General features: G+C 68.9%; 57 protein-coding genes and 3 pseudogenes (2 of these 60 cut by a window edge). 25 read left to right on the forward strand and 35 right to left on the reverse strand.

The window, feature by feature from the left end; translation table 11 throughout:
* Both ABGB19_RS14335 and ABGB19_RS14340 read right to left on the reverse strand, forming a co-directional pair.
* On the reverse strand, positions 1-542 hold the 5' portion of the coding sequence (locus ABGB19_RS14335) for a GNAT family N-acetyltransferase (protein ID WP_347686609.1). The gene continues 298 nt to the left of window position 1, outside the view; only the first 542 of its 840 coding nucleotides appear in the window; it begins with the start codon at positions 540-542; the stop codon falls past the left edge of the window.
* Between the two features lie 140 nt (positions 543-682).
* Positions 683-2326, reverse strand: coding sequence for an acetolactate synthase (locus tag ABGB19_RS14340; RefSeq protein ID WP_347686610.1), 1644 nt, complete (start codon positions 2324-2326; stop codon positions 683-685).
* Positions 2327-2383: 57 nt separating this feature from the next.
* On the opposite strand from ABGB19_RS14340, the pseudogene ABGB19_RS14345 reads away from it, so the two are divergent.
* A pseudogene (locus ABGB19_RS14345) lies at positions 2384-4295 on the forward strand (ABC transporter ATP-binding protein/permease).
* Positions 4296-4340: 45 nt separating this feature from the next.
* Positions 4341-6269, forward strand: coding sequence for an ABC transporter ATP-binding protein/permease (locus tag ABGB19_RS14350; protein WP_347686611.1), 1929 nt, complete (start codon positions 4341-4343; stop codon positions 6267-6269).
* Here ABGB19_RS14350 and ABGB19_RS14355 read toward each other — a convergent pair.
* The 10 genes from ABGB19_RS14355 to ABGB19_RS14400 all read right to left on the reverse strand — a co-directional run bounded on the left by ABGB19_RS14355 (position 6266) and on the right by ABGB19_RS14400 (position 15885).
* Complete coding sequence (locus tag ABGB19_RS14355; RefSeq protein ID WP_347686612.1) at positions 6266-7747, reverse strand: FAD-binding protein; 1482 nt, start codon at positions 7745-7747, stop codon at positions 6266-6268. The two genes, ABGB19_RS14350 and ABGB19_RS14355, sit on opposite strands and share 4 nt — an antisense overlap.
* Complete coding sequence (locus tag ABGB19_RS14360) at positions 7744-8238, reverse strand: VOC family protein (RefSeq protein ID WP_347686613.1); 495 nt, start codon at positions 8236-8238, stop codon at positions 7744-7746. The genes ABGB19_RS14355 and ABGB19_RS14360 overlap by 4 nt, the downstream gene beginning before the upstream one ends.
* Before the next feature lie 50 nt (positions 8239-8288).
* Entirely contained in the window at positions 8289-8927 is a 639-nt protein-coding gene (locus ABGB19_RS14365; RefSeq protein ID WP_347686614.1) for an SRPBCC family protein, read from the reverse strand.
* Positions 8924-9262: a metalloregulator ArsR/SmtB family transcription factor gene (locus tag ABGB19_RS14370; RefSeq protein WP_347686615.1), complete on the reverse strand. Its 339-nt coding sequence runs from the start codon at positions 9260-9262 to the stop codon at positions 8924-8926. The genes ABGB19_RS14365 and ABGB19_RS14370 overlap by 4 nt, the downstream gene beginning before the upstream one ends.
* A 97-nt stretch (positions 9263-9359) precedes the next feature.
* Positions 9360-10022 (reverse strand): hypothetical protein, encoded by a 663-nt coding sequence (locus tag ABGB19_RS14375; protein ID WP_347686747.1) that lies wholly within the window; start codon positions 10020-10022, stop codon positions 9360-9362.
* A gap of 204 nt (positions 10023-10226) precedes the next feature.
* Entirely contained in the window at positions 10227-11633 is a 1407-nt protein-coding gene (locus tag ABGB19_RS14380) for an FAD-dependent oxidoreductase (RefSeq protein WP_347686616.1), read from the reverse strand.
* Positions 11634-11643: 10 nt separating this feature from the next.
* The gene (locus ABGB19_RS14385) at positions 11644-12819 is read right to left on the reverse strand and encodes a cation:proton antiporter (RefSeq protein WP_347686617.1); all 1176 of its coding nucleotides are present in this window, start codon (positions 12817-12819) and stop codon (positions 11644-11646) included.
* A 4-nt stretch (positions 12820-12823) separates the two neighbouring features.
* Positions 12824-13306: a cation:proton antiporter regulatory subunit gene (locus tag ABGB19_RS14390; RefSeq protein WP_347686618.1), complete on the reverse strand. Its 483-nt coding sequence runs from the start codon at positions 13304-13306 to the stop codon at positions 12824-12826.
* Between the two features lie 29 nt (positions 13307-13335).
* A complete protein-coding gene (locus ABGB19_RS14395) occupies positions 13336-14247 on the reverse strand; it encodes a sterol desaturase family protein (protein WP_347686748.1) in 912 nt (303 codons plus the stop codon).
* Positions 14248-14328: 81 nt separating this feature from the next.
* Positions 14329-15885, reverse strand: a complete 1557-nt coding sequence (locus ABGB19_RS14400; protein WP_347686619.1) for a carboxylesterase/lipase family protein — start codon at positions 15883-15885, stop codon at positions 14329-14331.
* A gap of 78 nt (positions 15886-15963) precedes the next feature.
* Between ABGB19_RS14400 and ABGB19_RS14405 the strand changes: the two genes are divergently transcribed.
* Genes ABGB19_RS14405 through ABGB19_RS14420 form a run of 4 tightly spaced genes read left to right on the forward strand, consistent with a single transcriptional unit; the run spans position 15964 to position 18178 of the window.
* Positions 15964-16893, forward strand: coding sequence for an oxygenase MpaB family protein (locus tag ABGB19_RS14405; protein WP_347686620.1), 930 nt, complete (start codon positions 15964-15966; stop codon positions 16891-16893).
* Positions 16890-17513: a helix-turn-helix domain-containing protein gene (locus ABGB19_RS14410; protein ID WP_347686621.1), complete on the forward strand. Its 624-nt coding sequence runs from the start codon at positions 16890-16892 to the stop codon at positions 17511-17513. The genes ABGB19_RS14405 and ABGB19_RS14410 overlap by 4 nt, the downstream gene beginning before the upstream one ends.
* Positions 17514-17522: 9 nt before the next feature.
* The gene (locus ABGB19_RS14415) at positions 17523-17855 is read left to right on the forward strand and encodes a multidrug efflux SMR transporter (protein ID WP_347686622.1); all 333 of its coding nucleotides are present in this window, start codon (positions 17523-17525) and stop codon (positions 17853-17855) included.
* Positions 17855-18178 (forward strand): multidrug efflux SMR transporter, encoded by a 324-nt coding sequence (locus tag ABGB19_RS14420; RefSeq protein WP_347686623.1) that lies wholly within the window; start codon positions 17855-17857, stop codon positions 18176-18178. Before ABGB19_RS14415 ends, ABGB19_RS14420 begins: the two co-directional genes overlap by 1 nt.
* On the opposite strand, the gene ABGB19_RS14425 is transcribed toward ABGB19_RS14420, so the two are convergent.
* Positions 18147-19346: an MFS transporter gene (locus tag ABGB19_RS14425; RefSeq protein WP_347686624.1), complete on the reverse strand. Its 1200-nt coding sequence runs from the start codon at positions 19344-19346 to the stop codon at positions 18147-18149. The genes ABGB19_RS14420 and ABGB19_RS14425 overlap by 32 nt on opposite strands.
* 133 nt (positions 19347-19479) lie before the next feature.
* Here ABGB19_RS14425 and malQ point away from each other — a divergent pair, with 133 nt between their 5' ends.
* Together malQ and ABGB19_RS14435 are read left to right on the forward strand one after the other, a co-directional pair.
* Positions 19480-21612 carry a 4-alpha-glucanotransferase gene (gene malQ / locus ABGB19_RS14430; protein WP_347686625.1) on the forward strand — a complete coding sequence of 711 codons (2133 nt, stop codon included), beginning with the start codon at positions 19480-19482 and terminating at the stop codon, positions 21610-21612.
* A gap of 78 nt (positions 21613-21690) precedes the next feature.
* Complete coding sequence (locus ABGB19_RS14435; protein ID WP_347686626.1) at positions 21691-22107, forward strand: hypothetical protein; 417 nt, start codon at positions 21691-21693, stop codon at positions 22105-22107.
* Positions 22108-22110: 3 nt separating this feature from the next.
* On the opposite strand, the gene ABGB19_RS14440 is transcribed toward ABGB19_RS14435, so the two are convergent.
* On the reverse strand, positions 22111-22545 hold the full coding sequence (locus ABGB19_RS14440; protein WP_347686627.1) for an SRPBCC family protein: 435 nt from the start codon (positions 22543-22545) through the stop codon (positions 22111-22113).
* Positions 22542-23387: a lysophospholipid acyltransferase family protein gene (locus tag ABGB19_RS14445; RefSeq protein ID WP_347686628.1), complete on the reverse strand. Its 846-nt coding sequence runs from the start codon at positions 23385-23387 to the stop codon at positions 22542-22544. The genes ABGB19_RS14440 and ABGB19_RS14445 overlap by 4 nt, the downstream gene beginning before the upstream one ends.
* 95 nt (positions 23388-23482) lie before the next feature.
* Between ABGB19_RS14445 and ABGB19_RS14450 the strand changes: the two genes are divergently transcribed.
* The 5 genes and pseudogenes from ABGB19_RS14450 to ABGB19_RS14470 all read left to right on the forward strand — a co-directional run.
* Complete coding sequence (locus ABGB19_RS14450; RefSeq protein WP_347686629.1) at positions 23483-24382, forward strand: metal-dependent hydrolase; 900 nt, start codon at positions 23483-23485, stop codon at positions 24380-24382.
* Positions 24383-25483: a PDR/VanB family oxidoreductase gene (locus tag ABGB19_RS14455; protein ID WP_347686630.1), complete on the forward strand. Its 1101-nt coding sequence runs from the start codon at positions 24383-24385 to the stop codon at positions 25481-25483.
* A gap of 22 nt (positions 25484-25505) precedes the next feature.
* Positions 25506-26432, forward strand: a pseudogene (locus tag ABGB19_RS14460) (serine/threonine-protein kinase); the annotation flags it as partial.
* A gap of 62 nt (positions 26433-26494) precedes the next feature.
* Positions 26495-27370 carry an LLM class F420-dependent oxidoreductase gene (locus tag ABGB19_RS14465; protein ID WP_347686631.1) on the forward strand — a complete coding sequence of 292 codons (876 nt, stop codon included), beginning with the start codon at positions 26495-26497 and terminating at the stop codon, positions 27368-27370.
* Positions 27367-27768, forward strand: a pseudogene (locus ABGB19_RS14470) (nuclear transport factor 2 family protein); the annotation flags it as partial. The gene ABGB19_RS14465 and the pseudogene ABGB19_RS14470, both read left to right, overlap by 4 nt.
* A gap of 22 nt (positions 27769-27790) precedes the next feature.
* On the opposite strand, the gene ABGB19_RS14475 reads toward ABGB19_RS14470, so the two are convergent.
* The 3 genes from ABGB19_RS14475 to ABGB19_RS14485 all read right to left on the reverse strand — a co-directional run bounded on the left by ABGB19_RS14475 (position 27791) and on the right by ABGB19_RS14485 (position 29908).
* Positions 27791-28282 carry an NUDIX domain-containing protein gene (locus tag ABGB19_RS14475; protein WP_347686632.1) on the reverse strand — a complete coding sequence of 164 codons (492 nt, stop codon included), beginning with the start codon at positions 28280-28282 and terminating at the stop codon, positions 27791-27793.
* A 90-nt stretch (positions 28283-28372) separates the two neighbouring features.
* On the reverse strand, positions 28373-28564 hold the full coding sequence (locus ABGB19_RS14480) for a hypothetical protein (protein WP_347686633.1): 192 nt from the start codon (positions 28562-28564) through the stop codon (positions 28373-28375).
* Positions 28565-28597: 33 nt separating this feature from the next.
* Complete coding sequence (locus ABGB19_RS14485; RefSeq protein ID WP_347686634.1) at positions 28598-29908, reverse strand: NAD(P)/FAD-dependent oxidoreductase; 1311 nt, start codon at positions 29906-29908, stop codon at positions 28598-28600.
* Positions 29909-29953: 45 nt separating this feature from the next.
* Here ABGB19_RS14485 and ABGB19_RS14490 point away from each other — a divergent pair, with 45 nt between their 5' ends.
* The 4 genes from ABGB19_RS14490 to ABGB19_RS14505 all read left to right on the forward strand — a co-directional run bounded on the left by ABGB19_RS14490 (position 29954) and on the right by ABGB19_RS14505 (position 33100).
* Positions 29954-30766: a hypothetical protein gene (locus ABGB19_RS14490; RefSeq protein WP_347686635.1), complete on the forward strand. Its 813-nt coding sequence runs from the start codon at positions 29954-29956 to the stop codon at positions 30764-30766.
* Positions 30767-30965: 199 nt separating this feature from the next.
* Positions 30966-31274 (forward strand): hypothetical protein, encoded by a 309-nt coding sequence (locus ABGB19_RS14495; protein ID WP_347686636.1) that lies wholly within the window; start codon positions 30966-30968, stop codon positions 31272-31274.
* Positions 31275-31342: 68 nt separating this feature from the next.
* Positions 31343-32287, forward strand: coding sequence for an ankyrin repeat domain-containing protein (locus ABGB19_RS14500; RefSeq protein WP_347686637.1), 945 nt, complete (start codon positions 31343-31345; stop codon positions 32285-32287).
* Positions 32288-32296: 9 nt separating this feature from the next.
* Positions 32297-33100, forward strand: coding sequence for an SGNH/GDSL hydrolase family protein (locus ABGB19_RS14505; RefSeq protein ID WP_347686638.1), 804 nt, complete (start codon positions 32297-32299; stop codon positions 33098-33100).
* On the opposite strand, the gene ABGB19_RS14510 is transcribed toward ABGB19_RS14505, so the two are convergent.
* The 4 genes from ABGB19_RS14510 to ABGB19_RS14525 all read right to left on the reverse strand — a co-directional run bounded on the left by ABGB19_RS14510 (position 33064) and on the right by ABGB19_RS14525 (position 35144).
* Positions 33064-33429, reverse strand: a complete 366-nt coding sequence (locus ABGB19_RS14510) for a DUF732 domain-containing protein (RefSeq protein ID WP_347686639.1) — start codon at positions 33427-33429, stop codon at positions 33064-33066. The two genes, ABGB19_RS14505 and ABGB19_RS14510, sit on opposite strands and share 37 nt — an antisense overlap.
* Positions 33430-33460: 31 nt before the next feature.
* A complete protein-coding gene (locus ABGB19_RS14515) occupies positions 33461-34024 on the reverse strand; it encodes a hypothetical protein (protein WP_347686749.1) in 564 nt (187 codons plus the stop codon).
* 69 nt (positions 34025-34093) lie between these two features.
* A complete protein-coding gene (locus ABGB19_RS14520; protein ID WP_347686640.1) occupies positions 34094-34276 on the reverse strand; it encodes a hypothetical protein in 183 nt (60 codons plus the stop codon).
* A gap of 70 nt (positions 34277-34346) precedes the next feature.
* Positions 34347-35144, reverse strand: coding sequence for a ketosteroid isomerase family protein (locus ABGB19_RS14525; RefSeq protein WP_347686641.1), 798 nt, complete (start codon positions 35142-35144; stop codon positions 34347-34349).
* A 105-nt stretch (positions 35145-35249) separates the two neighbouring features.
* On the opposite strand from ABGB19_RS14525, the gene ABGB19_RS14530 reads away from it, so the two are divergent.
* Positions 35250-35675: a hypothetical protein gene (locus ABGB19_RS14530; protein WP_347686642.1), complete on the forward strand. Its 426-nt coding sequence runs from the start codon at positions 35250-35252 to the stop codon at positions 35673-35675.
* On the opposite strand, the gene ABGB19_RS14535 is transcribed toward ABGB19_RS14530, so the two are convergent.
* Positions 35676-36104, reverse strand: coding sequence for an SRPBCC family protein (locus ABGB19_RS14535; RefSeq protein WP_347686643.1), 429 nt, complete (start codon positions 36102-36104; stop codon positions 35676-35678).
* Between the two features lie 162 nt (positions 36105-36266).
* Here ABGB19_RS14535 and ABGB19_RS14540 point away from each other — a divergent pair, with 162 nt between their 5' ends.
* On the forward strand, positions 36267-37403 hold the full coding sequence (locus ABGB19_RS14540) for an SRPBCC family protein (protein ID WP_347686644.1): 1137 nt from the start codon (positions 36267-36269) through the stop codon (positions 37401-37403).
* A 26-nt stretch (positions 37404-37429) separates the two neighbouring features.
* Here ABGB19_RS14540 and ABGB19_RS14545 read toward each other — a convergent pair whose 3' ends face one another.
* Positions 37430-38776 carry an aminotransferase class V-fold PLP-dependent enzyme gene (locus ABGB19_RS14545; protein ID WP_347686645.1) on the reverse strand — a complete coding sequence of 449 codons (1347 nt, stop codon included), beginning with the start codon at positions 38774-38776 and terminating at the stop codon, positions 37430-37432.
* A 33-nt stretch (positions 38777-38809) separates the two neighbouring features.
* The gene (locus tag ABGB19_RS14550) at positions 38810-40129 is read right to left on the reverse strand and encodes a lipocalin-like domain-containing protein (protein WP_347686646.1); all 1320 of its coding nucleotides are present in this window, start codon (positions 40127-40129) and stop codon (positions 38810-38812) included.
* 87 nt (positions 40130-40216) lie between these two features.
* Between ABGB19_RS14550 and ABGB19_RS14555 the strand changes: the two genes are divergently transcribed.
* Positions 40217-41674, forward strand: a complete 1458-nt coding sequence (locus ABGB19_RS14555; protein WP_347686647.1) for an aldehyde dehydrogenase — start codon at positions 40217-40219, stop codon at positions 41672-41674.
* Here the strand turns inward: ABGB19_RS14555 and ABGB19_RS14560 are convergent.
* From ABGB19_RS14560 to ABGB19_RS14580, 5 genes are read right to left on the reverse strand one after another with little or no spacing between them, the layout of a single operon-like run.
* On the reverse strand, positions 41666-42079 hold the full coding sequence (locus ABGB19_RS14560) for a MaoC/PaaZ C-terminal domain-containing protein (protein ID WP_347686648.1): 414 nt from the start codon (positions 42077-42079) through the stop codon (positions 41666-41668). The genes ABGB19_RS14555 and ABGB19_RS14560 overlap by 9 nt on opposite strands.
* On the reverse strand, positions 42079-42552 hold the full coding sequence (locus ABGB19_RS14565; RefSeq protein WP_347686750.1) for a MaoC family dehydratase N-terminal domain-containing protein: 474 nt from the start codon (positions 42550-42552) through the stop codon (positions 42079-42081). Before ABGB19_RS14565 ends, ABGB19_RS14560 begins: the two co-directional genes overlap by 1 nt.
* 53 nt (positions 42553-42605) lie before the next feature.
* Positions 42606-43019: a nuclear transport factor 2 family protein gene (locus ABGB19_RS14570; RefSeq protein ID WP_347686649.1), complete on the reverse strand. Its 414-nt coding sequence runs from the start codon at positions 43017-43019 to the stop codon at positions 42606-42608.
* Between the two features lie 10 nt (positions 43020-43029).
* A complete protein-coding gene (locus ABGB19_RS14575) occupies positions 43030-44634 on the reverse strand; it encodes an AMP-binding protein (protein WP_347686650.1) in 1605 nt (534 codons plus the stop codon).
* On the reverse strand, positions 44634-45749 hold the full coding sequence (locus ABGB19_RS14580) for a Rieske 2Fe-2S domain-containing protein (RefSeq protein ID WP_347686651.1): 1116 nt from the start codon (positions 45747-45749) through the stop codon (positions 44634-44636). The genes ABGB19_RS14575 and ABGB19_RS14580 overlap by 1 nt, the downstream gene beginning before the upstream one ends.
* Positions 45750-45876: 127 nt before the next feature.
* On the opposite strand from ABGB19_RS14580, the gene ABGB19_RS14585 reads away from it, so the two are divergent.
* Positions 45877-47115 (forward strand): cytochrome P450, encoded by a 1239-nt coding sequence (locus ABGB19_RS14585; RefSeq protein ID WP_347686652.1) that lies wholly within the window; start codon positions 45877-45879, stop codon positions 47113-47115.
* Positions 47116-47118: 3 nt separating this feature from the next.
* On the opposite strand, the gene ABGB19_RS14590 is transcribed toward ABGB19_RS14585, so the two are convergent.
* Positions 47119-49416, reverse strand: a complete 2298-nt coding sequence (locus ABGB19_RS14590) for a CoA transferase (RefSeq protein WP_347686653.1) — start codon at positions 49414-49416, stop codon at positions 47119-47121.
* Positions 49417-49530: 114 nt separating this feature from the next.
* Between ABGB19_RS14590 and ABGB19_RS14595 the strand changes: the two genes are divergently transcribed.
* Together ABGB19_RS14595 and ABGB19_RS14600 are read left to right on the forward strand one after the other, a co-directional pair.
* Positions 49531-50340, forward strand: coding sequence for an FCD domain-containing protein (locus tag ABGB19_RS14595; RefSeq protein ID WP_347686654.1), 810 nt, complete (start codon positions 49531-49533; stop codon positions 50338-50340).
* A 10-nt stretch (positions 50341-50350) separates the two neighbouring features.
* Positions 50351-51064: an SDR family oxidoreductase gene (locus ABGB19_RS14600; protein WP_347686655.1), complete on the forward strand. Its 714-nt coding sequence runs from the start codon at positions 50351-50353 to the stop codon at positions 51062-51064.
* A 7-nt stretch (positions 51065-51071) separates the two neighbouring features.
* On the opposite strand, the gene ABGB19_RS14605 is transcribed toward ABGB19_RS14600, so the two are convergent.
* From ABGB19_RS14605 to ABGB19_RS14615, 3 genes are read right to left on the reverse strand one after another with little or no spacing between them, the layout of a single operon-like run.
* Positions 51072-52208 carry an amidohydrolase family protein gene (locus ABGB19_RS14605; protein WP_347686656.1) on the reverse strand — a complete coding sequence of 379 codons (1137 nt, stop codon included), beginning with the start codon at positions 52206-52208 and terminating at the stop codon, positions 51072-51074.
* Positions 52205-53266: an amidohydrolase family protein gene (locus tag ABGB19_RS14610; RefSeq protein WP_347686657.1), complete on the reverse strand. Its 1062-nt coding sequence runs from the start codon at positions 53264-53266 to the stop codon at positions 52205-52207. The genes ABGB19_RS14605 and ABGB19_RS14610 overlap by 4 nt, the downstream gene beginning before the upstream one ends.
* Positions 53263-53619, reverse strand: a complete 357-nt coding sequence (locus ABGB19_RS14615; protein ID WP_347686751.1) for a Rieske (2Fe-2S) protein — start codon at positions 53617-53619, stop codon at positions 53263-53265. Before ABGB19_RS14615 ends, ABGB19_RS14610 begins: the two co-directional genes overlap by 4 nt.
* 161 nt (positions 53620-53780) lie before the next feature.
* Between ABGB19_RS14615 and ABGB19_RS14620 the strand changes: the two genes are divergently transcribed.
* Together ABGB19_RS14620 and ABGB19_RS14625 are read left to right on the forward strand one after the other, a co-directional pair.
* Positions 53781-54911, forward strand: a complete 1131-nt coding sequence (locus ABGB19_RS14620) for a cytochrome P450 (protein ID WP_347686752.1) — start codon at positions 53781-53783, stop codon at positions 54909-54911.
* Entirely contained in the window at positions 54908-56065 is a 1158-nt protein-coding gene (locus tag ABGB19_RS14625) for a Zn-dependent alcohol dehydrogenase (protein ID WP_347686658.1), read from the forward strand. The genes ABGB19_RS14620 and ABGB19_RS14625 overlap by 4 nt, the downstream gene beginning before the upstream one ends.
* 20 nt (positions 56066-56085) lie before the next feature.
* Here the strand turns inward: ABGB19_RS14625 and ABGB19_RS14630 are convergent, their stop codons facing one another.
* A protein-coding gene (locus tag ABGB19_RS14630) for an acyl-CoA synthetase (protein ID WP_347686659.1) crosses the window boundary here: on the reverse strand, positions 56086-56223 show its final stretch. The gene runs 1371 nt beyond the window's last position; 138 of the gene's 1509 nt are visible here — the last part of the coding sequence; the start codon falls outside the window, past its right edge; the stop codon is at positions 56086-56088.

Here is a 56223-nt window from a genome sequence, read left to right on the forward strand (position 1 = left end):
TTGACGGCGGCCTCATCGAGAAAGGCTGCGCCTGCGGCGTCGTCGCGGGGATGTCCGAACGCCTCGACGAGGAATTGTTCGAACCAGTCCGTCAGCACGGCGCGATCGCCGTCGCCGGCGGGCCGCGTCGCGCCGGCCACGCCGGTCGGCGGGTGCAGCTCGGCCAACCGGTAGAGCCGCTCCTCGAGCTCGACGACGCCGTGGCGGCCAGTGAGGTCACGCCAGGCGCGGGCGAAGGCGTGGGCGGTGTCGCGGTCGGCGCGTATGCCGGCCAGATCGGGTCTCGCCTCGGCCACCTCCGCTGCGACCAGCTCGACGGTGTCGATCGGAATCATATTGCCCGCCAACGGGTATGGCGGCGTCTGCAGCGCCGCGCCGAAGATTGTCCCGTCGTGCCAGAGGGTCAACAGCAGTGAGTCGCCGGGCAGTGTGCCCGCACGCAGCAGGGTCAACTCGATGGTGTGCGCGACGGGATCGCGGCGATACACCGGTTCGGCGACCGCGCGGAACTCGTCGACGCTTCGGTGGAATCGCACCTCCATCGCTTCAGCATGGGCAGCGACGGCGATCGGGTCGAGCCATTTTCGTCGCGCTCGATCGGGATCGAGGGTGCGCGCAGTGTCGAGATTCCGCGGCGTGTCGTGTGCAAACGCGCACGCGCCAAGGGGTGCCATGGGGCTGGCTAGGCCAGGTTGCTGCGGCGGGGGTAGGCGACCGTCGGATCGGTCAGCGCGTTGACCACCGCGGGCAGCCCCGACGAGAACGCCCGATCGAGCGCGGGCCGCAGTTCGGCCGGCGCCGAGACCAACTCGCCGTGCCCGCCGAGCGCCGAGACGACCTCGTCGTAGCGGGTGCCCGGCCGCAGTTCGGCGACCACCGAATAGCCGTACAACGCCTCCATGGGGTGCTTCTCCAGCGCCCAGATGCCGTTGTTGCCGATCACCGACACCACCTGAACGCCGTGGCGCACCAGCGTGTCCCACTCCATCCCGGAGAACCCGAACGCGCCGTCGCCCTGCAGCAGCACCACCTGGCGGTCCGGCCGGGCAAGCTTGGCCGCCAGCGCATAGCCGGGGCCGGAACCCAGGCAGCCGAACGGCCCGCTGTCGAGCCATGCGCCCGGCAGGTAGCTGTCGATGACGCGGCCCGCATACGAGCCGAAGTCGCCGGCGTCGATCACCACGATCGCGTCGCGGTCGAGCACCGCGTTCAGCTCGGCGTACACCCGCATCGGGTGCAGCGGCGTGCGGTCGTCGCCGAGCTCGTCGGCCTCGGCAGCGCGGGCCGAGGTCTCCACCGCCCGCAGCGCGGCGATCCACGCCTCGTGATCGGGGCCCGACGCGGTCGACAGCGCCGACAGGGTCGTCGTCAGGTCGCCGTACAGGCCCGCGGCCACCTCGCGCGGGTGCGGGCGCTCCGGTGCGACGCGGTCGACGGCGATCAGCGTCGTCTCGGCGCCGAACACCCCGCCGAAGCCGAGCCGGAAGTCCATCGGCACCCCGATCACCAGCGCAAGGTCGGCCTCCTTCAGGGCCTTCGACCGCGCCCGCGAAAACGCCAGCTGGTGGTCGGCGGGCACCGTGCCGCGAGCCATGCCGTTCATCAACACCGGAATGCGCAGCGTCTCGGCGAGGGTCAGCAGCGCGGCCTCGGCGTGCCCCCACCACACGTTGGTGCCCGCCATCACGACGGGCCGCTGCGCCTGCGACAACAGCCGCACGGCGGTGTCGAGCGCGTCGCCGTCGGCCGGTGCCGGCGCGGGCGGGTCGGTCAGCGCGCCGGGCGCGCGGGTGTCGGTGGCCTCGCTGAACACGTGGTCGATCGGGAAGTCGACGAACGCCACCCCCGACGGCGCGCCGACCGCCGCGCGCAGCGCGTCGTCGACCAGCTTGCCTGTCGCGTCCGGCGAGTCCGCGGTGGCCGCGAACCGGGCCAGCGGCGCCACGAACGGGACGTGGTCGATCTCCTGCAACGAGCCCTGCCCCCAGCGCAGCGCGGGCGCGCGGCCGCCGAGCACGACCAGCGGCGACTGGTTCTGCTGGGCGGCGGCCATCGCGCTCATGCCGTTGGTGACGCCGGGCCCGGCGGTCAGCGCGGCCACCCCCGGCACCCGGGTGACCTTCGACCAGCCCTCGGCGGCGAACGTCGCGGTCTGCTCGTGGCGGGTGTCGATCAGCCGGATGTTCTCGGCGCGGCATCCGTCGTAGATGGAGAACAGATGCCCGCCCGAGAGCGTGAAGATCGTGTCGATACCGCTGGCCCGCAGCCGTCGCGCGATCAGATGTCCCGCGTTGACCGTGTTGGAATCCGGAGCGTCGGTGCCCATGGTGGCAGCATAATCAGCCGTGGCCGACGTCCAGGAGACGAAAGTGCTCGTCACTGCGTGAACACCCAGACGTTCGAGCCGTCGCTCGACTGGAGCCGCGAGCACATCAATTCCCTCGTGTGGGTGCTCGAGGTGTTCGCGATCACCGCGATCTGCGTTCTGGTCGTTCTCACGCTCATCGGCCGGTTCACCGAGTGGGGTCGCCAGTTCTGGCGCGTCACCGGCCCGTATTTCACCGGTAGACAGAGCGTTCCAGTGTGGACGGTGCTGGCGGTGCTGTTGCTGCTGACCGTCGTCTCGGTGCGCATCAACGTGCTGCTCACCTACTACGTCAACGATCTCTTCACCTCGGTGCAGGTGGCGTTCCAGGGCGGCTCCCCCGAGCGTGACCTGGCCAAGCAGACCGGTATCTCGGGGTTCTGGGCGTCGATGGTGGTGTTCGGTGTCCTGGCCACCTGCTACATCGCCCGCATGCTCGTCGACATGTACGTCACCCAGCGGTTCATCATGCGGTGGCGGATCTGGTTGAGCCACCGCTTCATCGGCGACTGGCTCGGGGACTTCGCCTATTTTCGGTCGCAGTTCTCACGGCGGCCCATCGACAACCCGGACCAACGCATCCAGCAGGACATCGACAGCTTCACCACCGGCGTCGGCGGCGACACCAACAATCCGATCTTCAACTCCGGCAACACTTTGCTGTTCGGTGCCGTGGAGGCCGTGTTGTCGGTGCTGTCGTTCGGCACGATCCTGTGGCGGCTGTCCGGACCGGTGACGTTGGGCGACTGGGCGATCCCGCGGGCCCTGTTCTGGATCGTCATCGTCTACGTGCTCGTCGTCACCATCATCGCGTTCGTCATCGGCAGGCCGCTGATCCGGCTGAGCTACCTCAACGAACTGCGCAACGCCGGCTTCCGTTACGCGCTGGTGCGGCTGCGGGACGCGAGCGCCGCCGTCGGGATGTACCGGGGCGAGAACGCCGAGCGACGCCTGCTGTCCGAGCGCCTCGCCGCGGTGATGGACAACTACCGCAACTGGTTGCACCGCATGATGCTGTTCTTCGGCTGGAACATCTCCATGAGCCAGGCGATCAACCCGCTGCCGTGGATCGTCCAGGCGCAGAGCCTGTTCGCCGGACGGCTGACGTTCGGCGATGTCTGGCAGTCCTCCAATGCCTTCGGCGCCATCCACGACTCACTGTCCTTCTTCCGCAACGCCTACGACCAGTTCGCCAGCTACCGGGCCGTGATCATCCGGCTGGACGGGTTGGCCGAGCAGAACACGCGGATCCGCTCGTTCCCGTCGGTAGCCATGTCGGAATCCCGGGACGGCACCCTCGAGGTCGACGACGTCGAGGTGCGAATCCCCAACGGAGAGACGCTGGTTCGCGACCTCGACTTCACCCTGGCGCCGGGCGAGGCGCTGCTGGTGCGAGGACCCTCGGGCGTCGGCAAAGACGGTCCTGCTGCAGAGCCTCGCCGGGCTGTGGCCGTTCGGCTCCGGGCAGGCCCTGCTCCCCTGCGACCGCCGCGACGTCATGTTCGTTCCGCAGTTGCCGTACTTGCCGCTGGGCGACCTGCGCTCGGTGGTGTCCTACCCGCTCGAGCCGGGCACCGTCAGCGACACCGAGATCCAGCTGGCCCTGGTCACGGTGTCCCTGCCCCACCTGGTGATCCGGCTGTGCGACGAGCAGGACTGGGCGAAGGCGCTCTCGGTGGGCGAACAACAACGGATCGCCTTCGCGCGGATCCTGTTGAGCAAGCCGCGCGCGGTGTTCCTCGACGAGTCGACCTCGGCGATGGACGCCGACCTCGAGCTCACCCTGTACCGGCTGCTGCACAGCGAGTTGCCCGACACCATCGTGGTCAGCGTCAGCCACCGCAGCACGCTCGAACAGTTCCACACCTGCGAGTTGGTGCTCGCCGGCGACGGCCGGTGGCGACTGGACCGACTCGCCGCAGGCGGTTGAGCCCGCCGTAGCGCCTCCGACGGGTTGTCGAGGTACCTTGCCCGCATGGAAGAGGGAATGTTCGTCCCGACGCTGGACTGGGGCAACGAGCTTCTGACGTCCCTGAGGTGGATCGGTCAGGCGTGGGCGATCGCGGCCATCTGCACGCTGCTGATTCTCGTTTTGCTCGTCAGGTACACCGAATGGGGCCGGCAGTTCTGGCGCATCACCGGCGATTACTTCAAGGGCCCGGAGAGCGTCCGAGTCTGGCTGTGGCTGGCGGTGATCCTGCTGTCGGTGATCGTCGGCGTTCGGCTCTCGGTGCTCTTCAGCTTCCAGGGCAACGACATGATGACGAGCTTCCAGGTGGTCGCGGCCGGCATCGGCAACGGCGACGATGCCGTCAAGGCCTCCGGCAGGGGCGGCTTCTGGCTGTCGATGCTCGTCTTCTCGATGCTTGCGGTGCTGCACGTCTCGCGGATCATGCTGGATCTGTTCATCACGCAACGGTTCATGCTGGCGTGGCGAATCTGGCTGACGGACCGACTGACCGGGGACTGGCTGGAGGGCAAGGCCTACTACCGCGGCCGGTTCATCGACCACACCATCGACAACCCCGATCAGCGCATCCAGCAGGACATCGACATCTTCACCGCCGGGGTGGGCGGCCTGCCCAACACCCCGAACAACACCTCCACAGCCACGCTGCTGTTCGGCGCGATCAACGCCGTCGTGTCGATGATCTCGTTCACCGCGATCCTGTGGAACCTCTCGGGAACGCTCACCCTTCCGATCATCGGAACCGAAATGCCCAAGGCGATGTTCTGGATCCTGCTGGGCTACGTGCTCTTCGCGACGGTCATCGCCTTCTGGGTCGGTAGGCCGATCATCTGGCTGTCCTTCAACAACGAGAAGTTCAACGCGGCGTTCCGCTACGCGCTGGTCCGGCTACGCGACGCCTCCGAGGCGGTGGCGTTCTACCGCGGGGAGGTCGTCGAGCGCACCGGGCTGCGCAAGCTGTTCGCACCGGTCGTGTCCAACTACAAGCGCTACATCAACCGGATGATGGGCTTCTATGGCTGGAACCTGTCGATGGACCAGATCATCGTGGTGCCGCCGTACCTGTTGCAGTTCCCCAGGTTCTTCAGCGGCGAGATCACCCTCGGCGCGATGAGCCAGACGGCGTCGGCGTTCGGCAACATCGAGCAGGGGTTGTCCTTCTTCCGCAACGTGTATGACCAGTTCGCCGGGTACCGCGCCGCGATCATTCGGCTCCACGGCCTGGTCACGGCCAACGAGGAGGGCCGGGCGCTTCCGGAGATCACCACCACGCCGTGTGCGGACGGCACGGTGCAACTCGACGACATCGAGGTCCGGACACCGGACGGCAAGCAGCTCATCAACCCGCTCGATCTGCGGCTGGAGGTCGGCGACACGATGGTCGTCACCGGTCCGTCCGGAGTGGGCAAGACCACGCTGCTGCGCAGCCTTGCCGAGCTGTGGCCGTTCACCTCGGGTACGTTGACCAGGCCCTGCGGGCCGAACGAGACGATGTTCCTGTCGCAGCTGCCCTATGTGCCGCTCGGTGACCTTCGGGGCGTCGTGAGCTACCCCAACGAGGAAGGCGTGGTGGACGACGCAACGCTGGAGCGCACGCTCGACGAGGTGGCGCTGCCGCATCTCGTGGGCCGGCTCGACGAGGTCCAGGACTGGGCCAAGGTGCTCTCCCCCGGCGAGCAGCAGCGCATCGCCTTCGCCCGCATCCTGCTGACCAAGCCGAAGGCGGTGTTCCTCGACGAGTCGACGTCCGCGCTCGACGAGGGCGTCGAGTTCATGCTCTACCAGTTGGTGCGGACCCGACTTCCCGACACGATCCTGGTCAGTGTCAGCCACCGCAAGACCGTCGAGCAGCACCACACCCACGAGCTGGAACTGCTCGGCGAGGGCGAGTGGCGGTTCAGCCGCATCGAGGGCACCGAACCGGTGCCGGTCTAGCGTCGCGCCGCGGCGTGGGCGCCTGCGCGCCTGCCGAAGAACGACCCTTCGCCCAGTTGCGTTCCGCTGGCGTAGCCCTTGCCGTCCTGGGCGATGTTCGACGCGCAAGCACCTGCGGCGTACAGGCCGGGAATCGCCGAGCCGTCCTCCCGCAGCACCTCGCCGTCGATCGACACCGCCAGGCCGCCCATGGTGAACCCCGAATACATCGCCCGGCCCAGCGACAGGTCGAACACCGCGTACGGTCCTTTATCCTGTGCCGCAACGTATTCGGGCTGTTTGTGGAAGTCGGGGTCCTCGCCGCGCGCGGCGCACTCGTTGTACCGGTTCAGCGTGGCGACCAGGTTGCCTTCCGGAATACCCAGCGCCGCTTCGACTTCCTCGATCGTCTCCCAGCCGTCGAGGAACTTGATCAGCGGCATCTCGGGCATCTCCATGTGCGCCTCGTCGACGATCAGATATGCCGTCTGCTCCGGCTGCTCGAGGACGAACGCCGAGGTGCGCGAGTGATAGGAGTCCTCGGCGACGAAGCGCATGCCGTCCTTGTTGACGATGATCCCGGTCAGCAGGATCTCCGGCGGGTACGCGGAGGCGGTGATGAACAACTGGTCCATGTTCTTCGTCGCCCCGCCCGCCGACATGCCGAGCCGGATGGCCAGGCCGTCGTCGTTGGGATTGCCGAGAATGTAGGGCTCGACCTCCCCGTGGTGCTTGGTCTTTCGCTTGTGGCCCAGCGCAGGCGTGTACTCGGCGACCATGTCCGGGTTCATCGCGAAGCCGCCCGCGGCGATGATGACGGACTTGGCCTTGATCGCACCGGTTTCGCCGAAGTGCTTCCACTGCACGCCGACGACCCGGCCGTCCTCGACCACCAGGTTGGTCACCCCGGTCTCGTAGCGGATCTGCACCCCGAGATCGGCGGCACGCTTGACCAACAGGTCGATCACCATCGCGGCGCCGCCCAATTCGCCCGGCACCGGCACCGAGTGGCCGCGTGGCGCGGGCTTGGCCTGCTCGCAGTACGGCCAGACCTTTTCGTTGCCGGTGTAGGACAGGCCCTCGGTGCCCGGCGGAACCACCACCTTGCCGGGATAGAAACTGCGCTCGAATTGGAAGCCGAGCGCCTCCAGCCACTCGAAGTGCTCGACGCTGCCCTCGCAGTACGCCCGGATCTTGTCGAGTTCGGGTTCGCGCGACATCGCGACGAGGTAGGAGTACATCTCCTCGGCGCTGTCGTCGTGGCCGGTGGCCTTCTGCACCGCGGTGCCGCCGCCGAGGTAGAAGTGGCCGCCGGCCATCGAGGTGGTGCCGCCCGCATCGGCTGCCTTCTCGAGCACCAGCACCCGCGCACCGTCGGCGGCGGCGCTGACCGCCGCACATCCGCCCGCGATGCCGAACCCGATGACGACCACGTCGGTCTCGTCGGACCACGACATCACATCGGCCGCGGCCACGGTGACGGGGATCTCGGTATTCACTTCTGCTCCTGTTTCACGTATTCGAAGAATGCCTTGATGTCGTCGGGGATGTACGCGATCTCGACATAGGGCACGCCCGCCGCCTGTGCCGCGACGTAGGCGAACCGCATACCGCCGGGCATCACGCCTTGCGCGACGACCGACGCCCCGCCGCGCTCGGCGTCGGCCAGCGCGGCGTCGAACTCCTCGACGCCGGACTTCTCCACGCAGATGTGGTGCAGGCCGGGCCCGACCGCGTCGAGGAACTCGGTGTAGACGCTGTCCCCCGAGACCGGCGCGATGAGTTCCAACTGGGTGTCTCCGGCGTAGCTCAACGAGATGCTTGCCACGAAGTCCGCAGGCCGGCCGTGGAAGGTACACGCGTCCGGTGCGAAGTGGACCTCGGGCATGCGCACCCACTTCTTGGCGCCCAACAGCATGCCGAGCGCCCGCTCCGTGGCATTGAGGTCCCGCGTCACCCACGCGATCTGGACAGGTGTCTGGGCAAGCATCGGGTCGAGGATATCGCCGGCCGGCGGCGTTGGCTAGAACGTGTTCTAGTTCATCCCTCGCCGAAGTAGGCCCTCAGGCAGCGGTCGGCCGACTCACGGGCCGATTCGGCGTCCTCGCCGGCGGCGACGCTGGCGGCGTACCACTCTTCACCCGACGACCGCAGGAAGCGCCTGCCCTCCTCGGTGGTCGTCCACTCCTGTCCCTCCGCCGGGTCGACGGCCTCACCCGAGGCCAGGTGCAGCGCCAGGCCCAGCAGCATGGAGTCCCACCCGATGCCGACGGCGCCGGGACCGAACTGGCGCCACGTGTCGTCGTCCACCTGGGCGATGTGCTCGATCAGCAGTCGCGCGCGGTCAGCGCCCTCGCTTAGCACGCTGACGTCGATCCAGCTAACGCTGCCGCCGGACTCCCAGGTGGCGGTGAAGTTCTTCGGCGGGTCGCAGCTCAGCACGGTTCCGTTGGCGTGGCCCTGCAACTGGTAGGAGCCGCCGACGGTCAGTTCGCCGGAGATCGGCAGGAACCACCGCGCGATCCGGTCGGCGGTGGTGATCGCTTCCCAGAGGTCATCCTGATCGGTGTCGTAGGCCTGGCTGATGGTGACGACGCGCGCGGTCCCCTGCTCGATCGTGCGGGTCCCGACGGTGCGCTGCACCGCGTTGATCTGGTGGTCGACGTCGATGTCTTTCATGGTGCCTTCCTTCGTCGGTCTCGTTTTCCGCGGGCGATCTCGGTGTCGAGCGCGTTCAGGTGCGGGGTCCAGAAGCGGCGGAACGCGTTCAGCCACTCGTCGACGTCCTGCAACGCCGCGCCGTTGACGGCGTACAGCCGGCGTTGGCCGTCCGGCCGCACCGTCGTGAAACCGTTGTCCCGCAACACCTTCAGATGCTGCGACACCGCCGGTTGGGTGATCGCGAACTCGTCTTGGATGGTGTCGCCGATCGCGCCCGCCGACATCTCGCCGTCGGCGAGCAGTTCGAGGATGCGGCGACGCACGGGGTCTCCCAGGACGTCGAACGCGTGCACCACCCGAAGGTATAGCGTGAACTTATATAAGTCAAGGCTTTATTGTTCGAGGAGGCTGGGTAGCTCCGGCGACCCTGGGGTTCGGTGAGCGCCGATGTCAGGGCACCGCGACCGGCGGGGTCACGCTGTTGGATGCCGCCGAGATGACGTCCTCGCGGGCCTGCTGGCTGGCCGCCTGCCACGACACCGCCGCGGGGAACCGACCCCAGGTGCTGTTGAACATGCCGATGATCGCGGCCCTGCCGTCGGGGGTGAAGACATACACCGGCCCGCCGGAGTCGCCCTTCTGGCTGACCACGCCGTTGGCCATGGTGAACCAGCCGTTGTTGATCGCCTCGATGGTGCCGCAACTCTCGCCGGTGACGACGCCGAAGTGGCACACCGACTGTCCCTGCGCCGGCACCACCGTGGGATCGGACACCAGCACCCGGCCGCCCGGCAGGATGTTGTTGATCATGACCTCGGGCGCCAGGGTGATCGCCATCCAGTCGGCGATCTGGTGGTTGGTGTCGACGGTGGCGCCGTTGGGGGTGTTGTCGCGGAACACGGTCTGCATCCCGATGAGGTTGCCATCCTTGTCGCGCACTGGCCCGCTGCCGCGGCAGTGGCCCGCGGTGAAGGCGATCCGCGCTCCGGGGTCGACGTAGCCCAGCGTGCAGACGTTGGTGTCCTGGCGGATCTCCATCCCGGGAAACACCAGCACCCCGGGGGTCGCCTGGGCCGGCGTGGAAAAAAGCGTGAGTGCCCCGATCGGGGCGATCGCCGCTGCAAGTAGGCGTGACCATCGACGGCGCACTGTCGCCTCCGCTCTTGGGACCAGGTTGACACGGTACCGACGCGTCGTGGACCCCCTTACCCGAGCGACAAAACCCACAACCACGCCCGACCCGGAGCAACCACTCGACGATGGTGCCGTCACTTGCCCATCGGTCAAGATCTCCGCGGTGTTACGGAGCGGCCACGGCTACGAGTCGAAGCCCAGCCCCAGCGCATCGAGGGTGCGCAGCAGCAGGTTGCGGCGGCCCGCCGAGTGGTCGGCCCGATCCAGTGACCACCGCGTCGCCTGAATGCCGGCGCTGGCCAGGGGTTCGGGCGGAAACGGCGGCGGCCGCCGGCGCACCATCTGCAGTTCGGTGCGCGGCGTACGCCGGTCCTGGAGAAGATCCAGGCACACGTCGGCGGCGAACCGGGCCGCACCCACGCCCAGGCCGGTGAAGCCGTTGACGTAGGCGACCCGGCCGTCTCGCGCCAGGCCCCAGTGCGCACAGAACCGGGTGTTGGTGTCGATGGCGCCGGCCCAGCGGTGGCTGAACCGGACGTCGTCGAGTTGCGGGAACGTGAGGAAGAAGTGCGCCGCGAGCCGGCGGTACGTTTCGCACCGGTCCTCGTAGCGGGCGTCGACCCGGCGCCCGAAGTGGTAGACGGCGTCGTAGCCGCCCCACACGATGCGGTTGTCCATGGTCAGGCGGTAGTAGTGAAACTGGTTGGCGCAGTCCCCGATCCCCTGTCGGTTGCGCCAGCCGATGCGGTCGAGCTGGGCGTCGGTGAGCGGGTCGGTGGACAGCACGTAGTCGTAGACGGGCACGGTGTGCAGCCGGTTGCGCTTGAGCAGGCTCGGGTAGACGTTCGTGGCCAGCACCGCCTGCCGGGCGGTGATGACGGCCCCTGCGGTGTGGACCCGCAGGCCGACGCCGCCGGAGTCCAGCGCGTGCGCGTTGGTGTGCTCGTAGATCCGCACGCCGGCTTCGTGGCACGCTCTCGCGAGTTCGAACGCCAGCTTGGCGGGGTGGACGATGGCACAGGTGTCCGGGCTCTCCACCGCGGCGAGATAGGTGGGCGAGGCCACCTCGCGGCGGACGTCGGCCATCGGCAGCAGCCGTCCCACCCCGTCGGCGGCGGCCTGCTCGAGCCACTCGACCTGATGCGGCTCGGTGGCCACCTGCAGCATGCCGGTGCGTTGCCACTCGGTGTCGAGGCCCAACTCCTCGATCTCGGCCTGCATACCGGCGAGGTTCTCCGAGCCCATCCGCTCGAGCGTGTCGATCTCGTTGGGCCACCGGGCCGTTCCGTTCTCCGTCCCGTGCGTCAGGCTGGCCTCGACGAAGCCGCCGTTGCGGCCCGATGCGGCCCATCCGATCCGATTGGCCTCGACGAGGACGATCCGTTGCTCCGGGTTCCGCCGGGCGGCATGCAGTGCGGTCCACAGCCCGGCGTACCCGCCGCCGACGACCACGAGGTCACACGTGGTGGGCCCGGCCAGCGTCGGATACCGCGGCCGGGGGATGTCGAGCCACATCGAACCGAACGTGCTTGCCGCAAGCGAACGTTCGACGAGTCCGGGGTCGACGTGGGCATCGAACACCGTCTTCACATCGCGGAGACTACGGCGCCTTCGGTGGGGCCGCCGCAGAACGACGCCTGACACGGCGTCGTCCGCCGATGAAGCGGGTCAGTACCGGGCCGGCGATGGCGAGGATGAACACGTACGGCGTCGCGACCGCACTCACTTGCGGGATCGAGGCGCCGACCAGTCCGATGATGACGAGCGAGAACTCGCCGCGGGCGATCAGCGCGGTCCCGGCGCGCAGCTGACCCGGCCGCGCCACCCCCTCCCGGCGCGCGGCAAACACCCCGGTCAGCACCTTCGTCAAGCCCGTCACCACCGCGAGCGCGACGGCGGCCGGCAGCATCGGCGCGAGGTCGGCCGGATCCACCGAGTATCCGATGGCCAGGAAGAACACCGCCGCGAACAGGTCGCGCAGCGGGCTCAGCACCGTGCGGGCACGGCCGGCGGTGTCACCGGTCAGCGTCAGCCCGACCAGGAACGCGCCGACGGCCGCCGAGGCGTGCACGAACTCGGCCAGCGCGGCGACGATCAGAGTCAGCCCGAGGATGCGCAGCAGCAGCTGTTCGTCGTCCGGATGGGCCACGAGCCGCCCGACGTGATGGCCCCACCGGTAGGAGACCAGGAAGGCGACGATCAACGCGGAGACGGCGATGGCCATCCCCAAGAGGGCCTGCAGCAGGCTGCCGCCTGAAGCGAGGACGGCCAGCAGCGGCAGGTAGGCGGCCATCGCGAAATCCTCGAGCACGAGGACCGACAGCACGGCCGGTGTCTCGCGGTTGCCTAGGCGGCGCAGGTCGGCCAGCAGCCGGGCGATGACCCCCGACGACGAGATCCAGGTGACGCCGGCCAGGGCGATGATCCCCACCGCGTCGAGGCCCAGCAGCGCACCGGCGATCGCGCCCGGCGCCGCGTTGAGCACGAAGTCCACCCACGCGGACGGCATGTGTTTGCGCAGGCTGCTGGCGAACTCGGGGATGGTGAACTCCAACCCCAGCGTCAGCAGCAGCAGCACCACACCGATCGACGCGCCGGTGCGCAGGAACTCCCCCGCCGCGGGTATCGGCGCCAATCCGCCATCCCCGAGCGCCAGGCCCACCAGCAGGTAGATCGGAATCGGCGAGAGCGCGAACCGGCGCGCGACGCCGCCCAGGACGGTGAGCACGGTGAGGATGACGCCGAGCTCGAGAAGCAGCGCCGTCGAGATCGGCACCGCATCAACCCCGGGTCACGAGGTCTTCGACGCCCGAGATGCCCTGCTCGGTGCCGATGACCACCAGGACGTCGCCGGCCCGCAGGATGTCGGTGGGCCCGGGCGACGCGAGCACGGCGTCGTCGCGCACGATCGCCACGATCGACGCTCCGGTGCGGGTGCGGGCGCGGGTGTCGCCGAGCGGGTGGTCGACGAACGGGCTGTCCGGTGCCACCGCCACCTGTCCGGCGTTCAGCCCGGGCACCTCTCGGGTGAGATCGGCGAAGCGCTCGGCGATGCGCGGCGCGCCCAGGATCTGCGCCACCGCGTCGGCCTCCTCCTGTGTCAGCCGGAAGACCTCCTGGGCCTGGTCCGGGTCATCCCTCGGATACATGACGACCTCGAAGTCGCCGGTGCGCCTGGCGACCACGCCGATGCGGTCGCCGTCGCTGTTGTCGAACTCGTAGCGCAACCCGACGCCGGGCAGCAGCACCTCTCTGACGTCCATACCTACATACTGCGGTGTCGGCCGCCGGATCAGACGGTTACTCCGGCCGATTGCCCGACCGTGGCGCGCTGCGGCACGGGCTCCCAGCCGGGCGGGCCGAAGACGTAGCCGACCTTGTCCCGCCAGCGCGTCGCCCGGCGCACGTCGCGCGCGATCGCGACGTACTCATGGGTCTGCAGCGTCCAGATGTTGTACGTCGCCACCTGCTTGGTCAGCCCGTAGTGCGGGCGCACGGTTTCGGCGGCGAAGCTGCCGAACAGCCGATCCCACACGATGAAGATGCCACCGTAGTTCTTGTCCAGGTACTGCGCGTCCATCCCGTGGTGCACCCGATGGTGCGACGGCGTGTTGAAGACGAACTCGATTGGCCGCCAGAGCTTTCCGATGCGTTCGGTGTGAATCCAGAACTGGTAGACGAGGTTGATGGAGAAGCTGGCGAACACGATCCAGGGCGGCACTCCGAAGAGCGGCAGCAGCGCGCGCAGGAAGACGTCGCCGCTGATGTTCCACTTCTGCCGCAGCGCCGTGGCGAAGTTGAAGTACTGGCTGGAGTGGTGCGCCTGATGGGTGGCCCAGATCAGCCTCACCCGGTGAGCGATCCGGTGGTAGAGGTAGTAGAGCAGATCCACGCCGACGATCGCGATCACCCACGTGTACCAGGCATCGGCGGGCAACTGCCACGGCGCGACGTAGACGTACAGCGCGGCGTAGCCCAGCAGCGCGACGAAGTTGAGCACGCCGCTGGTGCCGATCGACACCACGCCCATCCAGATGCTGGCCCACGCGTCGGCGCGCAGGTACGCCCCCGCAGGCGCGCGCTCGGCTGACTCGTTGATGCTCCTCACGTCCGCGGTCTCGTGGGCGAGCTTGCGCGCGGCGGCCCACTCGATGATCAGCAGCAGTAGGAAGAACGGCACCGCGAACGTCACCGGGTCGTGCATCAGCGGTGGCAGCACGTGGGACAACGCACCGTTCAGGTCCACATCAACACCTCCAGCCACCCTCCGGGCAAAGCATACGACTCAGCGGAAGCTGAGCACCTGATCGCCCCACGCCAGCCGCAGGTCGCGGTCGAGATCCTCGACGACCGTGTCCTGGGCGTCGATGATCAGCGTCGCCCGGTCGTCTGCGCGGTAGGGGTGCCACGGCGGGTCGCCCGCCGCGCTGTCCGGGGTGCCGTGGGCGGCGAAGCACAACCAGCGCCGGCGCATGCGCTCCGACACCGCCGTGCCCGCCTTCAGTCCGCCCAGCTTGAAGGTGGGGTCCTTGGGACCCGCGACGAGATTGCCCCAGACGTAGGGCAATTCGGTGGCGTGGGCGGCGCCGAGACGCAGCAGGCGCAGCATCGGGGTGGCGAAGTCGAACCGGTACAGGTAGGTCGGCGCGACCTCGCGGTGGCCTTCGGCGAACCAGACGGACGGCATCCGGAAGCCGATGTCGCGGGCGACGCCCATGCCGATCCGCTTGCCGCGGCCGCGGTAGGCGGCCCGGATCCGTTCCTCGCCGGGCAGCTCGAGCTCCGGCTGTTCGGCGGCGATCTCGGCGAACATCGCGCGGATCGCCGTCGGCGTGATCGGCATCAACGGCGACTTCATCCAGCGGAACAGTGCCGCCTCGTGCTTGTTGGTGCCGATGATCAACGGGACGGGGTGCGTGCGGCCCTCGCGGGCCAGCTTGACCGGATTGCCGGGCACGACGTCACCGTCGATGATCGGGGCGAACGCCAACGTCCCGGGGGTGCGGACCGGAATGTCGTCGAAGACCCGCTTCGAGGCGGCCAGCAGCACGTTCGTCGGCACCGACGTCAGCCCGGCGGCCTCCTCGGACCGCATGCCCAGCTCGTCGAGGAACAGTGCGGCGACCCGCTGCGCGCGCTCGCGGTCGTACATGGACGTGGCGGGCGAGCTCTGCGCGATCGCGGCGCCGAACAAGCCCGCGGCGGCGGGGCTGCCGAGCAGGGTGGTGGTGATGCCCGCGCCCGCCGACTCCCCGAACAGGGTGACGCGCGACGGGTCTCCCCCAAACCCGGCGATGTTGTCGCGCACCCACTGCAGGGCGAAGAGCACGTCGCGCAGGCCGAGGTTGGTGGCGAAGGCGTCGCCGTACGCGGACAGGTCGAGGAAACCCAGCGCGCCCAACCGGTAGTTGACGGTGACGATGACGGCGTCGCCGCCGGAGGCCAGCGCGCGGCCGTGGTACAGGGGCTGGGCCGACGAGCCCAGGATGTAGGCGCCGCCGTGCAGCCACACCAGGACCGGCTTGTCCGCGCCGGGTTCGGTGTCCGAGGCCGCCCACACGTTCAGGCTCAGGCAGTCGTCGCCCTGCGGCGCGCCGAGGTCGATCGGGATCCGCGGATCGGTCGGCTGCGGGCACACCGGACCGACCTTGGTCGCATCGGCGGGCTCGGACCACCGCTGCGGCGGCTGCGGCGCCCGCCACCGCAGGTCCCCGGCGGGCGCGGCCGCGTAGCGAATGCCCTTCCACACCTTGACGGTGCCGTCGTCCACACCGCGGACCGGACCGTACGCGGTGTCGACGACGAGGCGGTCGTCGGTCGCGCGCCTGGCATCGGCCGTCATGAAAAGACTCCTCGTCTCGATGAAGAAACAGCCACATCAGGCTACTCACGAGGCCGCCGTGGTGGTATATCTGATGAGATGAGTGTCACATTCATACCAGCGGGTGACCGCCTGCGCCGGCGTATCGTCGCCGATTTCGAGCGGGGCGCCGGTCGGCACGACGATCCGGCGGTGTACGGCGGGCCGCCCGGCGACCCCGGCCTGCTCGGGCCGGACAGCGTGTCATGGGAGATCAATGCCGACCTCGCCGCGGTGTCGCAGGCCGGACTGCCCGCCATCGTGCTGGAGATCCTGCATCCATCGGTGATCGCCGGTGTCCAGGACCTGTCGAACTACCGCGAGGACCCCTTCCAGCGCGCCCGCGCGACGCTCGGTTACGTGCTCACCACCACGTTCGGCAACACCGAGGCCGCGACGCGGGCCATCGAGCGGGTCCGGCACGTGCACTCCTTCGTCACTGGAACCCGGCCCGACGGGGTGGCCTACCGCGCACTGGACCCGGAGCTGATCGCCTGGGTGCACACCTGTATCCCCTGGATGATCCTGCGTGCGTTTGAGCACACGAAAAGGCCGCTGTCGCAACAGGAACGGGATCGCTACCTGGGCGAGCAGGCGGTGATCGGCAGGATGGGCGGCGCCGACTGGGTGCCGACCACCACGGCCGAACTCGACGACTACGTCGCGACGATGCGGCCGCGGTTGAGCGTCAACGCGCAGACCCGCGAGTTCCTGGACTTCCTGATGACCTCGCCCTTCTTCCCCAACCTCCCGGCACCGGTCGACCGTCGACTGCACCGCTTCGCGATCTACGCCGGCATGAGCCGCGCACCCCGGTGGGCACGCGAGCTCATCGGCTACGACCGGCCGACCGCGCTGACCCGCCGGCTCATCGAACCGGCGCTGCGGTTCGACGCCCACCAGTTGCGCTGGGCGTTCGGTACCCCGCGCTACGCCGAGCGGGCGCGGGCGCGGGCCGCCGGCGCCGCGACCGAACCCGCGCTGACGTGATCGACGCCGTACTGATCGGCGCGGTGGGCGGCGCGCCGGCGCGCGACAACGTCGACGAGGCGGCGGACCGGACCAGCCGGCGCATCCTCGATGCCGCACTGCAGGAGGCAGGAGCCGTTGGGCTGCAACGGATTACGGTAGAGGACATCGTCCGCCGCGCTGGCGTGTCCAGGATGACCGCCTACCGCCGTTACCCCCGCCGCGACGACCTCGTCGAGGCGTTGGTCCGCCGCGAGACCCAGCGCTTCCTCGCCGCCGTCGCCGACGCGATCGACGCCGTCGACGACCCCCACGACGGGGTGGCCGACGCCTTCATCGCGGCGGTCGCCTTCGCCCGTGCACATCCGGTGCTGCGCCGAGCCGGGCAGGCGGAACCCGCGCCGATCGCCGAGTCGGCCGAACTGCTCAGGATGGGTTCGGCGTTCATCGCCAACTACATCCACGGCGAGGCGCCGGGCAGCCCCACCCAACCGGTGCGCTGGGTCGCCGATGTGTTCTCCCGGTTGTTCTTCACCTACATCACGATGCCGCCCACCGACCCGGACTTCGGCGACGACGCCGAATTGCGCCGGTTCGCCCGGGAGGTGCTGACTCCGATGGTGGAACGCGCCCTCGGTTAGGTTGGTCGCGTGACCAAGTGGGCGCTCCTGTGCGGGGCGATCGTCACCGAGGTGGCCGCGACCCTGTCTTTGCGTGCCTCACAAGACCATTCGACCTGGTTGCTGTTGGTCGTCGCCGGCTACGTCGGCGCGTTCGCGTTGCTGACCATGGTGCTGCGCGCCGGGATCCCCGTCGGCGTTGCCTACGGCATCTGGGGAGCGCTGGGCACCGCGTGCACGGTGATGCTGGCCGCGGTCATCTTCGGTGACCCGTTCACCTGGCCGATCGTCGCCGGTATCGGGCTCATCATCGTCGGCGTGCTTCTGATCGAACTGGGCTCGCACTCCGGGGCCGAGTCGTGATGTGGTGGACGCTGGCGGGCGCGATCGTCATCGAGGTCGTCGCGACGCTGTCGCTGCGGGCATCCGACGGCTTCCGCAGGAAGGCGTGGATCGCTCCCGTGGTGGTGGGATATCTGGCGTCGTTCTATCTGCTGTGGTTGACGCTGGCCCTCGGAATGCCGGTCGGTATCGCCTACGGGGTGTGGACGGCGTGCGGTGTCGCGCTGGTCGCGCTCGTCACGCGCGTGCTGTTCGCCGAACCGTTGACCTGGATGATGGTGTCGGGCATCGCCCTCGTCGTCGCGGGTGTGCTCACGATCGAACTGGCCGGTGCCGCGCACTGAGCACGCCGGCCAGCGCCAGCACCACCACCCCTGCCACCGGGACGATCAGCAGGCCGGCCCGCAGGCTCGTCGCATCGGCGACCACCCCGACGACCAGCGGCGCGCCGAAGAACCCGATCCGCATCAGCCACGTCACGGCGGTCAGGCCGCTGCCCGGCCGCAGTCCGGGCAGCTGATCCGCGCGATGCATCGCGGCCGGGATCAGGCTGGCCACGCCGAACCCGGCGGCGGCGAAGCCGGCGATGGTGCCGGGCACCGACGGGAACGCCAGTGCCGCCCCCATGCCCGCCGCCGTGATGAATCCGCCCGCGCGCACCACCGCACGCTCGCCGAACCGGTCGACGAGGCGGTCACCGACCAGCCGTCCCACGAACATCGCCCCCGCCAGCGCGACGTAGCCGAACACGGCGACCGCCCCCGGCGCGCCCAGGGTGTCACGCAGATACAGTGTCGCCCAGGAACTTCCGGCGTCCTCCACGGTGGCGCCTGCGACCGCGATCACAACCAGCGCCAGCAGCGCCGCGTACACCGCGGTTCCGGAGCCGCCCCCGCCGCCGCTCCGCGTGGCCGGATGATCGTCGTGGTCGGGCCCCTTGAGCAGGTACGGGTAGGCGATCACGACGACGGCACTGAAGATCACCGCGGCGCTCGTCAGGTGCGCAGTGCGCGAGATGTCGAGGGCGATCGCGGCGGCGCCCATCAGCCCGCCGACGATCGCGCCCGCCGACCACACGGCGTGAAAGGAGTTGATGATGGACCGGCCGTAGGCGCGCTGCAGTCTCAATCCGTGCGCATTCTGCGCGACGTCGGTGACCGCGTCGGATGCGCCGGCGACGAACAGCGCCGCCGCCAACGTCACCGGACTCCCGGCCACGCCGGCCATCACGACGAACGCGGCGATGCCCAAGGTGCCGACCACCGCGACCCGCGAGGACCGGTACCGCCGGATCAGCGTGGCCGCCGTCAGTCCCGCCACCAGCGCACCGGCGGAGAACGCCGCGATCGCCCCGCCGTAGACGGCGTTGGACAACTGCAGGTCGGACTTGATCTCCGGGTAGCGCGGCAGCAGGTTGGCGAACAGCGCGCCGTTGCTGAGGAAAAGCGCGGCGACCGCGATCCGGGCCCGGCGGCGCTGCGTCCCGGCCCTGTCGTCGCGGTCGGGCGCCATTCGGCCGACCCTACCGAGATCGGTCTGCGCGCCGCGAACGTGCGCTGTGCGCGTGGTTGGGGTGCGCGCCAACGGGTACGTGAGCGATCGTGTTGAAGCGCGCTGCCGGCAGCGACCGGGCAAGATTGCCGATATGACTGAGCCCGACGCGTCTCTGGCCGAGTTGGCGCGCCGCTACGGGGTGGCAACCGAGTACGAGGACTGGACCGGCAGAAGCATCGCGGTCGCCGAGACGACGCTGATCTCGGTGCTGGATGCCCTCGGTGTGGCGGCGGGCACCGAGGACGACCGGGCCGCCGCCCTGGTCGCGCTCGACCGCGGCTACTGGGCGAGGTCGCTGCCGCCGGTGATCGTCGGCCGTGCCGGCGCCGCCAGACCCTTCTGGGTCCACGTCACCCACGGCGACCCGGTCGGCCTGTGGCTCCGCCTCGAGGACGGCTCGGTGCGCACCGGCCTGCGTCAGCTCGAAAACAACCGTCCCCCTTACGATCTCGACGGTCGGCTGATCGGCGAGGCGACATTCGAGCTGCCCGCCGACCTGCCGATCGGATACCACCGCCTGCATCTGCAGGTCGGTTCCTCGGACATCGGAACGGCGATCATCGTCTCCCCCGCGTCGCTGGAGCCCCCGTCCGGGCGGCAGTGGGGACTGGCCACTCAGCTCTACAGCGTCCGCTCCGAGAGGTCCTGGGGCATCGGCGATCTCACCGACCTGACGGACCTCGCGGTGTGGTCCACGGCCACGCATCGGGCCGGCTTCATCCTGGTCAACCCGCTGCATGCGGCCGCCCCCACCGGACCGATGGAGCCGTCCCCCTACCTGCCGACCTCGCGGCGCTACGTCAACCCGATCTACCTGCGGGTGGAGGCCGTACCCGAGTACGCCTACGTCCGCCGTCGTGGCCGCATGCGCAAGGCGCGCGACTACGTGCAAACGCGCGCCGACCGCGCCGAGCAGGTGGACCGCGACTCCGCATGGAAGATCAAACGCGCCGCGTTGTACGCCGTCTATCAGGTACCGCGCTCGGCGGGCCGGGACCTGGCCTATGCCGCCTACCGCGAGCGGGAGGGCACGAGCCTCGACGACTTCGCCACCTGGTGTGCGCTGGCCGAGGAATACGGCGGCGACTGGCATCGGTGGCCGGCCGAACTGCAGCATCCGGCCGCCCCGGCGGTCGCCCTCTTCGCCGCCGCCAACCCCCAGGCCGTCGACTTTCACCGCTGGCTGCAGTGGCAACTCGACGACCAGCTCACCGCCACGCAGGCCACCGCGCTGCAGGCCGGGATGGGCCTGGGCGTCATGCACGACCTCGCGGTCGGTGTCGACCCCGACGGCGCCGACTCCTGGGCACTGCAGGACGTGCTGGCGCTCGGTGTCACCGCGGGCGCCCCACCCGACGAGTTCAATCAGCTCGGCCAGGACTGGTCGCAGCCCCCGTGGCGCCCGGACCAACTCGAGAAGCAGGCGTACGAACCGTTCCGCGCGCTCGTCAACGCGGTACTTCGGCACGCGGGCGGGGTGCGCATCGACCACATCATCGGCCTGTTCCGGCTCTGGTGGATCCCGCATGGCGCACCGCCCACCGAGGGCACCTACGTGCGCTACGACCACGAGGCGATGATCGGGATCGTGGCGCTCGAAGCGCACCGCGCCGGGGCCGTCGTCGTCGGTGAGGACCTGGGCACCGTCGAGCCGTGGGTGCGCGACTACCTGCACGAGCGAGGCCTGTTCGGGACGTCGATCCTGTGGTTCGAGATGGACCGCGACGGCGCGGGCGGGCCGCTGCCCGCCGAGCGCTGGCGCGAATTCTGCCTGTCCGCGGTGACCACCCACGACCTGCCGCCGACGGCGGGTTATCTCGCCGGGGAACACGTCCGGCTGCGCGAGGAGCTCGGGCTGCTGACCCGGCCCGCCGAGGAGGAACTGGCCGCCGACCGCGAACAGCAGGGCGCCTGGCTGGACGAGTTGCGCCGTGCCGGGCTGCTGGGCGACGACGTCGACCGCACCGACGTCGCCGGGATCGTCGAGGCCCTGCACCGCTATCTGGGCCGCACGCCGTCGCGGCTGCTGGCCCTGTCACTCGCCGACGCCGTCGGCGACGTGCGCACCCAGAACCAGCCGGGTACCACCGACGAGTACCCGAACTGGCGGGTGCCGCTGAGCGGTCCGGACGGTAAGAAACTGCTGCTCGAGGATGTGTTCGACGATGCGCGAGCGGCCGCGCTGGCTCACACGATGCGGTCGGCGGTGCATCCGCCGGTGTAACGCGGGGGGCCTCGTCTCCGGTTTCACATTCGTCACGTCTGCGATATGTTCGCAGCGCACCGACCGAGGAGAGATCACGTGAAGAAGCTTGTTGTGCTCAGCGGGGGGCTCGTGGCCGTCGGTTCCGCCGCGCTGGTGGGCGCGGGCATTGTGGGTTCGGGCGTAGCCATGTCCCAGCCGAACTACAGCGTGGTCGGCGAGCCGTACAACAAGGCACTGCAGATCCTCAAGCAGCAGGGCATCAAGGCCTACTTCGGTGGCTCGGTCGGCAGTGAGCTGCCGCAGGCCCAGTGCCTGGTCGACCAGCAGAAGATCACCTCCGGCGGCCGGATGCTGCTGATGCTGGACTGCAGCCAGAAGGCCGTCGACATGATCGCGGAGATGGGCCCCGCCGGTGGTCCCACGGTCGGTGCCAACGGCATCACCACCGTGACCCCGACGCCCGTCGTACCGATCCAGGGGGCTCCGGGCGCCGGCGCCCCGCCGCCCGCCTGACGGTCAGCCCTCGACCATCTGGCGCAGGTTCGTCAGCGTCCTGCTCATATTGCGCCCGACCTGGCGCGCGGCCACCCGGTCGGCGATCAGCCCGAGCACGTTGCCCGCCGACTCGTAGGACAGCCGGAACGTCACCTTCGTGCGTCCGTCGTCGGTCTCGCGCAGCCGGAACCGGCCGCGTTGGGACACCCCGGTCAGCGCGGTCCAGGACAGTTCACGCGGCGGGTCGAACTCGACCAACTCCACCGTGCCCCCGATCGGCACCGAACCCACCTTCCAGTGCACGGTGTAGCGGGCACCCAGGGTGGCCGGCCCCTCGGTCAGCGTCTCGAACCGGTTGAGGCTCGCCATGAACTCCGGGTAGCAGCCCGGGTCGCTGACCACCTTCCAGACGCTGTCCCGGTCGGCGTCGATGACGCACTGCCGTTGCACCCTCATCCCAGCACCGGGAACCGTCGCTGCGCCGCCAGCCTGTCGACACCCGCCTGCAGGCTGCTCAGCACCTTGTCGTTGACGACGTCGTCGTCGCTGGCCGTGATGTCGTCGGCGTCGATCGGGTCCTGCACCTCGATCGCGATCTTCGTCGGCAGGGGCAGGCGCGGAATCATGTCGCTGACGGCCAGGCCCCACGGCGGTGCCAGCAGGATGGGCACGCTCTTCAGGCGCGCGGTCTTGTCGACCATCAGCAGCTTGGCCAGCCACTGCCCGCGGTCGAGGAACAGGGCCGCCTCCTGACCGCCCACGCTGGCGACCGGCACGATCGGCACCCCGGCGTCGCGGGCGAGCTTGACGTAGCCTTTGCGGCCGCCGAAGTCGACGTCGTGGCGCTTCCACGACGGCCGGAACACCTCGTAGTCGCCGCCTGGGTACACCAACAGGGCCGCACCGGATTTCAGCGCCAGCGTGGCGTTGTCGTAGTTGGCGGCGACGGTGCCGAACTTGCGCAGCGAGCCCAGACCGGGCATCGAGACGACGAGGTTGTGTGCGAGTTGGTAGAACGGCCGCTCGACGCCGAAATAGGAGCAGAACGCCAGCGTGAAGACGAAGGTGTCGGGCGGGAGGTTACCTCCGCTGTGGTTGCCGACGAGCAGCACCGGACCGTCGGACGGGATCCGCTCGAGGCCGCGGACGTCGGCGCGGAAGTATAGCGAGGCCAGCAGCCACAACCCCGGCAGTTGCTCGCGGATGTAGTCGGGGTCGCGCTGGTCCAGGTCGGCTCTCGGGACCCGGGCCGACACTTGCTGCTTGGCCCACTCGAGAAGGTCCTCGATCCCTGCCATGAAACGACATATTGACATGGCGGGCGAACCTGAAACCTGCGTTCCCACCTAGTTCTCTAAACTGCGATACACGACAGCGTCGACAGGAGGCCGACATGTTGCGACCGCGCCGCTTCGACCGGGAGATCGATCCCGGGCCCGTGCAGATCCAGGCTCGCCACGTGCATTTCGACCTGTCCGGCATCCCCCTGGAATGGATTCCCGGTCATCCCGTCGCCTCGACGATGATCAACCTGTTCAACGTGGTGCTGCCCGCCGCCGAGCACTGGTTCGTCAGGACGTACAACGAGGCGCTCCCGCTGGTGAAGGACCCCAGGCTCGCCGACGACATCCGCGGGTTCATCGGCCAGGAAGCCACGCACGCCGCGGCGCACGACCACGTCATCTCCGAGTTCCTCACCGGCAACGGCGTCGACCCGACCCCGATGCTCGAACTGGTTGACTACATGTTCGGAAAGATCTTGGCGCCAACGACTTCCGCCGATCCCGAACGGCGGCTCAACAACCTCTGCGAGCGGTTGTGGCTGATCGCGGCGATCGAGCATTACACCGCGGTGCTCGGCGACTTCGCGCTCAACTCCAACTGGGACACCCACGGCGCCGACCCGACGATGGTCGACCTGTTCCGCTGGCACGGCAGCGAGGAGGTCGAGCACCGCTGCGTCGCCCACGATGCGGCGGTGTACTTCCACAACAGCTATCCCGATCGGATCAGGGCCATGGTGCTGGCGGCGACCGTCATGTTCGCGTTCTTCCAGCGCGGCACCTGGTATCTGCTCAAGTCCGACCCGAACATCGACATCGGCTGGTGGCAGATGCAGCGGCTGCGGATGCGCGACTCGAAGCTCGGCCTGCTGCCCGAATTTCGCAGATTGTTCGGGGTCAACACCCTGACGTATTTCCGGCCCGGCTACTCACCCGAGGAGATGGGCTCCACCGCCCAGGCCGTCGCGTACCTGGCCACCTCCCCCGCCGCGCGCGCCGCGCACCTGTAGATGGGGCTGCGGGAACGGTACCGGCGGCTGCCGGCCAATCCGCTGCGGCCGGAGCGCCGGTATCTGTCGCTCGGCCTCGCCGACGCGGTGATCTCCGGCATGGAGGCGCTGGCCGCCGCGACACGCCGGGTGGCGCCGCCGGCGGAGCGCGACCAGAGCCTCGTCCTACGCGTCGCCGACCGGCAGGTGGTGGCCCACGACGAGAACGTGGTGGCGCTGACGCTGACGGCCGCCGACGGCGACCCGCTGCCCCGCTGGCATCCGGGCGCGCACATCGACGTGCGCCTGCCCAGCGGCCTGCTTCGCCAGTACTCGTTGTGCGGAGACCCGCAGACCCCGGAGTCTTATCGCGTGGCGGTGCGGCGCATCCCCGACGGTGGCGGCGGGTCGATCGAGATGCACGGCCTTGCGCCCGACGCCACGGTGACGTCGCACGGGCCGCGCAACGCGTTCCCGCTGACCGTGCCCGGCTTCGGCTCGCCGACCAGGCGGCTGCGGTTCGTCGCGGGCGGCATCGGGATCACGCCGATCCTGCCGATGCTTGGCCTGGCGCAGCGGCTGGGCATCGACTGGTCGATGGTGTACGCCGGCCGCAGCCGCGACAGCCTGCCGTTCGTCGACGAGGTCGCGCGCTTCGGCGACCGAGTCCACATCCGCACCGACGACGTCGCCGGTCTGCCGAGCGCCGGGGAACTGCTGGGTGACTGCGCCGACGGGACCGCGGTGTACGCCTGCGGGCCCGCACCGATGCTGACCGCGGTCCGCGCCCGGTTGGTCGGCCGCGACGACGTCGAACTGCACTTCGAGCGGTTCGCCGCGCCGCCCGTCGTCGACGGCAGGGAATTCTCGGTGACGGTCGCCTCGACCGGCGCGACCGTCCCCGTCGGCGCCGACGAGACGCTGCTGGCGGCGCTGGGCCGGGCGGGGGTGCCCGCCGCCTACTCGTGTCAGCAGGGCTTCTGCGGCACCTGCCGCACCCGGGTGGTGGCCGGCGCGGTCGACCACCGCGACACGCTGCTCACCGGCCCCGAGCGTGAGCAGCACATGCTGATCTGCGTCTCGCGCGCCGCCGAGGGTTCCGATCTGACGCTCGACCTGTAGCCGCTTCTCGTACTATTCGCCCATGCCGCTGGCCGATGGCGCGACCTTCGCCGGATACACCATCGTGCGACAACTCGGTTCCGGTGGAATGGGCGAGGTGTATCTGGCCCAGCACCCGCGGCTGCCGCGCCGCGACGCGCTCAAGGTGCTGCCCGCCTCGGTGTCGGCCGACGAGGAGTACCGACAGCGGTTCAACCGCGAGGCCGACATCGCCGCCACGCTGTGGCATCCGCACATCGTGGGCGTGCACGACCGCGGCGACCACGAGGGTCAGATCTGGATCTCGATGGACTACGTGGAGGGCACCGATGCCGCCCTGCTGCTGCGCGACCGCCACCCCGACGGCATGCCCAAGTGCGAGGTGGCGGCCATCGTCACTGCGGTCGCCGATGCGCTCGACTACGCCCACCAGCGCGGCCTGCTGCACCGCGACGTCAAGCCCGCCAACATCCTGCTCGCCCACCCCGAATCCGGCGACCAGCGAATCTTGTTGGCGGACGTCGGGATCGCCAGGTGGGCCAACGACATCAGCGGGTTGACGGCCACCAACATGACGGTGGGCACCGTGTCGTATGCCGCACCCGAGCAGCTCAAGGGCGAGCAGCTGGACGGCCGCGCCGATCAGTACGCATTGGCCGCCACCGCTTTTCACCTGTTGACCGGCGCGCCGCCGTTCCAGCATTCCAACCCGGCCGTCGTCATCAGCCAGCATCTGTCCGCGGCTCCGCCGGCCATCGGGGCCAGGCGTGCGGAACTCGCAGGCCTGGACCCGGTGCTGGCCAAAGCGCTCGCCAAGGACCCGAAAGACCGCTTCGATCGGTGCGCGGACTTCGCCAGGGCGCTGAGCCACCAGCTCGGTGTCGCCCCGGCGGGTGACGACGGCACCCGGCTGTCACCGATCGCGACGGCCCCCGGCCGGTCGCCGGTGCGGGTGAGTATGCAACAGACCGGGATGACCCGCCGCGAATGCCGGCGTGAGATCCGCGAGAGCAACGGACTGGCTGCCCTGCCATGAAATACGCCGTCATCGCACCCGTCGCTGCGGGCGTCACCGCGGACCCCGCCTTCATGGCCGCGTTCGCGCGGCACCTCGAGGGCTGCGGTTTCGAGTCGGTGGTCGCGGTCGAGCACACCGTTCTCATGTCGCAGTACACCAGCGTCTACCCGTACGACGCGTCCGGCCGGGTGGAGCTGCCCGCCGACTGTGTGGTGCCCGATCCCCTTGACCTGCTTGCCTTTCTGGCCGGCCAGACCAACCGGCTCGGGCTGGCGACCGGCGTGCTGGTGCTGCCCAACCACCATCCCGTCGTGCTGGCCAAGCGGGTGGCCACGCTCGACGCGCTCTCCGGCGGTCGGCTGCGGCTGTGCGTGGGCATGGGCTGGCTCAAAGAGGAGATCGAAGCCTGCGGAACGGATTTCGCCACCCGCGGTCGTCGCGCCGACGAACAGATCGAGGTGATGCGCCTGCTGTGGGAGGACCGGCCCGGCGGGGTCGACCACCATGGCGAGTTCTTCGACTTCGCGCACGCGATGAGCTACCCGAAGCCGGCCGCGGCCGTGCCGATCCACATCGGTGGGCACAGTAGGGCCGCGGCCAGGCGGGCGGGCCGTCTCGGCGACGGCTTCCAGCCACTCGGCGTCGGCGGCGCGCAGCTCACCGGGCTCGTCGCCCTGATGCGCGAAGAGGCCCAGCGGTGCGGGCGCGACCCGGACGTACTGGAGCTCTCGCTGGGCCACCTGGTGACGAAGGTCGACGCCGAGCGCGCGGGCAAGCTCGAGGCGCTGGGCGCCGACCGCCTGGTGCTGGCCATGCCGCCGACCTCCGACATCGCCGAAGCGTGCGACGCCTTGTCGGCGTGCGCACGGCGGCTGGGGCTGACGGCATGAGGCTGGCCGCTCCCGACCGGTTGGCGGTGGCCGACCTCGTGCATCTCTACGCCTCGGCCGTCGATGACCGCCGGTTCGATGACGTCGTCGAACTGTTCACCGAGACAGCCGAATTGCGGCTGCCGGACCCGCCGCGGTCGTTGGAGCCGGTGCGCCGCCATCACGGCCGCGACGGCGTGCGCGCGGCCATGGCCGCGCTGGCCTCGATGTCTGCGGTGGCGCGCACCGAGCACGCGATCGTCGGCGAGGTGTACGCCGCCGGCGACGAGACGGACTACGCGCTGGGCCGGATCACCTGCATCGCCCACCATTGGACGATCGCCGACAACACGGTCACCGATCTGGTGTGGCACCTGCGCTACGACGACGAGTACCTGCGCACCCGTGCCGGTTGGCGCATCCACGGTCGCGCGCTGACCATCAACGCGATCGAGAGCCGGCCGATTCGCCGCCTTCGATTACCGCCAGCAGACGGTCGAGCAGCGGCCGCTGACCCTTCAGCAGCTTCGACCGAGCCTCAGCCACGGAAAACCAAGCCACCCGGTCGACCTCGGGATACTCCCTGAGCGTGCCCGACCCCTTCGGCCATTCCAGCGTGAAGGTGTTGGAGTGCGTGCCCTCCAGATCGAGGTCGCCGCGTACGGCGAAGGCCGTCACGAGCTTGCCGCCGGGTTGTCTGACCGGCGCGAAGTCGATGCGCGGTCCGTCGGGTGGTGGCTTGCCCGTCTCCTCGGTGAACTCGCGGCGCGCGACCGTCCACGGGTCCTGACCCTGTTGGTATTCGCCCTTCGGGATCGACCAGGCCCCCTCGTCCCGGCGGGCCCAGAACGGGCCGCCCGGATGGACGATGAGCACCTCGACGCCGCCTGCGGTGACCCGGTACAGCAGCAGACCCGCGCTCAGCTTGGCCACGCCACTCACCTTTTTCCGCGAGGGTGCGTGTTTGCACAGGACACGCCGCGGAAAAACACCACGTTGCGCACGGTCACCGGCCGCGAGCGCTCAGTATTTGCGGTCACCCTCGCTGTCGTCGAAGAAGGCCCAGTCTCCGTCATCGGACTTGACCTCCATGCGCCAGCCCAGTTCCGGCTCGGCCTTCTGGTCGACGAACCAGGCGTGTGCGTCGTCGGCGCTCTCGATGTCCTTGGTGTCGACAACCTCGCCTCGGGGGTTCAGCACGCGATAAGTAGCCATGCCGTCTCAGTTCCCCGCAGAAGGGGGTTTGAATCAGTCGGCGCTGGCCATCGGGATGCCCTCGCTGGCCGAGAACCGCGCGTCCTCCCGTGACGACAGCCCGAACGAGACCACCGAGCGGTCCCAGAACAGGTCCGTCAGGTAGGCCAGCGTCACCGCCCACCGGTTGACCCCGCGCGGGATGGCGTAGACGTGGTACGCGCGGGTCACGACCTTGGCGAGAAGGCCGGACAATTGGATGTTGAGCGGGTTGGCGACGGCGTAGCGAGGGCCGAGGTCGACGACCAGACCCATGTTGCGGTGCTTGTACCGCTTGGCCTTGCCGTAGCCGAGGCTGGCAGCGACGTTGCGCGCCAAGACCTTTCCCTGTCGCGTGGCGTGCTGGGCGGTCGGCGGGGTGATCGAGCCGGGCTGCGTCAGGTCCGGTACCGCCGCCGCGTCGCCCGCGGCGAACACCCCCGGATGGCCGGGCACCTCCAACTCGGTGGTGACCTTGAGCCGGCCCTTCTCGGTCGGCAGCCCCAGGTTCTCGATCAGCGGCGCCCCGGTCACGCCGGTGACCCATGCGACGGTGTGTGTCCGAATCAGCGAATCATCGCTGAGCACAACGTGTTCAGCGTGCACCTCCTTGAGCGTGACGCCGAGGCGCACATCTATGCCCCGCGACCGCAGCACCCGCTGCGCGGCGGCGCCGAGCTTCTCCCCCACCTCCGGCATCACCTGCTCGGCCATATCCAGCAGAACGAACTGCACCGCATCCGGGTCGAAGCCCATCTGCTTGGCCGCCGAATCGGCCAGCGCGCGCAGCTGGACGGCCAGCTCGGTGCCCGAGTACGACGCGCCGACCACCACGATCGTCCGCCGCGCCGCGGCCCGGCCCGCGTCGTCGTCGACGTCGGCCAGCTCCAGCTGCTGCAGCACGTGGTCGCGCAGGTACAGCGCCTCGGCGGTGGATTTGAGCCCTCGCGCGTGCTCGGCGAGCCCCGGCACGTCGAACAGCCGGGTCACCGAACCGGGGGTGAGCACCAGCCGGTCCCACGACACCAGCCGCGAGCGCTCCTCGGGGTCGGTGAAGGTGACGGTGCGACCGTCGAAGTCGACGCGGTCGACCCTGCCGCGGATCGCCTGCACCCCGCGCAGCGTGTTGGCCAACGGGATGGCGACGAAGCGCGCGTCGACCAGGCCGCCCGCGACGTCCGGGAGCAGCGGCGTGTACAGCATGTAGTCGACCGGCGAGATGATCGAGATGTCGACGGCGGCACCGTTCTTGCGGAACTTCCTGGCCAGGTGGCGTGCGCATTCGAATCCGGTGAACCCGCTGCCGACGATTACCACGGACGTCACCGGCCCCACTGTACGGAACCGGCCCCGAGCGGGGATGCTTGAGCCATGACGCGCCCGCGCTCGCTGCGCCGATTCGATCCGTTCCGGCCCATCGACATGTTGGCCTCGCTGTGGACTACCGCCGCGGTCGCTCCGGTGAGCAGTGGCGCGGCGGCCGCGTACCGGACGCTGTTCATGACCGTTCGGCGGCTGGTGGTGGGCAGGCGGCTGACCGTCAGCCTGGACCGGGGCGATCTGACGCTCACCGTCACCGAGTTCGACTCGCGGCTCGACGTGCGCGCACTTTCGGTCGGCCAGCTCAACGACGTCCGACTTGCCGCCCGCGACATCCGCTGGAGCACAAGCGAGTTCGAGCACGCCGCGGTGGTGATGCACAACGTCCACATGCGGCCGACGGTGCCGCCCGTCCTCGTGGCCGCCCCCGTCGAGCTGACGCTGGAGGTGCCCGCGCCGGTCCTCGACGACCTGTTCCGCTGGGCCGCGCCGCGGCTGTGCGGCGAGGTCGGAGCCGACGGCGTCGCGCGGCTGCGGTTGGCGCGCAGGCCGGCGGCCGGTCATCTCGAGGTCGACGCCCGCCTCGACGGCTCCACGCTGTGGCTCAAACCGCGAGGCCTCGTGTTGCGCCGGTCGCGGTGGAGGCTGCCGCACCGCACTCCGGCCTATCCCGTCCGGCTGCCCGAACTGCCGCACGGCGTGCTGCTCACCGGGGTCACCTTCGCGCCCGGCGTGGTGCGGCTGTCGGCCTGGGTGCCGGAGTGGCGCGTCGACATGCCGCGCACCCGACTCGAGGACCTTCTCGCACAGCTGAGCGCTGTCGGCGGGCCACTGAACGTCACCCGGTTCGGTCGTCTGCTCTAGTTTGCTCGACGCCGCTGATCGCCTCTTGCGCAATCGATTTCTGCCAACCACCGATCAATTTCTGCCAGCGGAATTAAACCCCTCAACTGGCGGTTCAATCCGTCAGACCGGCACGAATGCTTCAGAAGCCGGAACAACGCGTCCGAACCGCGTCATTCGCTCCACGGCTCGAACCAGATCGGAAAGAAGGCAACTCGAGATGAAGAAGTTCGGATTCGCCGCCACCGTGATCAGCGGACTGGCCGCAGCACTGATCGGACTGGCCGCGCCGGCCGCCGCCGCGCCCACCGGACCCGACGACGCCCAGCAGACCATCGGCCGGCTGCGGGCCCAGGGCTACACCGTGATCGTCAACCGGCTCGGCAACACCCCCCTGGATCGAGCCGAGGTCGTCGGCGTCCGCCAGGGTCAGACCTACAGCATGATCGACGCCGGCGCCCCGCTGATCGGCAGCAGCCACAACTACACCACGGTTGAGGACCGCATCGTCTACGTCGACGTGAAGTAGTCCGGCGCCGAAGTGAGGGGCATCCGAAAGGGTGCCCCTTTTCTTCGTGCGTGCACGATCCTGGTGCGGTGACCGAACTGGCCCGCTATCGGGACGGACCCGAACTCGTCGTGGTCTCGCGCGACGGCGGCGACCTCGTGTCGATCTCCACATCCGAGGACGTCCGGTCACAGTTCTCCGAGTCGCGGATGCCGATCGCCGACTTCGTCGCCAGGGGGCCGGGTCCGTGGCCGTGGTTCGACCTCGGCGAGAAGCGCGACGGGGCACTGCGGATCCTCGACGCGCTCGGCGTCGTGCCGCCGGCGTGGACGGTGCCGTTGCCGCCGGACGTGGTCGATCTGTTCCGGCGGGCCGAACGCGGCGACTCCTCGGTGATCGAGCTGCTGGCAATGGGCGCCGATCCCGATCCGGTGGATCCCTGCGGCGCCTCGCCGCTGTGGTATGCCGTGCGCTCGGTGGGCGCCGGCCTGGTCGTCGCGCTGATCGACGCCGGCGCCGACGCGGGGCGTCGCGTCGAGTTGTCGGCGGACGGCGGGCGCTTCACCACGGTGCTGCACGAGATCGTCCGTCTCGGCCGGGTCGTCGCCCTGCGCCACGCGCTCGCGAAGGGTATCGACCCGTCGCTCGTCGACTCCGGCGGAGCGACGGCCATGCACCTGCTCGATGCGGGCCACGACTACGTCAACCCGGAGATCGTGCGCGCGCTGGTGCGTGCCGGCGCCTCGGTCACCGCCCCACTGCCGAGCGGTGCCCAACCGGTCGAGCAGGCCGCGCGAGGCATTCTGCCCGCGACCGTCGCGGCGATGGTCGAGCTCGGCGCCGACCCGGCACGCGGACTGGACGCGCTGCTGTCGTGGTGGACCGACGGTGCCCGGCTCAGCGGATACCGGGCCGGCCCGGTTAGCGAGGTCGTGGGCATCCTGCGCGGCGCCGGCGCCGAGGTGACCGAGCGCCACCGCGAACTGGCGGCGGCCACCGGAGCGTCGCAGGTCGTCGCCGCCCTGCGCGATTAAGGTGCGGGTGTGGCACGGTACTCCCGCTATGTCGCGATCGGGGACAGTCAGACAGAAGGCCTCTGGGACGGCGACGACTCCACGGGACTGCTCGGATTCGCCGACCGATTGGCGTCGATGATCGAATCCCCGCACGCGGGACTGGCGTACGCCAACCTCGCGGTGCGCGGCCGCCGGATCCGCGATCTGCTCGACGAGCAGCTACCGCAGGCACTGGCGATGCGGCCGGACCTGATCACCGTGTGCATCGGGATGAACGACGTCACCCGTCCTGGCCCGTACTTCGGTGAGGCGCTGCGCGAACTCGACGAGTTGCACACCCGGCTCGCCGCGTCGGGTGCGACGGTGGTGACGACGACGTTTCCCGACGTCGCGCGCATCCTGCCGGTCGGCCGGGTGATCGCGCCCCGCATCGAGCAGATCAACGACGAGATCCGGACGGCCGCGCGCCGGCACGGGTTCCGGCTCGTCGACCTGTTCACCGCACCGTCGATGACCCACCCGGCGACCTGGAGCCCGGACCGCGTGCACGGCTCGGCCCGGGGCCACGCGCTGTTCGCCGCCGCGGCCGCCGAGGCGCTCGGCCTGCCGGGCAGCAATCACGACTGGGCGCACCTCCACGACCCGCCGCGGCGCACGTCGCTGGGCTCTCTGGCCTACTCACAGGCGCTGTGGACGCAGAACATGCTGCTGCCGTGGTTGTGGCGCACGGCGCGGCGGCGTTCCGCGGGCGACGACCGGGGGCCCAAGCGCCCCCGCCTGGAAAGACTGCCCGCCTATATGCCGAGGAACGGCAACGGGATCGGCGACTGACCGGACCCGATCGCGGAGACCGCGGCGGGGCAGAACATCGAGATCGCGATGCCGGTGAACATCGTCGCCGGTCCCAGCGGCATACCGCCCAGGTCGGCGACCTTGGACGCGACGTCGGCGGCGTTCTGACCGGGTTCGGAAAGCATCGGGCAGACCTGCTGGCCGATGGTCACCGCGCTGCCGGGATCGCCCATGACGACGCCGGCCTCCGTCACCGCGTTGAGGAACGCGTCGTCGACGGGGTCGGCCTGCGCGGGGGCGGCCACGACCGCGGCTGCGGTCAGGAATCCGGTGGTCAGCGCGAGGCCGAGAACTGGTTTGCGAAGCACCCGGGAATCGTACGCTGCCCGCCCCGGATTCTCAGATTCCGGTCCAGGCGTCGTCGATGGTGTCGGCGACGTCGATGATCTTCGCCTTCTGGGACGCCGGGCTGTCGATCTCCCCCGCGACGTGGGCGGCGATGAACCGCTTGATCTCGGCGTCGATGCCCGCGAGCACGCGCAGCACCTCGCCGCGCAGCGACTTCGATGTGACGTGGATCGAGATGGCGGACGGCCGCGGTTTCTCGACGTCGAGGATCAACAGCAGCGGTTCGGCCGCCCGCGCCGTGGCGCGCAGCGCGATCTCCCCGAAAACCATGAATTTCGGCTTGTCGATCCGCAGGTCCACGACCATGTCGATTTCCAGTGGGATGCGGATCGCGAACGTGATCATCGGCCCGACCTGGCGCTTCAGCCGCGGCTTCTGGACCCGGACCTTTGCGGTGACCTTGGCGATCTTGCCCGGCCCCTGGCCCATCGGGCCCATCTCGAACTCGTCGCCCGCGATCTCGCCGATCGCGTTGCCGACGCGGTCCTCGGTCACAGCGATTTCGAAGAACTTGCGACCGAACTCTTCGTAGGTGATCTCGTCATCGACGGACATGGTGCTCATACCGTCTCACGTCCGGCACGATCGCCGTCGCCAACGCGACCGAATCGAGACCACCCGCCGCTAGCCGGCGCCGTCGCTGCGCGCCTCGGCTCCGGTCTCGCCGACGTCGAGGGCGTCGTCGTTGAAGGTGCGACCGACGTAGCTGCCGTCGTCGTCACCTTCTTTGCCCGCGCGCGAGGCCGCCACCTTGTCATCCTCGTCGACGTCCTGTTCGCTCTTCTCGTCATTGTCGCGCGGAGTCATGCCGCTCCGATTACCCGCCGACGACGTGCTCAAACGATGCCCGGGTGCCCCGGCGGTGAACGGCGAGCGGTCAGGCCTCGGAGAAGTAGCGAATCTGCCTGATCGCGAAGGGCTTCACCGCGACGTCGGCGATCAGGATGTCGCGACCGCCGCTGCGGTCGATGCCGGCGACCAGGCTGTAGCCCGAGCCGATCACCTTGCGCGGCCGGGCGCCTGCCAGGCGTGCCAGCAGGTCGGCGATGTTCATGGCGGCGTGCTCGCCGGCGGTGATCCGGGCGTCCTTGCCCAGCCAGCGGCGCATCGCCACCTCGTCACCGGCTCGCGCGTCGGCCAGGAACTGCCGGAAATGCCGTTTGCCCGGTGAGCCGGCGCCCCGGAAGCCGCCGAGAAAGCCCAATGCGCCGAGCAGGCCTTGGTTCACGAGCAGTCCCCGTGACAGCTGCAGTCCGGCGGGCACCGATCGCAGGCCGCTGCGCACGAACTGCCCGACCATGGCGGGGAGCTCCCAAAAAGCCTGCAAATCAGCTATTTTCAGATCTCCGCCATCACCGGCGACGGTGTAACGCAGGTAGGCGGGTATGTGCATGGTCAACCCGTACGCCATGCCGACCTCGAGTTCCAGATCGCGGATCACCTTCGACCCGACCACCAGGTCGACGTCGCGGTGGAAGGTGATGTCCCGCGGACCGATGAAGGTGTCGTAGAACCGGGTGAGCGCCGCGGTTCCGCGATGCGGCTGTGAGCCCACGGGGTCTTCGACGACACCGTCGACGGTGAACGCGCCGACCCAGGCATCGCGGTCGTGCACGGTGACCGCCGCCGGGGAACGCTCGACGGCGGCGATCGCGTCCGCCGGAGAGATGGCCATACGTGTGCCTACCACCCCTGCTGGCCTCAGTCGACTACTTCCCCGCCGACAGGCACACTGTGATTAGTGACGTGCACGGGTGCACGGACCGAAGGAGGAACCACCATGAGCAGCAGCGGGCCTTTCGGGTTCGATCCCGACGAGTTCGACCGCGTCGTCCGCGAGGCCGGTGAGGGTCTGCGGGGGGCGCTCGACGGTCTTGGCAGGTTCCTCAGCACGCCCGGTGAACGCGCCGGCTGGGCCACCATGTTCGACGAGTTCACCCGCTCATCTCGGCCCCGCCGCGAACCGGAGACCACTGGTGAAGCCGGTGACGGTGTGTGGGCGATCTACACCGTGGACGACGACGGCGGCGCTCACATCGAACAGGTCTATCCGACGGAATTGGATGCCCTGCGCGCGAACAAGGACAACACCGACCCGACGCGCCGGGTGCGATTCCTGCCCTACGGCATCGCGGTCAGCGTGCTGGACGCCGCCGGCGGCAGCACCTCCCCGGACGGCGATACGTCCGAGGACGGCGACGCCTAGCTAGCCGCCGAACCGCCGACGGATTCCGGCGAGCATCTCCCGATGTGCGGCCAGCGCCTTGCGTGCCGTGAGCGGCGCAAGGATGGGCGGCGCCTGGATGCTGATGCGTTCGGCGACCTGCGTACCGGACTCCGCGGGGGTGAAGCTCACCACGGTGTGTAACCGCACACGCGGGAACTGACGCGCCTCGGCGGTCACGTCTCCGGAAGCCGGAACGACCATCCGGACCCGGTAAACCGTGCGTAAGGCGAACGGCCCGAACGGTATTCGGTCGGTCACCCGATAGCACTGCACATAGCCGTCGCTCGTCGCTGTCCTGCGCAGGCTGCGCACCGAGGCGATCAACGGGTGCACGACCGACATGTTGACCAGATCGGCGTAGAACGCCCGGACGTCTTGCGGCGGGGCGGGCACGTGCTCGGTGAGCATCACTTCACGATCGAGGCGCAGGTGTCGCTCCCAGGACGCGTCGGAATCGGGTTCGGGTCCGTAGCGGACGATACGCGGCCACCGTTGTCACCAGGGGTTTTTGACATACCGAAGCCATCATTATAAAAACAAGCAGATAGCCACTGCGACCGAGGACCAGTGATGGATCGGGACCAACTCATCGACCTGACCAGGCGGGCGGTCAAACTCGCGCGGGACAACACCACCGACCTCATGCCGTCCGAGCAAAGGGTCGCCGCGGCAACGTACACCTCGGCGCAGCGCCACGAGGCCGACGTCGCGCTGCTGATGCGCACCCCGCAACTGGTGGGCTACGCCTCCGAACTCCCCCGACCGGGCACCTACTGCGCCAAGACGGTGATGGGCCGACCGGTCCTGCTCACCAGGGCGGCGGACGGGGTCGTGCGCGCGTTCGACAACGTCTGCCTGCACCGCCAGTCCCGGATCGTCGAGGGCTGCGGGGCCGCCCGTCGACTGGCCTGTCCGTACCACTCGTGGAGCTACGACCTGCACGGCGCGCTGGCGGGGGTGCCGGGTAGGGAGGGATTTCCCGAGACATCATCGGCTGCAGCGACTTTGGCGCAGCTGCCGGCCGCCGAATGCGCCGGCTTCCTGTGGATCTCGCTGGACCGCGGCACGACCCTGGACATCCCGGCGTTTCTCGGACCACTCGCCGACGAACTCGACTCCTGGGGTATCGGCCGCTGGTCGCCGCTCGGCGAGAAGGTGCTGGACTGCCCGATCAACTGGAAGCTGGCGATCGACACGTTCGCCGAGAACTACCATTTCGCGACCGTGCACCGCACCACGTTCGCGACGATCGCACGCAGCAACTGCACCGTGTTCGATTCGTTCGGCCCGCACCACCGTCTGGTGTTCCCGCTCAACGGAATCGTCGATCTCGAGGACGTCCCCGAGGAGCAGTGGGACCCGCTGCACAACATGGTCGTGATATACGCGCTGTTCCCGAACATCGTGCTGTCGTGCACGATCGCCAACGGGGAACTGTTCCGCGTGTATCCCGGCGACGGGCCGGGCCGCTCGATCACCGTGCACCAGAACTCCACACCGCTCGACGTGTCCGACGAGTCCACGGCCGCCGGCGCGGCCGCCGTCTTCGACTACGCGCACGCGACCGTCCGCGACGAGGACTACGCCCTGGTCACCGCGCTACAGGCCAACCTCGAATCCGGTGTGCGTGAGCACCTGGTGTTCGGCCGCAACGAACCGGGTCTGCAGCACCGCCACGCCGCGTGGGCCGGCGCCGTCGGCGCCTGACTCACTCCCTGCCGTCGGCGCCTGACTCACTCCCTGCCGGCGACCGCCAGCACCGCGGCCAGGCTGCGGTCGACATCGTCGTCGGTGGTCGCCCACGACGAGACGCTGGCCCGCATCGCGGCGCGGCCCTGCCACACTGTCCCGCCGAACCAGCAGGTGCCCTCGGCCTGCACGGCCGCGATCACGCGACGGGTCTCCTCGTCGTCACCGAAGGAGACCAGCGCCTGGTTGAGCACGACGTCGTTGAGCACCTCGTAGCCCGCCGCCCGGAATCCGTCGGCGAACCGACGGGCGTGCAGGCAGCACCGGTCGACGAGATCGGCCACCCCACTGCGTCCCAGCGAGCGCAGCGCGGCCCACACCTCCACGCCGCGGGCCCGCCGCGACATGTCGGGTGTGTGATGGCAGGGTTCGCGGTCGGCGCCGGCAATCAGGTACGCGGCGCCGACCGTCATGGCCGCGCGCAGGTCAGTTGCGTTGCGGACGAACGCGATACCGCTGTCGTACGGCACGTTGAGCCACTTGTGCGCATCGGTCGCCCAGGAATCCGCCTCGGCGAAGCCATCCGTCAGATGCGCCAGGCGCGGACTGGCCGCGGCCCACAGGCCGAAGGCGCCGTCGACATGCACCCAGGCGCCGGCCTCGCGGGCTGCCGCGCACACCGCGCCGGCCGGATCGAAGGCGCCGGTGTTCACGTTGCCCGCCTGGATGCACACGATGGTCGTCGGCGACAACGCCGGAAGCGCGTCCACGCGCAGGCGGCCCTGCCCGTCGACGGGAACCCGCTCGACACGGTTGCGGCCAAGCCCGAGCAGCGACAGTGCCTTGAGCACGCTGGCGTGCACCTCGTCGCCGACCACCACGCGGATCGGCGGAGCACCGAACAGGCCGTCCTCCTCGACATTCCAGCCGGCGGAGCCCAGCAGTGCATGGCGGGCGGCGGCCAGCGCGGTCAGGTTGGCCATTGTCGCACCGGTGGTGAACCCTGCGCCGGCCGAGGCCGGCAGCCCGAGCAGATCGCGTAACCATGTCGTGCCCACCTCCTCCAGCGCCGCGGCCACCGGTGACATGACCCGGTATGCGCCGTTCTGATCCCACACTGCGGCAAGCAGATTGGCGGTCAGCGCCGCAGGCAGCGAGCCGCCCGTGACGAACCCGAAGTACCGGCGGCCCGCGGTCGCCACGGTGGCCGGCGAACCGACCTCGTCGAGCATCTGCAGCACCGCCCGAGGATCGGCGGGACCCGCGGGCAGCGGTTCGTCGAACCGGCCGAGCGCCTCGATGTGCTCGGCGGCGGGCGCCACGGGGCGCCCGTCGAGACCGTCGAGGTAGCGCACCGCGCGGTCGGTGAAGTCCGCCAGCAGTTCCTTCATGGCCACACGCTAACGCCAGACGGACCCGCGCGATCAGCGAGACGACAGCGCCCCGACGAGATCGTCGACGATCCGCGCCGCCTTCGGGTCGGCATCCGGGCGCACCTCGCTGGTGAGGTAGTCGATCGCCTCGCCCCTGTGGCCGGTCTCGATCAACTCCCGGACCCGCGCCGCCGCCGGCTCGCCCATCTCGGCCGCCAGCACGTCCACCAGTTCCCAGTCTCGATACAGCGCCAGCGAGCGCTCGTAGAACGCGAAGCCGCTGACCGGTTCGCCGCGCAGCGTTCCGCGATATCGGTACGGGCCCTCCATGTATTCCAGCGGCAGGGCGTGCGCTGGGGCGGGCACCAGGGGCTCACCGGTCAGGTCGAGGTCGAGCTTGTGCGACGTGAGCCGGTGCCGGTCGGGCAGGTACCGCGCCTCGCGGGGCGGCGGAACCAGGGTGCGCACGGACTCCGGCCACCGTACGTAGCTGTGCACGGTGACCTCGATGTCCTCGGCGAATTCGGGTTCGGGCCCGCCGTCGGGCGAGCTCGTCGTCGCTCCCGAGAACGGTTGCAGGGCATTGTTTTCCGTGCGGTCGAACTGCCGCCAGATGCTGAGGTCCACGCCGTTGTCGAGGTTGATCGTGCGCCACTCGTGGGCTCGCCAGCGGATGTCGCCGTCCGGACCGCCGGCATTGGCCACCTGCGGGAACCACTGCCGGTCGACGTGGCCCGACGTGCCCGAGACCGGTTCGGACAGCGGACCCCATGTCAATGCGCCGGTCATCGACATGCCCGTCTGGAAATATGAGTACGTGCCCGATTGCCCGAAGCAGTCGATCCGGCCGTTGTAGGCCGCGGCCCCCAGCGGCACCGGCGCCCGGGACGGTGTCACGTGCAGGTCCAATTGCATCCGATCGCCGCTCGCCGGGTCGGCACCGACGAAGCTGACGTCGTAGGTGTAGGGGGTCAACTCACCGTGCTCGTCGCGACACGTGCGCCAGGCCGCCGTGCCCGCGGGGCTGTCGTAGGTCAACTCGAGGTGCCCTTGGGCCAGTGTCAGTTTCGGCTTCGCCCCGGGCGTCATGTTCGCCGGCGGCATGTCGTAGTCGGTGAATGTCGCGTAGGCGCCGTTGTCGAGGTCGAACAGCGCCAGGGTGTAGAAGTCCGCGACGATCGACGCCCCGGGCCGGTTCTTGTTGAAGATCGACAGGAACGCGAACCGCCGCCCGGAATCACCCGTGAGTTCGCCGGCCAGAAACCAGGTGTCGGACTGGAAATCGGCGTGATCGGCCTCGGCGGCGGGAAAGTCCAGGTGCGGATCGCCCGGGACCAACGTGAACGGATAACGCCGCCAGTCCTCACCCACCGTGGCCAACCCTCCGTGTTCTATGTTTATAGTAATAGCAACTTTAGCGCCCAGGCGGTCACGTCGCGACGGAACGGAGGCGCCGTCATGAGATCTCTTGTCTACGATCGGCTTTTCATCGGCGGCCGGTGGCAGGCACCGGCGACCGGGCGGCGGATCCCGGTGATCTCTCCCCACACCGAGGAGAAGATCGGCGAGACACCCGAGGCCGCAGCCGAGGACGTCGACCGGGCGGTGCGCGCCGCGCGGGTCGCGTTCGACGAAGGGCCATGGCCGCGGATGAGCGTGGCCGACCGGATGTCCCGGATCGAGAAGCTGGCGGCCCTCTACAGTGCCCACACCGACGAGATCGCCGACCTGATCACCGCGGAGATGGGCTCACCGCGCAGCTTCAGCAGGCTCGGGCAGGGTGCGGGCGCCGTCGCGCAGATGCATCTGAACCTGGCCACGGCGCGCGACTACCCCTGGGTGGAGCGGCGAACGGGCCTGTTCGGCGACGTCCAGATCCGTCGTGCACCCGTCGGCGTGGTCGGGGCGATCGTGCCGTGGAACGTACCGCAGTTCCTGATCATGCCCAAGATGATCCCGGCGCTCATCGCCGGCTGCGCGGTGGTGATCAAGCCCGCACCCGAGACTCCCATCGACGCGATGTGGCTGGCCGAGATGCTCGAGGAGGTCGACCTGCCCGAGGGCGTGGTCTCCGTCGTCCCCGGCGGCCGCGAGACCGGCGAGGCGCTGATCCGCCATCCCGGGGTCGACAAGATCTCCTTCACCGGGTCGTCGGCGACCGGCAGGCACATCGCGGCCGTGTGCGGTGAACAACTCAAACGGGTCAGCCTGGAACTGGGGGGCAAGTCCGCGGCGATCGTCCTGGACGACGCCGACATCGGGCGCACCGTCGGCCATCTGAAGATGGCGAGCCTGATGAACAACGGGCAGGCGTGCGTCGCACAGACTCGCATCCTCGTCAGCGAGCGACGCCACCAGGAACTGGTCGACGCGCTGGCCGAGATGATGTCGGGCCTGCAGGTCGGCGACCCGGCCGACGAGGCCACCGACGTCGGCCCGCTCGTCGCGCAGCGCCAGCAGCATCGGGTGCAGGGTTACATCCAGGCCGGGCTCGACGAGGGGGCCCGAATGGTGCTGGGCGGCAACGACACACCGTATGACCGCGGATGGTACGTCCGGCCGACGCTGTTCACCGACGCGACCAACGACATGCGGATCGCCCGCGAGGAGATCTTCGGCCCGGTGCTCACGGTGCTGAAGTACTCCGACGAACGCGAGGCGGTCCGGATCGCCAACGACACCGACTATGGGTTGGCCGGGTCGGTGTGGACCGCCGACGTCGCCCACGGCCTGGACATCGCCGCGCAGATCCGCACGGGCACTTACGGAATCAACATGTACACGCTGGACACGACGATGCCGTTCGGCGGCTTCAAACAGTCCGGCATCGGGCGCGAGTTCGGCGCCGAGGGACTCTCCGAGTACGTCGAACTGCAGACGACGGTGAGCGCGGACCCGCTGCCGGAGTCAGCCTGACAGCTCGAGGGTGAGCTCGGCCGGACAGCACACCTCGTCGCGCTGGTTGGACACGGTGATCTCCAGGTCCACCAGCCTGCCGTCACGTTTGGCCACCACCCGTCCGCGTCCGATCATCGAATCGCCGGCGTAGATCGAGCCGAGCAGCGTGATCTTGCGCCGCACCACCCGACTGCAGGGCCCCGCCCAGTCCGTCGCGACCCGGTCCACGAACCCGGCGATGTGCATGGTGTTGACGAAGATCGTCGGATGACCGTGCCGTCGCGCGTAAACCGGATCATAGTGCGCCGGAAAGTAGTCCCACGTCGCCCCGGGGTTCATCACCACCCGCTGATAGTCGATCGGGTCGACGATCTCGGGCAGTTCGGCGGCGACGGCGACGTCGTCCCAGGCGATACCGCGCATCACCGTTCGGCCTCGGGGGTGAACCGAAACAGCGTGTTGCGGTTGACCGCCACCAGAGCGCCGTCCTCGCGGTGGAATTCGTCCATTGTCTCGACGAAATGGCCGGCGCCCAGACGCGTTCGCTTCTCGGGGGACACCGAAACCACCTCCTCGACGACGTGCAGGCGGTCGCCCTCGACGATGGTGTGGGGAAACTCCACCTCGTTGGAGGCGTTGATGAACGTGGTGCCGGGCAGCGGCACCCGGATGGCGATCGACGACGTCGGCGGCCGGCCGGTCGGTATCCACGGCGGCGGGATCAACCAACCCATGAGAAGCGCCGGCGGGGCGATCAGCCCACCCCACTGCCGCCGGGCGAACTCGTCGTCCCAGTAGGACGGATTGCGGTCGCGAACCATCGCCGCGAAGTGCTGGATGCGCGCACCGCTCACGGCGGTGCCGGCGTATCGCGGCGCCGTGCGGGTGCCGACCATGCGCACGGCGTCCTCGTAGGTGCCGAAGGCGAGGTCGTAACGGATGGGTGCGCTCACACCGGCAGCGCGCTTTCGCGGGGCACCGAGTCCCAGACCAGTTCGCGCGACGTGAAGTACCACCCGCCGCGCTCGTAGACCAGCCGGTCGCGGTAGCTGCCGGTCGACCGGATTGCGTTGCCGTTCAGCAGCACGGCGATGCAGTGCTGCGTCGCCTCGACTCCGTCCACCGTGATGTCGTGGTCGACGGTGACCAACCGTTGCCCGTCACCGCCGTCGAACGCGGTCCGAAGGTCGGTGAAGGACTGCCCGTCGCGGATGTACGTCGCACCGGAGTGGCGGAAGGTGGCGAGCCACCCGAGCGCGTCGCCTGCGGAGAACAGCCGGTTGAACCGCGCATTCAGATTCAGGATCGCCGCGCGTGCGGCCAACCCGTCGAGCACGTACTGCTGTTGGTAGCTCAGTGTCACGTGTACTCCCTCACCTGCTCACCGTGTAACCGTGGGCCTCGCGGTCCCAGGCCCCTGCACTCACTCCCCGGCCCCGCAGGAGGTCCTTGCGGACCCGACCTATGACGTTCTTCGGGATCTCCTGCATCACCTCGAGATACCGGGGCACGCAGAAGTAGGGCATGCGTTCGGCGCAGAAGTCGAGAAGTTCGGTGAACTCCACCGTGGCGCCGGGCGCGAGCGTCACGACGGCGAGGATGTCGTCCTCACCGAGCTCGCTGGGCACTCCCACCGCGGCGGCCTCCAGCACCGCGGGATGGCCCAGCACGGTCTGCTCGACCTCGACCGAGGACACGTTCTCGCCGCGCCTGCGAAGCGAGTCCGTGGCGCGGTCGACGAAGGTGAGGTTGGCCTCGGCATCCAGGCGACCCAGGTCGCCGGTGCGGAACCACTCCGGATGGGGGTGGACACGCAGACCCGTGACGCCGGGCGCGGACATCACATACCCCTCGCTCATCACATGCGCTGTCCGCGGCCGGCAGGCGATCTCGCCGACGGCGCCGTCGGGCACCGAGCAGCCGTCGCCGTCGACGAGGCGCACCTCGAAGGCCGGGCTGACCTGTCCTGACGTACCCGGAACGCCGCGATCCGAAACCGCCTTGTAGGCCAGCGGAAACGCCTCGGTCAGCCCGTACATCGTCACGATGCGACAGCGGTACCGCTGCTCGATCGGCCGATAGAGCTCGGCGGGGATCGGCGCGGCAGAGATGAACCGCAGCCCGAGCTCGGCGTCCCGCGGTTCGGCGGGCAGGTTCCAGAGCATCGCCACCATCGCACCGGCGCCGGCGAAACCGACTGCGCCGCAGTCGCGTATCTGGTCCCACACCTCGGTCGGATGGAACGCTTCGGCGAGCACGCTGGTGCCGCCGACCAGCATCGGGGCGAGTACGGTCGGCGCGGCGCTGAGATGGAACAGCGGCATCGCCGTCCAGATCACCTCTTGCGCGCCGAACTCCCACGCCGCCGCGGCCGTTGCGGCCGCCGTGAACAGGTAGTGCCATGTGGTCGCGACGGCCTTGGACGCGCCGGTGGTTCCCGAGGTGAAGAACAACGCACCGACATCGGTAGGACTCGCAGGCGTCGACCGCAGCACCTCGGTCCCGGCGTCGGCCAGCTGGCGTGTCAGTGAATCGCCCAGCGTGACAGCGGTCTTCAACGTGTCGATCGGGTCGGCGACCTCGGCGAGCCGGTCGACGCGGGCGGCATCGGTGAGAACGAGCTTGGCCCGGGACAGGGTGAGCGCATGGGCGAGGAAGTCACCCTTGCTCGCGGCGTTCACCGCCGCGGACACCGCGCCGATCCGCGCCGCGCCCAGCCAGAAGTACACCCACTCCGGGCACGTTGCGGTGAACAGGGCGACGGTGTCGCCGCGTGCGACGCCCCGGTCCAGCAGTACGTTGGCCGCCGCGCACGACCGGTCCCGCATCTGCGCGAAAGTCACGGGCGTGCCGGCGATCGACATCATCACGCGCTCGGGGAACTGCTCGGCGCGCCGGTCCAGCACCTGCGGCACCGTGAAGCTGTCGACCCCGAACGTCGCCGGCTCGCAAGCACCCGCCGCCCGGCCGCAGGGCATCACACCCCTGCTGCGGCCGGGTCGGGTTGGCCGTCGGCGGTGTACCCGAAGTCGACGGGTGAGGGCTCGGTGGCCGGATAGAACCTGTGCGCCCAGCGCCGCAACGCGGCGTAGTCGCGCGCCTCCTCCGGGGCGAGGTTCGGCTTCTCCAGGTACTTCATGTTCTCCCAGGTGAAGAAGTCCTGCTTGATGACTTCCTGCTGCAATTGCAGGAACTTCGCGGCGCGACCGGTCGGCGCATCCCCGTCGTCGCCCGGTTCGCGGATCGAGGCCTGGGTGTAGAAGTAGTCGGTGTAGTCCTCGTCGACCGGTGTCTGACCGGTCACCTGCACCGTCGCCACCAACTCGGACGGGAAGCGCACCACGCCGAGGCCGAGCGAGTAGTTGTCGTAGATGATCTTGGCGTCGACGGGCCCGTTGGGCGTGAGCCAGGTCTTCGCCCGTCCCCCACCGAAATTCGCGTTCACCGTCGCGTGCAGGTGGTAGCCGGACACCTCGAAAGACGCCGTGTTGGCCGGATTGGCCGCCTTGTGCACGTACTGGACGTGGTACGGATCGGCGGCGTTCTCGATGATCATCTGCGCATGCACCTTGACCCGGTTCACCATCCGGGTGTGCGGGTGCAACGGGTAGTACTCGTCGGTCTCGAGTTCGGGCAGCACGGGCGGCTGCCAGTACGGCGCCCGGCCGTGCCGCTCGTGCCAGACCAGGATGAAGCCGTACCACTCCATGCTGGGGTAGGTCCTGACGCGCACATTCTGTTTGCAGCCGATCTTGCTGTAGGGGATGAGCGCGTTGGTGCCGTCGCCCCGCCACTGCCAGCCGTGCCACGGGCAGACGATGTGCTCGCCCTCGACGGTGCCGCCGACGCCCATGTTGGCGCCCAGGTGCAGGCAGTACGCGTCGAGCACCTTGACGGCTCCGGAGGCGGTCCGGAAGATCACCAGTTCCTCGCCGAAATAGTGGGCGCGCTTGACCTGGCCGGGCGCCAGGTCGGAGGTGAAGCCGACGATGAACCACCCGGTCGGGAAGCGGTAGGTCGACAGGCTGATGCCGCCGGGGCCGAATTCGCGTTCGGACGGATCCAGGGTGGGGTCGTCGACCGTTTCCGTCATCTGAGCTCCATCCACGCGCGCAACGGTCCAGGTCAGCGGACCGGCCTGTTGCCTATTTTTACTATTTTAGGCATTCTAGGTCAAGGACAGCCCCGCCCGGGTCGGACACGAGGAGCACCGAGGACACATGCCGACGACCACGCCGGTCGACCTGTCGGATTCCGCGTTGTGGCAGAACGGGTTTCCCGACGAGCTCTTCGCCGAGCTGCGCCGGGACCGGCCGATCTTCCATCACGAGCTCACCGAGGGCGTGGCCGCGACGGTCAAGCGCGACTTCTGGGTGGCGACCAGGCTTCACCATGCCCATCGCATCCACCGCGACACCGACTCGTTCACCGCGGCGGACGGCCCCCTCATCCAGGGCGTCGGCGTCGTCGGATCGTTCCCCACCATCATCAACATGGATCCGCCCGATCTGGTGAAGCGGCGGCGGGTGATGTCGCACGCCTTCACGCCGAAGGCCATCGGCAAGCTGGAGAACGGCATCCGCACCCGCGCCGCCGCGATGATCGACAACCTGCTGGCCGCGCGCCGCGGCGATTGGATCGGCGACGTCGCCGACGTCCTGCCGATGTCGGTGATCGGCGACATCATCGGGATCCCCGAGGCTGACCGACCGGAGATCTTCGACACGTTCGACCGTATCCTGCAGGCGAATTCGCCCGAGTCGAGACTGACCGAGCAGGAGCAGTTCGAGCTGTTCAGCAAGATCTTCGCCTATGCGCTCGAACTGACCGCCGACAAGAGGCGCCACCCGGCCGACGACATCTGGAGCACATTGGCCTCGGCGGTCGTGACCGACGAGAACGGCGAGCAGCTGTCCATCCCCGCGAACGAGATGGAGATCTTCTTCTTCGTGATCGCGTTCGCGGGCAGCGACACCACCAAGAACGCGCTCGCGTACGGGCTGCGCGAGTTCGTCGCCAACCCCGGGCAGATACACCGCTACCGCACCGACGAATCGGTACGGCAGAGCGCGGTCGAGGAGGTGCTGCGGTGGGCGACGCCGGTCGCGTTCTGGACGCGCACCACCAAGGTCGACGTCGAGATGGACGGTGTCACGATCCCGCGCGGTGAGCGGGTGGTGTCGATGCTGCGGTCGGCGAACCGCGACGAGGACGTCTTCGCCGATCCCTTCACCTTCGACATCGGTCGCGCCGACAATCCGCATGTGGCGTTCGGCGGCGGTGGGCCGCACCACTGCCTCGGGGCTATGCTGGCCCGTGCCGAGATCAGGGCCGTGCTCGACGAATTGCTCTGCCGCGCTGAGGACATCAGCCTGGGCCCGGCCAAGGTCACCTATCCCAACCTGACCAACAACATGACCATCTTCGATGAGATGCCGATCTCGTTGCGGCCGCGCTGACGGCTAAAGCCCCTTGGGCCGCGTCCCGATCACGCCGTGGGCGGCCAGGCGCTCCACGTCGGCGCCGGTCAACCCGCACATCCCGGTGAGGACTTCGGCGTTGTGCTCGCCGAGCGTCGGCGGGGTGCGAAGCAGCCAGCGTTGCGCGCCGTCGAGGCGGCTGAACGGCGGGCAGGGGTACAGGTTCACGCCGGTACGCCGATGCTCGAGCGGTTCGAAGAAGCCCCGGTGCCGCAGCTGCGGGTTGTCGGTCACCAGCGACGGGGAGATCACCACCGCCGCCGGGATGCCCGCAGCGACAAGCTGTTCGGCCGCCTCCTCGGCGTCTCGGGTCGCGAGCCAGGCGTCGATGTCGGCGCCGCCGGTGATGTCGCCCAGCGCGGCGCGGTGCGCATCGGTGCCGACGGTGACCGCGATCCACCGATCCTCGCCGGCGCACCGGTAGATGTCCTGCGCCGCGTCGGTGTGACCGCGATTGCCCCGCCGTTCCATCACCCGGCCGAACACCTCGTATTCGATTGTCTGCGCCGCCGTTACGTTCAGCACGGTCTCGATCATGGGCACTTCGAGGAGCTGGCCCCGGCCGGTGCGGTCGCTGAACTGCCGCGCGGCAAGCAACGCGAACGCGGCGTGCGCCCCCGCCAGCGGGTCACACGCGCCGCGGGGCGCGATGGGCGGACCGTCGGGCAGGCCCGTCACCCAGGCCAGGCCGGCGATCTGCTCCATCGTCGGCGCGAAACCGACCCGGTCGCGCCACGGCCCGGTGAGCCCGAAGGCGGGCATGCGCATCATCACCAGGCGCGGGTTGAGTTCGAGCAGTTCCTCGGCCCCCAGGCCGAACTGCTCCATCACCCGCGGCGAGAAGTTCTCGACCACGGCGTCGGCCCGGCTGATCAGATGCTTGACGAGGCGGAGGCCCTCGTCGGACTGCAGATCCAGGGTGACGGACCGCTTGTTGGTGTTCATCGCGTGAAAGACCCAGCCGTACTCCCACCAGTCGTCGACATCCTTGCGCATCCCACCCGAGTAGCGGATGCCGTCCGGCCGCTGAATCGACTCGATCTTGATCACGTCCGCGCCCAACGCCGCCAGGGCGTGCGTCGCCGCCGGGCCGGCCCAGAAGGCGGTGAAGTCGACCACCCGCAGGCCGGCCAACGGAAGACCACCTGGTTCTGTGCGGACCTTGTGATGCCGAGGCGCCCAGAGCGGTTGGCCGTCGGCGTCGCCGATGCGGGGCGACGGCCGGACCGGTGCGGGACGGGCCCGCGACATCAGCCACGGCGGCCGGGGCTGGCGGAAGCCCGCCGGGTTGTCGACGTACACGCCGCGCTGCACGAGGTGGTCCATGTCCGGGATCGTCGCGCCGTTGCCCAACGGCGCCAACGGGAGTCGGAACAGCTGACCGAGTTCGACGATCTCCGCGACCGTGCGCTCCCGCATCCACGGGTCGATGCGTTCGCGGATCCAGTCGCGGTAGTCCCAGCGGCCGATCTGGAACTGCAGTTGGTCGATCTCGGTCAGTTCCGGACATTCGACCATTGCGGCGAAGTCGAGCCACTGCTGACCCGTGACCATGCTGATCCCGACGTAGCCGTCCTTGGCGGGCTCGATGGACGGCACCTCGATCGAGCGCCGAACGGGGGGAACCCGCAGCAGCGCGGAATGCAGCCATTCGCCGCTCTGCATCAGCGTCACCGCCTCGAGCATCGACATGTCGAGGTGGCCGCCTGCGCCGCCTGCGCGCACCCGGTGAGACAACGCCAGCGCGCCGAGGGCGGCCCACGCGCCACCCATGTACTCCCCCAGGTCACCGCCGACGGAGATGGGCGGACCCGCCGGGTCGCCGCGAAACCCGGTGAGGCCGGAGGCGGCCTGCAGCGTGAACTCGGTGGCGGGGCGCTCCGCCCACGGGCCCGTCCAGCCGAAGTCCGAGATCGTGACGACGACGCACCCGGGCGCGGTCGCCATGAGAACGTCCGGGTCGATGCCGACTCGTCGTGCGCCGGACTGGTTCGCGGTCACCACGACGACGTCGGCGCCGGCCAGTAGGTCGGTCGAACACGTTGTGACACTGCGCTTCCCGGCGTTCAGGTAGCTGAACAGCGGCGAGTCGGTCCCGTCGAGCGCCGCGCCCGTCATGGTCCGGCGGCGCAGCGGGTCCCCGTCGGCGGGTTCGACCTTGACCACGTCGGCGCCCGCGTCGGTGAGCAGCTTGCCGCAGTACGCGCCGGCGATCCTGTCGCTGACCTCGACGACGCGTAGGTCATCCAACGGGGTGGGTGCCCTGTCCGCAGAACCCACAGACTCCCTCTCCGACAGCCGACCGGCGTTTCTTTGCCATCTTAGTAACTATTGTCAGTTGGCGAACCGGTACGTCCCAGGTGAACGGCTTATCACTGTTAATATTGCCAAGTCATGACAACACTGGGAATTGGCCCCGAGGCGCGGCGTCGGTTGGGGGCACGCAGAACCGCCGAGATCGTCGCCGACGAACTGCGCCGCCAGATCATCGAGGGCGAACTCGCCGACGGTGATCTGCTTCCGCGCCAGGAGATCCTCGTCGAGCAGTTCAACGTCAGCCTGGTGTCGTTGCGAGAAGCGCTGCGAATCCTCGAGACCGAGGGACTGGTGTCGGTGCGTCGCGGCAACCGCGGCGGTGCGGTGGTGCACGCTCCGGCCAAGGCCAGCGCGGCCTACATGCTCGGGCTGTTGCTCCAGAGCGACTATGTCCCGCTTGCCGATCTCGGCACCGCCCTTCAGGAACTCGACCCCATGTGCGCGGCGCTGGCGGCGCGCCACCCCGAGCGCGGCAAGACGTTGATCCCGAAACTCAAAGAACTCAACGACGCCATGGCCGAACACATCGAGGACGGCGCGCGGTTCACCGAGATCGGCGGTCAGTTCCACGACGAGATCGTGCGCGGCTGCGGCAATCACACGATGATCGCGGTGGTGGGCAGCCTCGAGACGCTGTGGACCGGCCACTTGAACTGGTGGGCGGAGGAAACGGCGGCCAAGGGCGAATATCCCTCCATGAGCAAGCGCCGGATTGCGCTGAGCGTGCACCAGAAGATCACCGACGCCATCGACTCCGGTGACGCCGAACGGGCCCGCAAGCTGGCCGCGAGGCACGTCGCCGACACCCAGTCCTATCTGCTGGCGGGTGACCCGGAGCAACGCATCGTCGCGCTGTCGCCGCAGGCACTGGCGCAGCGCCAGCGCTGAAAGGTGCCAGGTGCGAACGGCGCTCATCACCGGCGGTAGCGGGGGTATCGGCAAGGCCTGCGGCCGCAGGCTGGTCGAAAGCGGTTACGACGTCGTCCTGACCGCCAGGCGCGAGACGCCGCTGCGGGCGGCAGCCGAGGAGATGGGCGCGCGCTACGTCGTCGCCGATGCCACCCGGCCGTCGACGTTCGAGCCGGCCGTCGAGGCGGCTGGTGACATCGACCTCCTCGTTCACGCCTCCGGCATCCTCGGCGGGACGTACGCGCGCAAGCAGACGTTCGAGCAGTGGCGGGCAACGATTTCGGCCAATCTCGACTCGTGCTTCGTGGTGACATCGGCGGCCCTGCCGCGGATGACGGCCGGTTCCCGCTTCGTGTTCATCTCATCGTCCGCGGCGCACGAACCGATGCGCGCGCGCACCGCGTACTCGGCTGCCAAGGCGGGCATGAACGCGTTCGCGGGCGCACTGGCCCAGGAGGTCGACCGCGACGGCATCAATGTGCACATCGTCACGCCGGGCCCGGTCGAGACCGAGATGCTGCAGGACGTGCCGTTCGAGATGTATGCGATCCGTGCCGCCGACGTCGCCGACGCCGTCGTCTGGCTCGACACCCTCGACCCGTCCGTGGACGTGCCCGAGATCCGGTTGCACGCGATGACGCGCGGCCCGTCGGCCCGGCCGCCGGTGGTCCCGCTCGAGGTCGAGCGCCGCGCCGTCAAGTGACTCCGCCTCAGAGTTCGCCCGGCAGTGCCTTCACGGTCGACGGCAGGCCGTAGAGCGCGGTCGCGTTGCCGCGCATGATCCGCTCACGCTGTTCGGCGGGAAAGCGCCGGATCGCCCAGTCCGGCGAGTCGTAGCTCCAGTGCGGATAGTCGGTGGAGAACATCAGGTTGTCGCCGAGGTCCATCATGTCCAGGTACTCGCGGTACACCCTGGTGTTGACCTCTTCGAGCGGCTGCGTGGTGAAGCGGACGTGCTCTCGGACATACTCCGAGGGTCTGCGTTTGACGTGCGGCAGGTCGGCCCTGCGCCGCTCCCAGATCCGGTCCATCCGCCACATCACCGGAAGCGCCCAGGTGAACCCGCCCTCGACGAACACGACGCGCAGCCCGGGATGGCGGTCGAACGCGCCGTCGAAGACCAGGCTCATCAGGTGTGAGACGTACAGCAGCGGCCAGGACGCGAAGAAGTCGTGCCAGTGCGCGGGGTTGCCGACCGGATAGATGGGGATCAGCTCAAACGGCGTCTGCCCCATCAGATGCGTGGCCACCGGCAGTCCGTGGCGTGCGGCGGCTTGGAACAGCGGATCGAAATGCGGGCTGCCGAACGGTATTCCGCGGGTCTGCGGGGTGATCAGCACCTCGGCCATGTAGGGATGGCCCGCCCACCGCTCGACTTCTGCGGCCGCGGCGTGCGGATCCTGGGCGGTGACGCTGATCGCGCCGCGCCACCGCCCGTGCCAGTTGTTGTCCGACAGCCACACGTCGGCCAGCCAGTCGTTGTGCGTGGCCTTGAGGACGTGCTCGGCCTGCGGCAGCTGCGCGTCGCACATCGGTTCCAGTACCGCGATGCTCACCCCCGCGTCCACGAGCAACTGCTTGGCCGCGAATTCCGGGTCACTGCCCGCGATCCCACCGCCGGGCGGGCTGGCGTCGACGCGCAGTGACATGGTCTTGTACGAGTCCGGTGTGTCGTAGAAGTGGGGCAACGGCGCCACGGCGTTGCCGGTCGGCCAGAGCTTGTCCCGCCATTCTGCGGGCGCATAGTCCTTGAGCACCTCGGCCGAAACCGGAAGCGGGTGGACATCGGTGTCGACGATGGTCACCGCGGTGTCCTGGGTGACGGCCGGCCTCTCGATCGTCGTCATTGCATGCTGCCCTCCACCTCGAACTCCAGCGCATACAAGCGGTTTGCGTTGCGCCACAGCACTTTGTCGCGTTGCTCAGAGTTGAGTCCGGCCACGGCCGCATCGGGGCCGGTTGTCGACCAGTGCGGATAGCTCGAGCCGTACATGAGCAGGTCCGCCTTGTCGGTGAAGTCCAGCCAGCGTTCGGCCTGCCCGGTGTCGGTGGGCCCGTCGAACGCCGACGAGCTGAACCGCACGTGATCCGGCAGATACTCGCTGGGATAGCGGTCCACCCAGGGGGTCTGGTCGCGCATCGACATCCAGAACGTGTCGAGGCGCCACATCAGCGGGGTGAGAATGTCGTAGCCCCCGTCGGTGAACACGAATCTCAGCCCCGGATGCCTGCCGAACATTCCCTCGACGATCAACGTCGCGAGGTGGACGAAGAAGTTCAGCGGCATGAACGCCGCGTATCCGGGATAGGTATGGGCGTGACCGGCGAACGTCGGGGCGTGGTCGACGCCGTTGCCGCCGTTGATGTGCACCGCCACCGGCAGGCCGTGCGCGGCGGCGGCCTCCCAGATCGGCTCGAACATCGGCTTGCCGTACGGTTCCCGCGACTGCAGCGGCACACCGACCTGGACCATCTTCGGGTGCCCGGCCAGTCGCTCGATCTCGGCGACGGCGCCTCTGACGTCCTCCGGGTTGACGCGGATGGTGCCGCGGAACCGGCCGGTGGTGTCGGGTTCGAGCCAGCGATCGAGCAGCCAGTCGTTGACCGCCGCGCAGATACGGCTGTTGAGCAGGTAGTCGGCGATGTTGCCGCGGGTCAACGGGTTCAGGATCGCGACGTCGACGCCGCCCTCGCCGAACAGATGCCGGGCGACGGTCTCGGGGTCCGACCCCGGATATCCGTTGCCGTAGAGATCGGCCCGGTAGTCGCCGCCGGGCGCCTGGTACCACTGCTGTTCGACGTCGGGGATCGCGCGCAGCTTGTGCGGGGCCGCCAGGTATTGGCGGATTTCGCTGTTGTACCGGAAGTGCGGCTGGACGCAGGTGTCGATCACTGGTGTTCTCATGCGATCACGTAGACCTGTCCGTCGGCGACGTCGACCTCGTAGGTGCGGACCCGCTTCGTGGGATCGGCGACGTTGAGGCCGGTGGTGATGTCGAACTCCCACTGATGCCACGGGCATCGCGCGATCTGGCCGTCGCGCACATGCCTGATGCCGTCCGGCATCTCCGGCGCGTACTCGGTGGTGCCGCGGACGTACCCCTCGCACAGCGGGGCGCCTTCGTGCGAGCAGTAGTTCGCGATCGCGTACAGCGACCCGCCGATGTTGTAGACGCCCACGCCGAACTGGCCCGCCGGCACCAGCTTCATGCTCCCGGGCGGCAGGTCCTCGATCGCACACACCGGTCGGCGCTGCATCACGTCCCCTCGGTCTCCTTGACCTAGAATACCTAAAATAGTAAAGATAGCCGCAGAGAGCCGCTACCTGCTGCCCAGGAGGCAAGGTGACGATCAGCACCGATTCGAACGACCAGCTTGCCCCCGATGTGGCCGATGATCCGTACGCGTTCTTCGAATACATGCGCAGGACGCAACCGGTGTGGCGCGGAACGCTGATGGAGAGCGATCTGATGCCGCCGGAACTCAAGACCTCCGAGAACTGGGTGCTGTTCGACTTCGAAAGCGTCTTCAGGGCATTCCGGGAAGACACCGTGTTCGCCTCGGAGATGTACAACAACACGATCGGGCTCGTCTTCGGGCCCACGATCCTCGGCATGCACGGCAAACAGCACCACGACCACCGCAGCCTGGTGTCGAAGGCCTTCCGGCAGAGCGCGCTCGCACAGTGGGAACCCGAGGTGATCGATCCGATCTGCGACCAACTGGTCGACGAGTTCAAAGACGACGGCGAAGTCGATCTGATAAAGGCGGTGACGTTCGAGTTCCCGACCCGGGTCACCGCGGCGCTACTCGGCCTGCCGCAGGACGATCTCGACATGTTCCGCCGGCTCTCGCTGGACCTCATCTCGATCACCGAGGACATCGAGGCGGGTCTGACGGCCTCGGTCGAATTGGGCACCTACTTCCAGGAACAGGTCGACCAGCGTCGCAGCAAGATGACCGACGACGTGATCGGCGATCTCGTCCGCGCGGAGATCGACGGCGAGAAGCTCACCGACGAGGCGATCATCTCGTTTCTGCGCCTGCTGTTGCCCGCGGGATTGGAGACCACGTATCGCTCGTCGAGCAACCTGTTGGCGCTGCTGCTCACCCACCTCGATCAACTGGAGGCGCTGCAGCGTGATCGGGACCTGATCCCGGCGGCGATCGAGGAAGGTATCCGGTATGAGACGCCACTGGTGCTGGTGGCGCGCAATACCACTCGCGACGTCGAGATGCACGGCATGACGATCCCGGCGGGCGCGCAGGTCAATCTGTGCATGGGTTCGGCGAATCGCGACGCCAAGCGGTGGGACAACCCCGATGTGTTCGACATACATCGGCCCCGTCGCGCGCACATCTCGTTCGCCGGCGGGATCCACAGTTGTCTGGGCATGCATCTCGCGCGAGTGGAAACGCGGGCGATGCTCAACAGCCTCTTCGACCGGGTGACCGACCTTGCGCTCCTCGAGGACGAGGACACGAAGATCACGGGCATGCCGTTCCGCTCCCCCAGGCACCTACCCGTGACCTTCCGTCCGGTCGCATGAGGAGTCGCGCGGCGATCCTGCACGACGTGGGCCGGCAGTGGTCCGTCGAAGACTTCGAGCTCGATCCGCCCAAGGCCGGCGAGGTGCTCGTCGAGATGGCCGCCGCCGGGCTGTGTCATTCCGACGAACACATCCGCAACGGCGACATGTCGGCATCCAATGAGGTGATGGAGGCCTACGGCCTGCCGTCGATGTTCCCGATGATCGGCGGGCACGAGGGCGCCGGCGTCGTGCTCGACGTCGGCCGTGGTGTCACCGAGTTCGCGCCGGGTGACCATGTGGTGACGACCTTCGTCGCGGTGTGTGGCCGCTGCCGGTGGTGCAACTCGGGGATGGAGTACATCTGCGATATGGGCGCACAGGTGATGGTGCCCGGTATGCCGACCGACGGCACCTTCCGCCATCACACCGCCGACGGCCGTCAGCTCGGGCATCTGTCGAAGGTGGGCGCGTTCTCGAAACACACCGTGGTGTCAACGGATTCGATCGTCAAGATCGATCCGCACCTGCCGTTGCTGCCGATGGCGCTGCTGTCGTGCGGGATCCCGACCGGCTACGGCTCCGCCGAGAACCGTGCCAAGGTGCGGACCGGCGATACCGTCGTCGTCATCGGCGTCGGGGGCATCGGCACCGCAGCGATCCAGGGCGCGCGCATCAACGGCGCCGCGCAGATCGTCGCGGTGGATCCCGTCGAGTTCAAACAGAAGTCGGCGCTGGGATTCGGCGCCACACACACGGCCTCGACCACCGAGGAGGCCGCCGACCTGGTTCGCGATCTGACCAGCGGCGTGATGGCCGACAGTGTCGTCGTCGCACCGTCGTTGATCACCGAGCCCGACGTCCAGGCCGCTCTGAGCCTGACGCGCAAGGGCGGCACCTGCGTGCTGACCGGGATGACCAGGCAGACCACCAGCTCCATCGCGATCAACCTGCAGGACTTCATCCTCTGGAACAAGAACCTCGTCGGCACGGTGTTCGGGTCGTGCAACCCGAGGGTCGACATCGCCCGGTTCGCGCGGCTCTACGAGACCGGCCTTCTCCGGCTCGACGAGATGATCACCCGGCGCTACCGGCTCGAGGACATCAACGACGGGTACCGGGACCAGATGAACGGCGAGATCATCCGCGGGGTGATCGATTTCGGGCTGAAGTGATCGGAGGCTCGCCCGGACGGCTACACGATGCGTGACGCGCGACCCTGCCAGTAGCGGTCGCGGATGCGCCGTTTGTACAGCTTGCCGTTGGGGTCGCGCGGCAGGGCGGCGTCGAAGTCGATTGTGCGCGGGCACTTGTAGCCGGCGAGACGTGCCCG

It is taken from the genome of Mycobacterium sp. B14F4 (assembly GCF_039871645.1).
Lineage (GTDB): Bacteria > Actinomycetota > Actinomycetes > Mycobacteriales > Mycobacteriaceae > Mycobacterium.

Bases quoted from the DNA above. Each gene is read 5' to 3' on its own strand.
- ABGB19_RS14340 (WP_347686610.1), bottom strand. From the start codon at position 2,326: ATGGGCACCGACGCTCCGGATTCCAACACGGTCAACGCGGGACATCTG.
- ABGB19_RS14350 (WP_347686611.1), top strand. From the start codon at position 4,341: ATGGAAGAGGGAATGTTCGTCCCGACGCTGGACTGGGGCAACGAGCTT.
- ABGB19_RS14360 (WP_347686613.1), bottom strand. From the start codon at position 8,238: ATGCTTGCCCAGACACCTGTCCAGATCGCGTGGGTGACGCGGGACCTC.
- ABGB19_RS14365 (WP_347686614.1), bottom strand. From the start codon at position 8,927: ATGAAAGACATCGACGTCGACCACCAGATCAACGCGGTGCAGCGCACC.
- ABGB19_RS14390 (WP_347686618.1), bottom strand. From the start codon at position 13,306: ATGGACGTCAGAGAGGTGCTGCTGCCCGGCGTCGGGTTGCGCTACGAG.
- ABGB19_RS14395 (WP_347686748.1), bottom strand. From the start codon at position 14,247: ATGCACGACCCGGTGACGTTCGCGGTGCCGTTCTTCCTACTGCTGCTG.
- ABGB19_RS14400 (WP_347686619.1), bottom strand. From the start codon at position 15,885: ATGACGGCCGATGCCAGGCGCGCGACCGACGACCGCCTCGTCGTCGAC.
- ABGB19_RS14405 (WP_347686620.1), top strand. From the start codon at position 15,964: ATGAGTGTCACATTCATACCAGCGGGTGACCGCCTGCGCCGGCGTATC.
- ABGB19_RS14420 (WP_347686623.1), top strand. From the start codon at position 17,855: ATGTGGTGGACGCTGGCGGGCGCGATCGTCATCGAGGTCGTCGCGACG.
- ABGB19_RS14425 (WP_347686624.1), bottom strand. From the start codon at position 19,346: ATGGCGCCCGACCGCGACGACAGGGCCGGGACGCAGCGCCGCCGGGCC.
- malQ (WP_347686625.1), top strand. From the start codon at position 19,480: ATGACTGAGCCCGACGCGTCTCTGGCCGAGTTGGCGCGCCGCTACGGG.
- ABGB19_RS14440 (WP_347686627.1), bottom strand. From the start codon at position 22,545: ATGAGGGTGCAACGGCAGTGCGTCATCGACGCCGACCGGGACAGCGTC.
- ABGB19_RS14445 (WP_347686628.1), bottom strand. From the start codon at position 23,387: ATGGCAGGGATCGAGGACCTTCTCGAGTGGGCCAAGCAGCAAGTGTCG.
- ABGB19_RS14450 (WP_347686629.1), top strand. From the start codon at position 23,483: ATGTTGCGACCGCGCCGCTTCGACCGGGAGATCGATCCCGGGCCCGTG.
- ABGB19_RS14455 (WP_347686630.1), top strand. From the start codon at position 24,383: ATGGGGCTGCGGGAACGGTACCGGCGGCTGCCGGCCAATCCGCTGCGG.
- ABGB19_RS14465 (WP_347686631.1), top strand. From the start codon at position 26,495: ATGAAATACGCCGTCATCGCACCCGTCGCTGCGGGCGTCACCGCGGAC.
- ABGB19_RS14480 (WP_347686633.1), bottom strand. From the start codon at position 28,564: ATGGCTACTTATCGCGTGCTGAACCCCCGAGGCGAGGTTGTCGACACC.
- ABGB19_RS14490 (WP_347686635.1), top strand. From the start codon at position 29,954: ATGACGCGCCCGCGCTCGCTGCGCCGATTCGATCCGTTCCGGCCCATC.
- ABGB19_RS14495 (WP_347686636.1), top strand. From the start codon at position 30,966: ATGAAGAAGTTCGGATTCGCCGCCACCGTGATCAGCGGACTGGCCGCA.
- ABGB19_RS14515 (WP_347686749.1), bottom strand. From the start codon at position 34,024: ATGTCCGTCGATGACGAGATCACCTACGAAGAGTTCGGTCGCAAGTTC.
- ABGB19_RS14520 (WP_347686640.1), bottom strand. From the start codon at position 34,276: ATGACTCCGCGCGACAATGACGAGAAGAGCGAACAGGACGTCGACGAG.
- ABGB19_RS14525 (WP_347686641.1), bottom strand. From the start codon at position 35,144: ATGGCCATCTCTCCGGCGGACGCGATCGCCGCCGTCGAGCGTTCCCCG.
- ABGB19_RS14530 (WP_347686642.1), top strand. From the start codon at position 35,250: ATGAGCAGCAGCGGGCCTTTCGGGTTCGATCCCGACGAGTTCGACCGC.
- ABGB19_RS14535 (WP_347686643.1), bottom strand. From the start codon at position 36,104: ATGCTCACCGAGCACGTGCCCGCCCCGCCGCAAGACGTCCGGGCGTTC.
- ABGB19_RS14540 (WP_347686644.1), top strand. From the start codon at position 36,267: ATGGATCGGGACCAACTCATCGACCTGACCAGGCGGGCGGTCAAACTC.
- ABGB19_RS14545 (WP_347686645.1), bottom strand. From the start codon at position 38,776: ATGAAGGAACTGCTGGCGGACTTCACCGACCGCGCGGTGCGCTACCTC.
- ABGB19_RS14555 (WP_347686647.1), top strand. From the start codon at position 40,217: ATGAGATCTCTTGTCTACGATCGGCTTTTCATCGGCGGCCGGTGGCAG.
- ABGB19_RS14560 (WP_347686648.1), bottom strand. From the start codon at position 42,079: ATGCGCGGTATCGCCTGGGACGACGTCGCCGTCGCCGCCGAACTGCCC.
- ABGB19_RS14565 (WP_347686750.1), bottom strand. From the start codon at position 42,552: ATGGTCGGCACCCGCACGGCGCCGCGATACGCCGGCACCGCCGTGAGC.
- ABGB19_RS14575 (WP_347686650.1), bottom strand. From the start codon at position 44,634: ATGCCCTGCGGCCGGGCGGCGGGTGCTTGCGAGCCGGCGACGTTCGGG.
- ABGB19_RS14580 (WP_347686651.1), bottom strand. From the start codon at position 45,749: ATGACGGAAACGGTCGACGACCCCACCCTGGATCCGTCCGAACGCGAA.
- ABGB19_RS14585 (WP_347686652.1), top strand. From the start codon at position 45,877: ATGCCGACGACCACGCCGGTCGACCTGTCGGATTCCGCGTTGTGGCAG.
- ABGB19_RS14595 (WP_347686654.1), top strand. From the start codon at position 49,531: ATGACAACACTGGGAATTGGCCCCGAGGCGCGGCGTCGGTTGGGGGCA.
- ABGB19_RS14605 (WP_347686656.1), bottom strand. From the start codon at position 52,208: ATGACGACGATCGAGAGGCCGGCCGTCACCCAGGACACCGCGGTGACC.
- ABGB19_RS14610 (WP_347686657.1), bottom strand. From the start codon at position 53,266: ATGAGAACACCAGTGATCGACACCTGCGTCCAGCCGCACTTCCGGTAC.
- ABGB19_RS14615 (WP_347686751.1), bottom strand. From the start codon at position 53,619: ATGCAGCGCCGACCGGTGTGTGCGATCGAGGACCTGCCGCCCGGGAGC.
- ABGB19_RS14620 (WP_347686752.1), top strand. From the start codon at position 53,781: ATGCGCAGGACGCAACCGGTGTGGCGCGGAACGCTGATGGAGAGCGAT.
- ABGB19_RS14625 (WP_347686658.1), top strand. From the start codon at position 54,908: ATGAGGAGTCGCGCGGCGATCCTGCACGACGTGGGCCGGCAGTGGTCC.